Origin of the sequence: Roseobacter litoralis Och 149, from assembly GCF_000154785.2 — a bacterium.
GTDB classification, from domain to species: domain Bacteria; phylum Pseudomonadota; class Alphaproteobacteria; order Rhodobacterales; family Rhodobacteraceae; genus Roseobacter; species Roseobacter litoralis.
In genome coordinates this window covers 4,095,638-4,151,904 of record NC_015730.1, presented here as the reverse complement: position 1 = coordinate 4,151,904, position 56,267 = coordinate 4,095,638, and the positions used below count along the sequence as shown (strand labels likewise).

The following is a 56,267-nucleotide window of genomic DNA, read 5'->3' as shown; positions in this document are numbered from 1 at the left end:
CCTCTTTGGAGAGTTTCGCAGGGTTTTTCGCCGATCTCTTCGGGGACATTCAAACCTTTACCTCCGCGATTGATGTAACCGGTTTTCGGGACCCCAATTCCCTAGTCGGCGGCCCTCTCGTTCTGATCGTTTTGTCGATGGTCACCGTCGTGCTGGCGGTTGTTCTGCGAGATACCGCAAAAGAGGCGCGCGACAGAGTGAGCCGTGCGCTGGACGATCCGGATAAAAAACAGGCCGTGATTGATTTCTATGGGCTTGATGAGGCAGCGCTGCGCGACAAACTTGGTGATATGAAAGTCTGGCCGTTGAGTTGGCCGAAAATGCAGCAATCCATCAGGATGTTGATCCTCGGTGTGGTGTGTTTTGTGCTCTATCAGGTGGCGTTTATCTGGGCTGGGTTGATGCTGATCCAGATGCTCAAAGGGAAACTCGGACGCGAAGTGGAAGGGTAAGCCGCCATCCTCACAGGTTGATTTCCAGCGAGAGGGGTCTGTGGTCGGACCCCCACAGGCGTCTTTCTATGACCGCAGTTTCCACCGTGATATCGCGAGTAAACAGCTGATCCATTTGCAGGCGGAATTTAGGAAAAGTGACCCCATGTACCGCAGGCGCGAAACCTTGCCGCTGAAACCATGAGTTCAGCGCTCTGCGTTCGAAAATCAGCCAGTCCTTGGGACGATAATGCAGGGGGATGGCCAGAAGCGGCGCGAGCCATGGCACGGCGTAACTGTTGAAATCACCTGCGACGAGGCAGGGGCCTTCGCAATCAAAATGGCTTTGCGTTTCAGCCAGTTCCGCTTGCCGGGCCGAAGGTGACACACCCGCACTGGTGTGGAGATTGACAACCCTGAAGGGGCGCGCGCCGGGGACCACCACATCGACCGACAGGCTGTCCAGAAACTCGACCCAGCCCGCATGGCGCGCCCAACGGGTTGGCGCAGGTTTGGACGTATCTGAGTGAAACAGGATGGTTTCGCGTCTCGTGGGAAACCTGCTTGCGATCACAAGATGGCATAACTCGCCTTTTAACGCATAATCCCGCGCGACGCTCACATATGGAAAACTGGCTTTGATCACGGCGATATGCGCAGGCAACACCTCTTGAAAAAGCGCGATGTCAGGATTGAGTGCTGTCAAAGCGTCTGCAATACGTGCGGCGTCAGGGTTTTCATTAAAAACGTTCCAGCTCAGAACGCGCAGTGGTTTTTTCTCGGGTCCGGTCAAAAGGGTCTCCAAAGCAGCGCGCTGTGCGATCTGTACACGCCAAGCCCGCGATTTCGAAGGTAATGCTGCATAGTTGCCCAACTGATGGATGCCCTTCTCGTCTGACGCGAATTGAACTGGCTGGCAGGGTTGCTTTGCATTAGGCTGAACAGATCACAGGTTATGAACCCGAAAACGGTTTTGGGTTTGCACGTCCGTAGTTTGATTTCAAAAGACCAATAGGAAATGCGTATGTATTACAGATGGAAATCCGCGCGCCCAACCATCGCCCTTGCTCTGGCCTGTATCAGCCTGATGATTGCAGCGGTGCCGGTGCAGGCCGATCAGGCGTGCGCGTGGTCCGCGCTCACCAGTCCCAACCGGCAACAGATCACCTGCGGCGATGCGCTGGTGGTAGAACGCGAATCCGGCGCAGAGGTCACGATTTTTGAGCGGGCAGGGGATGCGCCGCCACGGGAAATTGAACTGAAAAACGGCGCAATCCTGATCGAGGTCACGCCCGGCAGTGCGCCAACCCAAATTCGCACGCCCCATGCTATCGCTGCTGTGCGGGGCACCACCTATGTTGTGGATGCAAGCCAAGACAGTACATCGGTTTTCGTGATCGAAGGCAGCGTGTCTGTCAGCAAGGCGTCCGATGCGTCAACCGTAACGCTTGGCCCGGGCGAAGGTGTTGATGTCGGGGATGCGGTTGAGTTTGCCGTTACCGCGTGGCCCAGCGACCGCGCGGCATCCTTGCTCTCCCGATTTGGCAGATGACATCGGGCCGGGTGCGCCAATGGGCCTTGCCCCTTGGTGCTGTGACTTTGGCGCTGTTCTGGGTGTTGACCCTGATCATCCCCTATATGTCCGGCCGCGCGGGTTTTTTTGACCCGCTCGAACATCGCCTTTTGGATGTACGGCACGTCCTGGTTGGACCACGCGCAGCCGCGTCAGACATCGTGATTGTCGCCATAGATGATGAAACGCTCGCTGCCGCTCCGGCGGAACTGCAAAGCCGGCGGCAGCTTTTGGCGCGGATCATTTCGAATATTGCCCAAAGCGATGCGCGGGCTTTGGCCTTGGATGTTTTGCTTGCCGATCCGGGACCCGCGCTTGATGATGCAGCGCTTGCGGCGGCGCTGGGTGAAATCCCTTCATCTATCGCGGCGGCGGCACGCTTTGGATCAGAAGGCACGACCGCCGACAGCATCATCTGGCCGCAAGCTGCATTTGGTGTGGTCGCCGAGGCAGGTCTGGTCAACCTGTCCACCGACGCCAGCGGCACACCGCGATATGCGCCCCTGTTGATCGAAGTGGAGGGCAGCCTTGTCCCCTCTCTTCCTCTGCTCGCAACGCTTTCCTTCAGCAGCGAGAATGCGGTTTTCGGTGAGACGCAGCTGACTTTGGGTGCACGGGATATCCCCTTGGATTTCGGCTTTAACATGCCGCTGCGCTATCTCGGGCCAGAAGGGTCCGTGCCCACCTACAGCGCGCGCGATCTGATCAGTGGCACCGCGCCGGACGCTTTGTCCGACAAGCTGGTGGTGCTGGGCTTTTCAGCCTCTGCCATGGGGGACAGGTTTGCGACCCCCTTTGATGAGAACACGCCGGGCATGGAGGTGATCGCGACCGCGATTTCACAGCTTAACGGCGGTGAAACGCTGAGGCGCAACGCGCAAACGCGTCAGTGGGACGCCGCGTTGGCGGTCGCGTTGACACTCTTCTGTGTGGCCAGCGTGCTTGTCTGGCCGTTGTCTCGCGGGGTCCCGGTTGCTGCCGGGTTTGTGTTGGTGTTCCTTGCGTCCATCACGCTGGCGTTTGCATCGGGCCTCTGGCTCAGCGGGGCGCTGCCGCTTGCTGCCGCATTGCCGCCCGCCATCGCTGCGTCCGGCCTGCGCTATATGCAGGAAAACCTGCAGGCCCGGAAGTCTGAACGATCTGTCGCTTCGTTACGCCAGTTTCAATCGCCCGCCCTTGCGGCGAGAATTGAAAGTGACCCCAACTACTTGATGGAACCTATTGAACAGGACCTTGTGGTGCTGTTTGTTGATCTGACCGGCTTTACAGGCCATTCGCAGCGCCTTGGGCAGGATGGCACGCGAAACCTGCTGGCAATGTTTCACAAACTGACGGCCCAAACGGTTGAGGCGCGCGGCGGCAGTGTGTTCAACTATATGGGCGACGGGGCCTTGGCGGTGTTCGGGCTGGAACCGGACCGGCACAAATCATACGCCGACGACGCTCTGGCCAGTGCCTTTGATCTGGTACATGCGCTGTCGCGCCAATCGCTGCCGCAAACGCCTGATGAGGCATTGTCCTGCCGCATCGGGTTACACAGCGGACCGGTGACTCTGTCGCGTCTTGGCGCGCAAAGCCACCAGCAGGTGACCGTGACAGGGGATAATGTGAATCTTGCCAGCCGTCTGATGGAAGTGGCCAAAACGGAAAAGGCCGTTGTGGTTGCGAGCAGCGATTTTGCCACCGGGTTGACGGACGGCGGTCGGCGGGGGTCAGCCTATACCACTGATGTTACCATTCGCGGACGCGATGGGCGCGTGCAGGTGCTGGTCTGGGCCGCAGACGCGCTGGAAAGGTCCTAGCAGAGGCTGCGGAACCGCTGCGCAATCACATCCAGCACTTCATTTGGGTCCCGTTTCCACCAGTCTTCGGCGCTGAATACTTCGACCTCGCAATATCCCTTGTACCCGGTATTCTCGACCAGCTGGCGCAGCGCTTTGAGTTCGGCCACACCATCGCCCATCATACCGCGATCCAACAGCGTATCCCGCGTCTCAGCCCGCCAGTCACATAGGTGGTATCCCAGCACCTTGCCCTTGGCGCGCGGCATCGTTTCGGCCAACGTGCTGTCCCACCAGACGTGGTAGACATCGATCGCAAGCCCTACGTTATCCAATCCGACCCAGTCGCACACCTGCAGGGCATCCCTGACGGTGAATATGCAGCTTCGGTTTCCACCAAACATCGGATTGAGCGGCTCAAGCGCCAGTTTCACATCGCGCGCGGCGGCATATTCAGCGGCGCGCGCCACCCGATCCGCCACGCGCTTTTGGCTTTCCAACGGCCCTTTGGTGCCGGGGTCGATCCCGCCCGTGACAACCGTCAGCACTTCGGTGCCAAGCCCGGCGGCCATGTCGATAGACGCATGAAAATCATCCATGATCGCGGTGTCATCGCCCGGCACCAAAGGTCCTGTCAAAAACGGCGAGCGACACAGCCCCGCCACCTCCAGCCCGGCGGCGCGGACGCGATCACCGATCTGCTGCGCGGATGCACCAATTTCGCGCCGCCAAAACACAATGCCACCGAAGCCGCGCGCGCCACAGGCATCAATGACGGCTTCAGTCGACCATCCGGCCCCATAGCCGTCGAGGTTATGACCCAGCGTTGCAGTATTGAGCGCCAGCGCCGAAAGGTCTTGCGAAAAATCACGCATCATACGACTCCATAGATGGCGAGCAGTCGTTTCATCCGTGCCACCGCCAATTCCGGGTCCTGCAACAGCCCACAGGCATCGGCCTGTTTGAAAATCGTCACGAAATCAGGCAGGGGCCGCGCCGCTTGCGCCCCGTTCAGCATGATGAAGTGATCCTGAAACCCGTTCAGCCACGCCAGAAAGACCACACCGGTTTTGTAATGCTGCGTAGGTGCGCGGAAAATCTGGCGCGCCAGCGGCACGGTTGGGTCCAGCATGGCCCGGAACTGTGCGGCATTGCCCTGCGTCAACTGCGACACGGCATAGGCTGCAGCGGGCGCAAGCGGGTCAAAGATTCCCAGCAGCGCGTGCGAATACCCCATCTCGTCGCCCTCGATCAGTTCGGGGTAATTGAAATCGTCGCCGGTGTACATTTTGACGCCCTCCGGCAGGCGTCGTCGCATGGTGATTTCCTTGTCCTTGTCGAGCAGTGAAATCTTGATCCCGTCCACTTTGGACGTGTTCGCCGCGATCATGTTCAGGCAGGTGTCCAGACAACCCTCAAACGTGCTGCCCCCCCAATACCCCGCTAGTTGCGAATCAAACATCGGCCCCAGCCAATGCAGGATCACCGGGTGATCGCAGGCATCAAGCACCTTGGCGTAAACGCTCAGGTAATCATCCGGGCTTTGCGCGACACGGGCCAATGCGCGGCTTGCCATCAGGATGATGCGACCATCCAGTTTCTGGATCGCTTCGACCTGCTCCAGATAAGCGGCGATCACATCATCAAGGGTGTTCGCGTCCTGCGGGGCAAGCTGGTCCGTGCCGCAGCCATTGAAGACCAGCGCGTCGGGGAGTTCGGATTTTGTGCGCGCGATAAGTTCCAGCGCACCCGACCAGTCAAGGCCCATCCCCCGTTGCGCCGTATCCATCGCTTCGGCGATGCCCATGCCCAGACCGGCAAGGTGGCGACGAAATGCCATCGTTGCGTCCCAATCCACAGTGGCGGGTCCCAGTGGATCGTTTGATGTAAACGGGTCCGCCACCACATGCGCCGCCGAAAACACCACACGCGCCGCATCGGGTGTGAGCGTTGCCTTTGCAATTGGCGTGCCATGCAGGGCGTAATCGCTAAGGGTACCAGCAGGATCGGGAAGCGCAATTTTCATGGAAAACCTCAAAAACGGGGAACGAGCATGCCTGCATCAGCCGAAATCACCTGACCGGTGGTATAGGGAAGTTTCCCGGACGCGAGCGACGCAATGATCATGCCCACTTCATCGGGTTGACCCACGCGGGGAAAGAGCGTCAGACCCTCGCGCGCGCGCGTCTCATATTGCGCGATCACGGGGGCTGTCATCTCGGTTTCGATCAAACCGGGCTGCACATCGTAAACGGCGATGTTTTCAGGCCCGAGGCGCACGGCCAACGTTTTCGTCACCATCGCGGCAGCGGCTTTGGACACACAGTATTCCGACCGGGGTGTCGCCACGGCAATGGCATTGGCAGAGCTGACATTGACGATGGAATGAAACAGCTGCGCAGGCCGGGTCCGGGCGCACAGGCGCTTGGCAAAGCATTGGGACAGAAAGAACACCGCTTTGGTGTTCACGGCCATGCAGCGATCATAGCTTTCTTCTGTGACGTCCAGCATGTCACCCCGATTGATCACACCGACACCCGCATTGTTGATCAGTGTGGTCAGCGGCCCAAGCGCCTCTTCGGCCTGTGTCAGGGCCGCTTGATGCGCGGTCAGATCGCTGACGTCAAACGGGACGGCGACACTTGGCACGCCTATCTCTTTGATCGCTGCGACGGCTGCGGCCAGTTCATCGTCATCCTCCGGACCGTTCAGGGCGATTGCAAACCCCTCGCAGGCCAGCGCCTTGGCGGCGGCCAGCCCAATCCCTCGGGATGACCCGGTGACCAATGCAACCTGTCTCATGCATCCGCCCCTTTTGCTAAAAGCTCACGCGCGATGATCATGCGTTGAATCTGGTTTGTCCCCTCGTAAATCTGGGTGATCTTTGCATCGCGATACAGCCGTTCCACCTCAAACCCCTTGATGTAGCCTGAGCCTCCGAAAACCTGCAACGCATCGGCAGAACGTGCAACCGCCATGTCACCGGCAAAACACTTTGCCATGGAACAGGCCTTGGTCGCATCCGCGCCGATGTCGATTTTATGGGCCGCCGAATGGGCGAGCAATCGCGCCGCCTCCACGTCTTTGGCGATATCCGCAAGCAGCCACTGCACCCCCTGAAATTCCGAGATCGCCTTGTCGAATTGCCTGCGCTGTGCTGCATACTCAACCGCAGCGTCAAGACCGGCCTGACCGATCCCGACCGCCAGAGCCGCGATACCCACACGGCCCTTATCAAGGACAGACATCATCATGTGGAAACCACGCCCCTCCGCACCCAAAAGGGCGTGAGCTGGCAGTTTCACATCATCGAAATGCAGCGGCCCCACCGGTGATGCACGCTGACCCATCTTATGTTCCTTGGGGCCGCGCGCCACGCCATCAGCGTGCAGATCCACCGCGAAAATCGACATGCCGCGATGCCCGGCCTCAGGATCGGTGCGGGCCAGAACAAAACCCAGATCGGCGACAGGCGCGTTGTGAATCCATATCTTGCCGCCATTGAGCCGCCAGCCAACCCCGTCCCGCACGGCTGTTGTGCGGATGCCGGACACGTCGGTGCCCGCTTCGGGTTCTGTAATGCAGTAGGCAACCTTGGTTTTTGCCGCGAGGATATCAGGCAGCCACATGTCGCGCTGTGCCTGTGTGCCATGCGCGACCAGGAGCGTGGTAATCAGTTCGACCAACCCGCATTGATCCGCAACAGAGGCATAGCCGCGCGACAGTTCTTCCATCACGATAGCATACGCCAGCGTATCCATGCCGGGGCCGCCCATCGCTTCGGGTACACAAATGCCGAACAGTCCCAGCTGCGCCATTTGCGCGTAAATCTCGGCTGGAAAGCGTTCGTCGCGGTCCAGTTCTTCGGCCACGGGACGGATCACGTCATTGGCAAACTGGCGGGTCATCTGACGCACTTGGGCGTGTACTTCAGTCGAAAACATTAGGGCCCCTTTCCTGCGTCAAATAGTAACCGTTCAGTTACTATTAGGAAGACAACCAAGAGGCGTCAAGCGATTCAAGACTTGATTTGCGCTGCCTGCTCCGCCACAATTAACCATATGGTTACTTATTCGGAAGGATATGGGATGGACCCCGCGACAAAGAATAAATTCGGCCGGGTTGATCTTGAGGTCACCGCGTTCGGGTTTGGCACAGCTCCGGTGGGCAACATTTTCCGCGAGATTGACGAAGAGACATCCGACGGCATGTTTCAGGCGGCATGGGATTCAGGCGTCCGGTATTATGACACAGCCCCCATGTACGGCCACGGCCTTGCCGAACTGCGCACAGGCCAATCGCTGCGGTGGAAGAACCGCGATGATCTGGTGCTGTCATCAAAGGTGGGGCGTCGCCTCGTTCCCGCAAAGCGGAACGATATCGACTTTGCTCCATGGACGAACGCGGCCCCTTTCAATCTTGAATTTGACTATACCTATGATGGCACAATGCGCGCCTTTGAAGACAGCCTGCAACGGTTGGCGCTTGAGCGGATGGATATCTGTTTTATCCACGATATCGACGTTTTTACCCGTGGCGACGCGCAGCCAGACGTCTTTAAACAGGCCATGGATGGCGCGTGGAAAGCGTTGGCCAAATTGCGCGATGAGGGTGTCGTTTCAGCGATTGGCGTCGGCGTAAACGAATGGCAGGTCTGTCAGGCGGCCCTTGAGGCGCGTGATTTTGACTGTTTCCTGCTGGCCGGGCGCTACACACTGCTGGAGCAAGAGGCGCAGGATACGTTCTTGCCGATGTGTGAAGCGCGCAGTGCAGCAGTCGTTGTCGGTGGTGGCTTCAACTCCGGAATTCTGGCAACGGGTGCCCGTGAGGGTGCCAAATACAACTATGCGCCCGCCCCTGCAGAGATCATGGACCGCGTCGCAAAGATCGAGGCGGTATGTGCGGACCATCAGGTGCCATTGCCCGCAGCGGCCTTGCAATTCGTCGTCGCACACCCCGCAATTCCATCCTTTATCGCAGGCACGCGGACCATCGCGCAGTTGGAGCAGAACCTGAATCGGTTCCGCCATGAAATTCCAGCCGATTTCTGGGCCGAGCTAAAACACGACGGGCTGCTGCGCACTGACGCGCCGGTGCCGGTATGAACCTCTCGCCGGGCAGTTACGGGTATCACGATCTGGCAAGCGGTGATTGCCTCGTGACAAGCGCACGCGTGATTACGGCGGAGTTAATAGACGATTTTGCGCGTGTCAGCGGCGATACCTACGAAATCCATATGTCGGACGCGGCTGCGCAGGCCAAAGGGTTCGAACGGCGCGTCGCCCATGGATTGTTGGTTCTGGCCGTCATTGATGGATTGAAAAACAACGCGCCAGCCCGTTTTGACGCGCTGGCCTCACTGGGCTGGACATGGCGGTTCGTCGCGCCGGTTCTGGCCGGTGATACGATTTCTGCAAAGTTTGTAATCCGTGAAAAACGCCTGACCGCAAACGGTAAGCGCGGCATTACAAAGATCACGGCACAGGCCATGAACCAGCATGGTGACATTGTTCAGGAAGGCGAAAACGGTCTTATTTTCGACCTTTAGAGCGTCTGACGAAATACCTGAGACATCAAGTATCACGTAACGCGTTGAAATCTTTGATTTCAGGCAGCGTTACGTGATTCAGGTTTTTCGCATGACGCTTTAGGCCCGTTTACAGCCCGACGTCACAGACAAACACGCCTTCTGCACCACCCTCAAGTGTTGCGACGATGCGTGCCCCGATGGCCTGATGTTCCGGATCGACAAGATATGTGTCCCGCACCGATGTGTCGCGAAAGTCGAACCAGAACATGTCGAGGAAACCGCGCACCAGCGGAGTTTCGACCGAGACGTTCTTGCGGTGCTGAAAATCCACGATACCGTCTATGTGACCCGATAGGCCCGCGAGGGCATCATAGAGAGACATTTTTTCAGCCTCGGTAACATCCGCGCGAAAACGCAGGTGAACAGAATGTCGGATCATATCTGTGTCCTTTCAGGAGAAATCTGGTTTTCGTTTTTCGCGAAAAGCCGACAGGCCCTCGCGCAACTCATCCGTGCCCGCTGCGATACGCCCTGCCAAAGCCTCGGCGATCCGCTCGGGGTCTTCGCGATCTGCGGCATTGATCAGCATCTTGGTCAGTTTCGTCGCCTGCGGCCCACGGCTCAGCACACGCGCGGCGAGGTCTTCTGCCAGAACATGCGCCGCACCCGTGGCAGTCACATGATCGACGAGACCCAGACGGCGGGCTTCTTCAGCGTCAAAGACTTCACCGAAGAGCGCCATGCGACGGACGACTTGGCCACCAAACCGGCGTACCGCACGTTGTGTGCCAGACCAACCCGGAATGATACCAAGCCCGGTTTCCGGCTGACCGATCTTGATGTGCTGCTCCGCGATGCGCAGGTCGGCGCAGGCAGCCAGTTCTAGGCCGCCACCGAGCGCGTGACCATCCAGTTGTGCGATTACCGGCACGGTCAATCGGGCCAGCGCATCGAACGCGATGTGCCCATCCCGCACCCAATGATCCCCGAAGGCTTCGGGCGTTTCACCGGCCCAGGCTTCGATGTCGCCACCTGCACAAAACGCTTTGCCCGCGCCCGACAGGATCACGATGCGGGCGGTGCTGCGTTCGATTTCCCGACATCTGGCGGCCAGCATATCGCACATTTCAGCGGTAAGCGCGTTCAGTTTGTCGGGTCGGTTCAAAACCAATCGCGCGATGCCATCCTGAACGCTTAGATCAATCATGCCGACAAACGCCCGGCCAGATCAATCGGCGCGTCGCGGAACAAACCGGCATCCATGACCTTGAGGTCCGGTGCCACGCGCAGAGGCGTCGCCGCCTGACCAACCACATCCCGGTCAATATCGAGGCCGGGTGCAATTTCGGTCACGATCAGACCCTGTTCGTCCAGCTTCATCACGCAGCGCTCGGTGATATAGGTGATGTCCTGCCCCTGCGCGATGGCGCGTTTGCCTGAGAAAGACACCTGATCCACCTGATCAACAAATTTTGCTACTTTGCCCTCGTGGTCGATCACGATTTCGCCGTTCTCGATCCGCATTTTGGCCCCGGCATTGAACATACCTGAAAAGACGATTTTCTTTGCGCGTGCGGTGATGTCCACGAACCCGCCCGCCCCCGCAGTGCGGTGCGGCACCGCTGACAGGCGCGAGACGTTGACGGACCCATCCGCGCCGACCTCGAGAAATGACAAGAGCGAGCAATCAAAACCACCCGCCTGAAAATAGCAGAACTGATGCGGTGAGGCGACAAAGGCCTCGGCATTGGCCGCGCAGCCGAATTTGAAATCAAGCAGCGGCACACCCCCGACTGCGCCCTGTTCGATCATCCAGGTGACGTCATTGTGGCAGCCCTCTTCAACGAAAATACGCGGTACATTTGCCGATATCCCGAACCCGATGTTCACTGCCCAGCCGCGTTGCATCTCGAGCGCAACACGGCGCGCGATCACCTTGCCGATGTTGAAATCCACAGCGCTGAAACTGTCCATCGGTCGGGTCAATTCGCCTGAGATCGCCGGGTCATATTCCGTTGCGGTGGTTTGCAGCTGATCCGGCGCTTCAACGATCACATCGACCAGAATGCCCGGCACGGTCACGTCATGGGGTCGAATGGACCCTGCCGCCGCAATCCGCTTGACCTGTGCGATGACCGTGCCCCCGCTGTTGCGCGCGGCCAGTGCCATTTCCATCGCCCCAAGGTAGGCCCCCTCGTGTTCGAAACTGAGGTTGCCGCGTGTATCGGCGGTTGTAGCGCGGATGATCGCCACATCAGGCTGGATCGATTTGAAATAGAGCCATTCTTCGCCCTCAAAATCGCGAAGCTGAACGATCGGTGTCTTGCGCGCCTCACCGTTCATCGCGCAGCCTTCAAGCCGCGGATCGACAAAGGTTTCCATACCCACTTTGGTCAAGACACCCGGCCGCTTTGCCGCCCCCTCGCGCAGCATGTCAAAGACAATACCGGACGGTACGTTATAGGCTGCGACCTCTTCGGCCACGATCATCTGCCATATCAACGGGGGTTCCGCCTTGGTCGGACCCGACGGATAGGAGCCGCCGATGATCCGTGATAGACAGCCCTTTTTCGCGATGTGGTCGATACCCTTGGTGCCAAAGAAATCACCCGCTGCGATGGGGTGAATCGTGGTCAGGTTCCGTGGGTGCCCGACCACGTCAAATCTCTCGCCGATGCCCTTTAGAACGGCATCGGGACAGCACAGCCCGCTGGAGGAATTAACTGCCACAGTGGCACCATCGGGGATGAGGTCAGCCGCATCGCGTGCTGTCATAATCTTGGGCATAGAATCTTCCGTGGCATTGCAGCGATGTATTTTAAGTAACTGTTTGGTTAAAAGACTATGCCCACAATCCACCATACGATCAAGACTCTTTCATACTTTCAAATAAGTAACTATTAAGTTACAAATATCGTAGTTATGGAAGGCGCGTCATGAACATCTATTTCAAAAATACAAACCAACGGTCTTTTGGTACTTATCCTCTCAAAGGTGCTGCATGCAGAGACGCCATTCTCACTGCCGCCGAAGTTGGCTATCGCGCGTTTGATACCGCGCAGATGTACAGGAATGAAGCCGAGACCGGTGCCGCACTGAAAGAAACGGGCATTCCGCGTGATACGCTCTGCGTGACGACAAAGGTGGAGAATGATAACTTTGATGAGGGGAAATTCCTCGCCTCTGTGGAGGCAAGCCTGAAAGCTTTGCAGTTGGATTACGTGGACGTTTTGCTGCTGCATTGGCCGCCTGCGGATTTCCAGATCAAAGGCTCGCTGACCTTGCTGGAACAAGCATATAAACGGGGCATGGCCCGCAACATTGGCGTGTCGAATTACACAGTCCAGATGATGCGCGATGCGACCAAGATTATCGAAACGCCCCTTGTGACAAATCAGATCGAATTCCACCCGCTGCTGAACCAAGACGTCATGCTGGCCGCCGCATCCGAAACCGGTATCCCGCTGTCGTCCTACTGTTCAGTTGCACGTGGTGAGGTGTTCAAACATCCGATCTTTGCCGAGATTGGCGCAGGCTATGGCAAAACCGCGGCACAGGTCGTGCTGCGCTGGATCCTGCAAAAAGGCGTCAGCATCAACACGATGTCCACCAAACCCGAGAATATCGCGGCGAACTTCGATGTGATGGATTTCACGTTGTCCTCGGTCGATATGACGCGGATCGAGCATATGACGCATATGAATTACCGCATCGTGAGCAAGGATATCGTGCCATGGGCACCCGATTTTGACTGACCCGGATGCTCTGCCGATGTCAGTGATTGCCGCGGATCATATCTGCGGCTTTCTCGCCGATCATAATCGTCGGGGCATTGGTGTTTGACCCGATCAGGGACGGCATGACCGAACTGTCGCATAGGCGCAGACCGTCCACGCCGCGCACCCGCAACTGTGGATCAACCACCGCCATCGGGTCATCGGAAGACCCCATTTTGCACGTGCACGTCGGGTGATATGAGGTGCGACCAAAGGCGCGCGCATAGGCCTCATACTCTGCCTGCGTTTGCACGCTGTCATCGGGAAAGCGCACCGCGCGGATGTACTTTTGCAGGCTGGGTTGCGCGAAAATCTCCCGGCTTGTTTTAACGCCCTCGACAGAGGTTTTCAGATCATCCGGGTGGCCCAGAAAATTCGGGTCAATGATCGGCGTATCCTTTGGGTCAGCAGAGCGCAGCCGCACCGTCCCTCTGGATTTGGGCCGTAGCGTATAGCTGTTGAGGGTAATGCCGGACGCGCCGGGTCGCACAGATGGCACACCCGCTTCAGCTCCGGCCCCGGCCAGAAAATGGAACTGCAAATCGGGCGTTGCGGCGGTGGGATCCGCATACCAGAAGGCACCCCCCTCAACCACATTGGACGCCACGGGACCGGTGCGAAAAGCCATGTATTGCAAGCCCGCCCAAAGCGCCCAATGCGGTTTGTTGTATTTGTCGAGGCTGTCGTGTCCGTTCAATTCCGCCACGATATCAATACCAAAATGATCGGTGAGGTTTTCGCCAACGCCCGGCAAGTCCGCCTGCACGTCTATCCCATGGGCCTTCAGATGTGCCGCCGGTCCCAGCCCCGACAACATCATCAGCTTCGGCGTGCCGATTGCCCCTGTCGTAACGATGACCTCCTGATCCGCGTGCACCGTTTCACGGCCAGTTTTTGCGGACCAGATATCGACGCCCGTCGCACGCCCCTTTTCAACGACAACGCGCTTGACCAGAACATTCATGCGCACGGTCAGATTGGGCCGATGCATCACCGGTTTGAGATACCCCACCGCTGCAGAACAGCGCCGCGCATTCCTTGTGGTGGTCTGATAGACGCCAGCGCCTTCCTGCACCGCGCCGTTGAAATCGGGGTTGAACGGGATGCCCCGTTCCTGACAGGAGCGCACGAATGCAAGGGTCATCGGTTGCGCATTCAGGCTCGATACCGCCAAGGGACCTTCCGTGCCGTGCCACTCGCCTGCAAAAACCGTGTTGCCTTCGGAGCGGATGAAATACTTGCGGATATCGTCAAATGCCCAGCCGTCGCAGCCCTCTTCCTGCGCCCAGCGGTCGTAATCGCTGGGGTGGCCACGGGTAAAAACCTCGGCATTGATCGACGATCCACCGCCGATGACCCGCGCCTGCGCATATGGAATTTCGCGGTTGTTGGCGTGTTTCTGCGGCGCGGTCGTCAGGCCCCAGGTGTGCGGGCCGGTCGTCATCTTTGCGAACCCGACGGGCATATGGATGAACGGATGGCGATCATTGCCGCCTGCCTCCAGCAACAACACCCGGACGCTTGCGTCTTGCGTCAAACGGTTTGCCAGAACGCACCCGGCTGATCCACCGCCCACGATGATATAGTCATAGCCCTGCGCCACCTTATGCGACCCCCATACTGCGCGTTTGAAGGTCAATGTCGACATCAGGGTCAAGCAAGGCGACCCATGCCCACACTGTGCGGCCTTTTATGCAGAAAGTGCTCATGATCAGGGGTGCCTATAAGTAACCATATGGTTATTTGGTACAGGCAACGCTGGACATAATCAAGTCCGCTGCTCACTCCCGTTTGTCGAGCGCATGCCGCCAGTCGTTCCAGCCACCATCGACAGAGGAGGGTGCGCCGTGCCATTCAGGCATCGCCTTGCCTGTCGCCGGATCGCGGGCCGGAATGGGCAGCATCATGATGCGCTTGCAGGCGCGTTTGTAATCTTCGTCGCTGAGGAATTCTTCTTGTATGTCATCCCAATCGCGCCCATCGGGATAGCCACCGCACATGTGAATATCTTCTGACTGGCCGATCATTTCGTGGCTGACACCGGCAGGCATAACAATCACGTCGCCCGCTTCGATACGCACCTGTGTCCAACCGCCATCGCCCACCGAGAGGTTAAATTCCATCCATCCCCGCGCACAGCCAAGGCATTCATGCGTTGTCGAATGGAAATGGGCATATTCGTATACGCCCGGATAGTCCCAGTTATTCGACCATCCATTTTCACGAAAGCGCGTTTTGATCGCCTCGGCACCGCCACCCGGCACGGCATTGCGATGCACCAGCAGGGGAAAACGACTGTTGGGTATCTTGCCATTCGGGGCAGATGCATAGCTTTCGGTGGTGATGGACATGATCGTTTTCCTTTTTTAATCCGACATGACAATTTGCGTTTTCAGATCATCCGGTCGATCCTTGAATGTGTCAAATGCGGTCTGAATGTCGTCCAGCGCGTATTCCGCCCCCAGAAACGGCGTGGGATCAATCCGACCATGCACCAGAAAATTCAGCGCGTCATGCATATCCTGCCCGGAGCCTGCAACGGACCCCTTGATCGAGTTTTCCTGCAAAATGGTCGTCAGAATATCGACAGGCAATACCTCGCCCGCGCCGGTCAGGCCAAAGGCTGCCACATGGCCGCCCTTGCGGATCAACTGCAACGCTTGTTGGTAAAGCGCTGGTAGCCCCACGCTTTCAATCACGATATCTGCGCCGCGCCCCTCGGTCGCTTGCATCACGCAGGCCTTGACGTCGGCGGGATCACTGACCCCGACATCTGCACCGTGTCTGAGCGCAAGCGCCACGCGGTCCGGCGAAATATCCGTCACAATGATGGGTGCCGCGCCAATGGTGCGCAGCAGTTGCACATGCAAATGCCCGATCGGACCCGCCCCCAGCACGGCGACGGATTGACCAAAGGTCACATTGGCTTTCCGCGCAGCGCGCACAACGCAGGCCAGCGGTTCGGTCAGCGCGAGCACCTCAAACGGCATATGCGCAGGTGCCGGGATAACCAGCCGGCCCGGAACCACGATGTATTCGGCAAAGGCCCCGTCCATGCTGATCCCCATCTGGCGCATCTCAGGGCAGTTCAGGATTTCATTGCGGCGACACCAGTAACAGGTGCCACAGCCAACATTTGTATCAACGACTGCCTTGTCACCGATACGCAGCCCGGTCACGTCAGGGCCGAGGGCCTCAATCGTACCCGTGAATTCATGACCCGGAATCATTGGCAGACTATCCGCTGCATAATGCCCGTTAAAAATATGAATGTCGGTGCCACAGATGCCCACACGCGCGATGCGTATCAAAACCTCGCCCATGCCCGGGGTCGGGACCGGCCTGTCTTGCAGTTCAAAACGTCCCGGTCTCATCAATATTGCTGCACGCATCATATATTCGCCCCCGTTCCACAAGCCTTGAACGGTTTTTCGCACCGGCCGGTCCGGTCCAAAGTAACCGATATGCAATGCACTTATCAGTTACCTTTCAGTGCAAAAAGAACATAAACAACGAGGAATAGTGAAGCCGCGCGCCACACCTGCTGGTCTTTGACGCCCGTCGCAGTTTGTCATAGGGTGACATCGTGTTTCGCACCAATGATCAGGGTAAAAACAGCAGTGACCGAAAAGCGCAAAACACGTGATGCAGATGCGACCAAACTCCGCATCATGCAGGCTGCAAAAAAGGAATTCGCCAAGCATGGGCTGGGCGGAGCGCGCGTGGACGAGATTGCGGAGCGTGCGAAAGCCAACAAACGCATGATCTATCACTACTTCGGCTCCAAGGAGAAGCTGTTCAAAGCTGTACTCGAAGCGGCATACCTCGACATCAGGAACGCTGAGCAAAAGCTGGATCTCGAGAGCATGCCTGCGGAACAAGCGCTGGAACACCTCGTGCGGTTCACCTGGGATTACTACTTGAAGCACCCCGAGTTCATCACGCTGGTGAACAGCGAAAACCTGCACCGCGCGCGCCACCTCAAGAAGTCCGAAGTGATCGCCGTCGCCAGTCGCAAATTCGTTGCCATGATGCAATCCCTGTTGGATCGCGGTGTGAAGGAGGGCGTTTTCCGTCCGGGTATTGATGCCACGCAGCTTAACATCACGATTGCCGCGATTGGCTATTACTACCTGACCAACCGTTTCACCGGAACGATTGTGTTTGAACGGGATCTGATGACGCCTGAGGCACTGAAAGAGCGGTTGGCCTTTAACCTCGACACGATCATGCGGCTGGTTCGCGCTGATACCCTATAGGCCCCGGTCAGCCTTGAAAGGGTCAAGCTCGCGCAAAACCTCGTGCAAAACTCCGTCCGTTTGCGCCAGATCATCCAGAACGCTCATGTGATGTGCGCCGGGAACCTGCATAACCTGCGCCCCGCGGGATGCGGCAAACACCTGCGCCTGACGGTGGAATTCTGCGGTTTCGTTTCCGCCGACAGCCAAAACAAGATGCGACGCATCGTGCCCTGCCCACAACTTTTGTGGCTCACACCCTTCGAAACTGTCCGTGGTCAGCCCGATTTCGTCGCGCAGGAACGACCAGTGCAGGGGCTCAAGCTCGTATAGCCCGCTGATCGCCATCGCCCCGACCACGTCATCCGGCAGCAGCCGCGCCGCCATCACAGCAAGGTGGCCGCCCGCTGAATGACCAATTGGAAACAGCTGGCACCCTGTTTGCTGCTTAAGGAGTTGGAGGGCGGCGCAAGCGTCCTCAACTATATCTTTGAGGCCGACCTCCGGCATCAGGCGGTATTCGACATTGGCCACGGCGCCGTTCAGTGTCTTGAGAGGTGGCAAGACAAAGCGATGCCGCTTGGCTTCAAGCGCGCGCCAATAACCACCGTGGATGAACACCGGTAACACATTACTACGCGTCGGTTGACCCGAGAGTTCGACCCATTGTCGCGGGTGTCTCCCATAGGCGTGCCGCTGCAATGAAAGAACGTCAGCGATGTTTTCGCTGCGGGTTTGCATCCCGTCCAGACAGTTCTGAAAGTCCGGCAGCAGCTTGGAAAACTGAAACTGCTTGTTCCAATAGCTCAGCGTCATGCCGTATTTTGACCCCTGATCGCTTGCTGGCTCTGGTGCATCACCGCAACCGGTCTTCGGTCTTGGGATCGAAAAGCACCGCTTTGTCCATGTTGAGCGCCAATTCTGCAATTTCGCCGGGGTATGCCTCTGCATCGGCGCGCATGCGGCCGACCACATCTTTGCCGCCAAAACGGGTCGTGATGAAAGTATCTGAACCTGCAGGCTCGGTTACATCGATGCGGTTCTTCAACGACACCACATTACGTGCCTTTTTGTCAGCCCCTTCCGGGTCCGTCACTGCTTCAGGGCGAATGCCCAACAGGACTGCGCTGCCGTCCTGCCCCTGATCGACCGCGACGGGCAGCAACACTGGTGCGCCGGTGGCATCCGTGATTTCGGCCACTGCGGCACCACCCGTACGGCGCAAAATTGCCGGTATGAGATTCATCGAAGGTGAGCCCATGAAGCTGGCCACAAACACATTCGCAGGATCGTCATAGATTTCTTTGGGGGTGCCCAGTTGCTGCACATAACCACCGTTCATCACGGCAATCCGCGTGGACAGGGTCATCGCTTCAATTTGGTCATGGGTGACATAAACGATGGTCGTACCAAGCCGCTGATGGAGTTTCTTGATCTCAGTGCGCATGTCGACGCGCAGCTTGGCATCAAGGTTCGACAATGGTTCGTCAAACAGGAACACATCCGGGTTGCGCACCAGCGCACGACCCATCGCAACCCTTTGGCGTTGCCCACCGGACAACTGACCGGGTTTGCGGTTCAACAATGGCGTGATCTGCAACATATCCGCGACCTTATCCATCGCAGCGGCGCGTTCATCCTTGGGGACGCCATGCATCTCAAGACCAAAGGTGATGTTCTGCCCGACGGTCATATTCGGGTAAAGCGCGTAAGACTGAAACACCATCGCGATGTTGCGCTTGGACGGATGCACGCCATTCATCGGCTGACCCTTGATCGCGATGGTCCCGCTGGTGATGTCTTCCAGCCCTGCAATCATGTTCAACAGTGTCGATTTTCCGCAGCCGGATGGGCCCACCAGCACCAGAAATTCGCCCTCAGCCACGGAGACATCCACCTGATGCAGAACCTCGGTGCTGCCATAGGATTTTGTGACGTTTGCAATATCCAGAAAGCCCATATCTTATCCTTTTACTGACCCGGCCATCAGGCCACGGACAAAATATCGCCCCGCAACTACATAGACGACCAGCGTCGGCAGGGCCGCCATGATCGCACCGGCAAAATGCACGTTGTATTCTTTCACCCCGGTCGAAGAACTGACCAGGTTGTTCAGCGCCACGGTCATCGGTTGGCTGTCGGCATCCGCAAAGCTGGCCCCGAACAGAAAGTCATTCCAGATGTTGGTGAACTGCCAGATGAAACTGACCGCAATGATCGGACCCGACGAAGGTAACAGGATGCGCCAGAAGATACGGAAGAACCCCGCGCCGTCTATCTGCGCAGCGCGCACCAGCTCGGTCGGAAAGGCGGCGTAGTAGTTGCGGAAATAGAGCGTGGTAAAACCGATGCCGTATACAAAATGCACAAGTATCAGGCCAGCGGTGGACCCTGCAAGACCCAGCACACCGAGGCTTTGCGCCATGGGGATAAGGACGATCTGAAACGGAATGAAGCAGGAAAAGAGCAGCAAGCCAAAAACGATATTATGGCCACGGAACTGCCATTTGGTCAGGACATAACCGTTCAACGCGCCGAAAAAAGTCGAGAGCAAAACAGCGGGCAAGGCCATCGCGATGGAATTGAGGAAATAGGGTTTTAACCCCGTCGGATCTACCCCGATCTGAGCGGTGGACCACGCGGACAGCCACGGTTGGATCGTCCAGACATCGGGCAGGGCCATCATATTGCCCCCGGTGATTTCGCTCAGCGGTTTTAGGGAGTTCACCAACATCACGAAGAGCGGCAAGAGGTAGAAGAGCGCAAAGAGCAGCAGCAGCAGGTAAATCAAGGTTCGGGTAAAGCGCCCGCTGCGCATGGCGTTTTCAGAAGAAGCGATGGCCATTACTTCTTCTCCTTCAGTTCGGCATAGAGATAGGGCACCATGATCGCCGCGACCGTCATCAGCATGATCACGGCTGAGGATGCGCCGATGCCCATCTGGTTGCGGCTGAAGGTATAGGAATACATGAACGTGGCAGGCAGTTCGGTGGCGCGACCCGGCCCACCGCCGGTCAGGGCAATCACGAGGTCGTAAGATTTGATCGCCAGATGGCTCAGGATGACAAAGGCCGACAAGAACGCCGGGCGCAATTGCGGAATGATGATACGCCGGTATAGCTGCCAATTGGAGGCGCCATCCATCTGCGCCGCCTTGAGGATTTCATTGTCGATGCCGCGCAGCCCCGCCAGAAACATCGCCATGGTAAAGCCGGAGCTTTGCCAGACCGCCGCCAAAACAACCGTGTAAATCGCGTAGTCCCGGTTCTTGATCCAGTCAAAGGCAAAACTTTCCCAGCCCCACAGATGCATCGTGTTCTCGATGCCGATTCCGGGGTCCAGCATCCATTTCCACGCCGTGCCCGTGACAATAAAAGACAACGCCATCGGATAGAGGTAAATGGGGCGCAGCATCCCTTCGCCACGGATTTTCTGATCCAGCAGGATTGCGAGCAGCAACCCGATGACCGAGCAGATCACGATATATAGCGTGGCAAAAATCGCGAGGTTCGTGATCGCGGTTTCCCAGTGGCTGAGCCGGAAAAGTTTGGAATAGTTTTCCCAGCCGACCAGCCCATAGGATGGCAACAACCTACTGTCAGAAAAGCTCAGATAGATCGTGAAAACGATGAACCCGTAGACAAAGAACAGAACCAACGCAAAAGACGGCGCAAGAACCAGTTTGGGCAACCAGTTCTGCAAACGCGTGCGCATGTCCGGGCTGGACGTGTCCGCCATAGGGTCCCCCGTTGGCAAAGGCCTGACCCCGGTCAGGGATCAGGCCATTTCGTATTACTGAGCGATTTCTACAGCGGTGGCGAGTTCTTCTGCAGCGGTGGCCGCATCATATTCGCCATTGAAATGCGCGGTGACCACATCGTAGACCGCGTTTTTCACAGATGCTGGTGCTGCATGGCCATGCGCCATGGAGCCGAACAGATTGCCGCTGGACGCGGCAGCTGCAAGGTCTTTCATTCCCTGTTGACCACAGGCGTCCAGATCGCTGCCATCGACGTCGGTCCGCGCAGGCACGGAGCCTTTGACCTTGTTGAAGGCGACCTGAAAGGACGGCGACAGGATCGCGCTGGCTAAGGCAGCCTGTTCAGCAGAGACTTCACCACCCTGATCAAACATCGCGAACTGATCCGCGTTGAAGGTGACCTGATCCTGTGTGCCGGGGAAGCGGAAGCAGAGGAAATCCTCGCCCGGTACTTTACCCGCATTCAGGAATTCGCCCTTGGCCCAGTCGCCCATCATCTGGAAACCAGCTTCGCCATTCATGACCATGGCGGTGGCAAGGTTCCAGTCACGGCCCGAGAAGTTATCATCCACATTGTCGCGGATAAAAGCCATCCGGTTGAAGGTTTCGACCATCGTGTCGCTGTTCAACGTGTCGGGATCAAGATCGACAAAGGCGGCTTTGTAGAATTCGGGTCCGCCCGTGGACATGGCCACCGCGTCAAATACGGTCGCGTCCTGCCAGGCTTGTCCGCCATGCGCGATCGGTGTGATGCCTGCAGCGCTCAGCGTGTTCACAGCCGCGACGAAATCATCCCATGTTTCCGGCACGGCGATACCATTGGCATCCAGCACGGATTTATTGGCCCAGACCCAGTTGGTCGAATGCACATTGACCGGGGCCGAAACCCATTTGCCGTCGACTTTGGCAAAGGCTTTCAATGCGTCCGGCACTACGTCATCCCAGCCCTGTTCAGCAGCAGTGGCGTTCAGATCCGCCAATGCACCCTGATCGGCCCAGTCCAGAATATCGAAACCCAGCATCTGCACCGCCGTGGGGGCGTTTCCTGCGGTGACCCGCGCGCGCAAAACAGTCATCGCCTGTTCGCCGCCGCCGCCCGCAACGGGCATGTCGGTCCAGCCGATCCCCTGTCCTTCAAGGTCTTGCTTGAGGACATTCAGAGCGGAGGCTTCACCACCCGACGTCCACCAATGCAGAACTTCTACATCTTCTGCCTGCGCGATCTGTGCCGCACCCATAAGGCATGTGCTGGCGATCAAAGCGCCTTTTATCATTTTCTTCATGATGTCCTCCCAAAATGCACCATTCGGTTACTTAGGTCATAGAGGCGAATAGGCGCGTGCCTGTCAAGCCAGTTTGTCAGACACGCGGGTTTCGCGCTCTCACCGAAGTGTTGCCATTTTGGGGCGTATGTCACCACTTTTATGTAAGGTCAGCCTCTATTGTGGTGGCAAGAGCGACTCCGATCGCATGCCATTCAGCGTGTCACTGCCCGGCACAGCTTGTAACGCTTCATCCAACACCTGTTCGGCGACTTGCGGGCCGCGCACAGCATCAGCGATCCGCACGAGCATCACCCAAGCCTCTTCGCGTTGCGGGTCCATGAGGACGACCTCGCGAAAGGCGCGTTCGGCACCTTCGAAATTACGCATCGTCAACGCGGTGCCTGCCAGAATGATATGCGTCTCCGGGAAATCCGCGCGGTTCAGCAGGCCTGCCTGCCATTCCCGCAACGCCGCGCCGAGCTTCTCAGACGCGCTTGGCGTCAGGGCAGATCGCGGTACATCCAGCAGCGTTTTTCCCGCTTCGATCCGAACCATCCGGCGTGGATCATCCAGCGCAGGTGCCAGCTGAGTGGCGCGTTCGGTGGGTGGCAAAAGCCCATGGGCGCTGGCCGCTGCGGCGCGGACAAGCGGGTCTGGATCATTCAGCATGGGGGAAAGTTCCGCCCCAAGTGTTTCGTCGCCCGATTGTTCCAGCAACCAGAGTGCGGTGGCGCGCGCGATGCCCGGCTGCGTGGCGTCACCAGCCAGATTGGTCAGGGGACCACGCGCCGCAACCGCATTGGCGCGCCCTGCGGCCAGCACCTGCCCGTAGTGCAAACCGCGATTTTCACTGTCGGGATACCATTCCTCGATCGCGGCCGCCACCCAGGCGGAGGACTGATCACTGTGACAATCCGTGCAGGCATTCGGGCTTTCGGTCTCAAGCGATATATCCGGACGCGGTATGCGGAAACTGTGATCGCGCCGCCCATCCACACCCATGTAAACACGCTCGATCATGTGGCAGCTTTTACACTGAGCACCTTCGGTTCCCACCTCGTGAAAGTGATGCGAGGGGTCATCGTAGTTCTTGGGATCAAGCGTCGTGAAACTAGGGTTTCCCGCTGGCGAATGGCACTGCGTGCAGACGCCGTTCCCTTCCGCTTTGAGTTCAGCCGAATGCGCCTCGTGACAGTTTGAGCAGCTTACACCCTGTTGATACATCTTTGATTGCAGAAAGGAGCCGTAGACATAGACCTCATCCAAGATCTGGCCATCTGCGTGGTAGGCTCCGGGGCGCAGCAGCGCTAGGGCATAGGCATCATCAAACGGGATGCCGGGCACGGGGTTGCCATCGAAATGCGCCTCGCGACGGGAATGGCAACTGGCGCATTGCTGCAAGACGGTTTCCGTTCCCGCATTGTAATCAATGGTCAGGCGATATTCGCTTAGCCCGGTCAGAGGTTCTTCGAGGCTCTTGCCTGCGGCCCACTCGATGTGGGCACTGCCGGGTCCGTGACATGCCTCGCATCCCACACCGATCTCGACCGGCATTGATGAATAGCTGCGCGTCACCGGCGAATAGTTCTTTTCAAAGCCGGTCGCGTGGCACTCTGCACAGCGCGCATTCCAGTTTTTGTAGGGCCCGGTCCAGTGTAACCCGTCATCCGGCGGCAGGTCCTGATCGGGGTAAAGGTGAAACCATTCCTGTTTGACCGTGTCCCAGACCACATCGAAACTCTGGATGCGGCCCGGCTCTGTTTCCAACAGATATTGCTGCAAGGGTTCGATCCCCGCGACGGAATGGACGGTATAATCCGTGGTCACGCCGTCTTTTTCCGTCACTGTGATGTGGTGCCTGCCATCCTCGACACGGAACCGGGTCAGGGTCCCGTCATGACGGAATTCGGTATCGTTGAAATCGGCCAGGATGTTTTCAGCCGTGGGTGCCGTCCATGCCTTGGCATGATGCGATCCCTCCCAGGCCTTTGCCGCGTCGGTATGGCAATCGCGACATTCCATCGATCCGACATAGGCGGGTGTCTGATCCGGCACCCCTTGCGCGCTGGCCCCTGTAGAAAGCACCGCCAATATCAAAACACAGAGCGTAAATCGAAACATGAAACAGGTAACTTTCGGGTTAGGCCAGTCTTTGGCTCTGAGACTCTGTGGGGTTCAGTGGGGGCAGATTTTGGTTTCTTTGATCAGCCTTGAGCACTTTGGCCCGCACTTGCGGCAAGACAGCGCTGAGCGTTTTCCAGGCATCACTCTGTGACGTCTGCGTTGGACCATACCGCGCAGCACCCAATGCGCAAAGAGCGGACTGCAAGGCCACCTGTGCGCGCGGATCGGCATGACAGCGCGACGCCCAGACATCAAGATGACGCAGTAGCCCATCATAATCGTGGGCCTTCGCCGCGTGAAGTACTTTGGCAAAGGCCGAGGGTTCCGACGCCTCCTTGCGCGCCCGTCGAGCCTCCAGAACCGCGCGCAGCTTTGGGGATACACGACGAAAGATCGCAAAACACAGGGCAACAGTTATCAATCCCGCCACAGCAAAAAGAACCAGAACACGCGGATCAGCATTTTGAACCAGCGCAGGGGGCGCATCGACCGTTACCTCAAACCCATCTGTGCTGGCGGTTTCGATGTCCTTTGACCCAAGGTTGAACCAAGCCAGCTCAATCGTTGGAAACGCCCCGCCGCCACCGCTTTGCGCAACAAGCGTGACGCTTTCCGTGCGCGTACCGCTCAGTTTTCCGCGCTCTTCTTTATCCTGAATGATCGGTTCTGCCGGGTAAACAGCGACGCCCTTGAGGTCAATCACTGGCAGAAGGGCCGGCAGAAACATCGCCGAGGTCCCCTCAATCTCGGCGCTCAGCGTAATGGTAACACTCTCGCCCGCCTTAAGCGGCATCTCTGCCTCACTCACCTCCTGCGTCAGCGTCAGGTTCTGTGCCGCGATAAAGGGGGACAGGTCTTCCGCCCCCTCTGGCACGCGCCCCTCGATCACGATGGGCTCAAGGGTGAAGGTCTGTTGCAACGGGTCTGTCTTGCCCGGCTCGGCCCATGTCACGCTCAACTCTTGTGCCGGGATTTGCACCCGACCGGGCACCATGGGCGTCACGCGGTAGCGCCGGGAGACACCAGACCATGTCTCACCCTCAATCGTGCGGCTTACCGGGCTGGTCGACCCTTCCGACAATTGCACAAGGATGTTGGGTGCTTCGAGCGAAGGAAACACCACTGGTTTGGGCAACCACGTGGGCACAAGGACCGTCACACGCAAGGACAGCGGTTGGCCCGGGATGGTCGTGTTTTCTTCAAAATCAACTTCAACCAGAGGATCCTGTGCCAAAGCCGTCCCAGCGCAGAACCCCAAAACAAGGCTGAAGAGCAAAGAGCGAAGCCGCGTCATTCGGTGCTCCTGCTTTGCTCGATCAGAAACCGCTGGCGCAGAAAATCTCCGGTGCGCGTATCAACCGTGTTCATCCACTGTTCAGCCGAGAGCATTCCCAATTCATCCGGGTCCGAAGCCTCAATCTGCGTCTCGGCGCCCCGCTCGGATTCGTTATCAAACACGGTATCATCCGCGCCAATGCCTGCCTCTTCGCCTGTATCTGATTGCTCTTGCACAGTCTCAATGTAGTCGACAATTTCCTGTGCTGTCGCGAGGTTTTCTGCCGCACCCGGATAGTCCGGATCGCGCTCCAGCACGGTTTCAAAGGCACGTACCCCATCGCGGTACTGGCGGTTTCGGATGTGCGCCAAACCCTGCGCAAACGCGGCTTCTGCTGTCTCAATGCGGGCGAGAACTTCAACGGCCTTGTCGTATTGCCCATCGCGCATCATGGCATATCCCTGCCACATCGGGTCCTGAAAAAGCTCTGCAGCGCGTTTGAATTCGTTCCTGTTATATGCGCGCTGGCCCTGTTGATCCGGGGTCAGAAACCAGTCAGCGACACCCTCGGCGGCGGCGCGTTGCGGCTGAAGTACCCCGGTCATCGTGACGAGCACAACAACGGCCCATTTCATCGTCCACCCCCGGCGGAACCAGATCAGACAGAGCAAAGCCGCCGGAATGGCAAAGATCCATCCGCGATCATGCCATGGCTGGGTGCTCGTTTCGAGTACGGCCGCGCGGTAGGCCGCGTTCAGCGTGCGATCAATCTGGCGCAGGTCTGCATCATCGACGGTGACCGGGATCACCGGGGCGCCTTCCACCATATCAAGGCCACGGCTGTTTGTGCCGCTGGGCAGGATCTGATGCAGCACAACCGCATTTGCACCCGCTTGTGTAATGGCACTGACGTCTTGCGGATCAAGGTCATCCAGAAGAAAGAGAATACCGCCCGGCGCATCCTCAGTCGCAAGGATTTCCATCGCCAAAGCCAGCGCACCCTGCGCATTATTGCCTTCCTGCGGCATCACATCAGGCGTCAGCCCTTCGAGATACGGCACCATGATCTGCGCGTCTTCGGTCAAGGGGACGACGCGATGCGCAGAACCCGCATATGCAATCAATGCCGTGCGTGCCCCCGCCCGCATCTCAAGCAGATCACGAATTTTGAATTTTGCCAGTTCCAACCGCGACGGAGCCACATCCGTTTGTTCCATGCTCGCTGTGTTTTTCAGTACGATGACCACGGGCGCTGTCGGGGACACAAACGGATCAGGCATGCGCGACCACGTGGGCCCCGCCGCTGCCAGAACGGTGAGGATCATGGCCGCTGCAACACCATCGATGGGCGTAAAACGACGGCCCTGCGCCTCGCCCACTGTCAGCGCTTTCTTCAGGTGCGGGCTGATGCCGTCAGTGTTTTGATCCTTGCGAACGGTTCCCCTGCGCACCATCCACCACAGACCCAGAACCACCGGAACGGCCAGCAAGACAAACGGCCGAATAAAATGAAACGCCCGCAGCAGTTCTGCCAAAGTTATGAAAAGGAAGTCGCCCATTATGCCCGCATCTTTCGATGTGACGCGAGTTGCAACTGCGCGACTGTTCCGATCCCGATGAACATGGCAAGGATCAGGGGAATGTGGTGCAGCGTCTGGCGCGGACGGAATGATTGTGTCTCGGTCAGGCGCGGGGCCAGTTCATCAATCCGCGCATAGATTTCGTCCAGTGCGGCCTGATCGGCTGCAAAGAAATAGGACCCGGACGTGCGGTTTGCGATATCTTGCAAGGCGGCCACATCCACGCGGTTTTCCCCGGTCGCATCGGGATCACCGACGGCAATCGTGAAAATCTCCACCCCGGCACCGCGCGCGATTTCAGCGGCATTCAGCGGGCTCATCCGGCTGGCTGTATCCGCACCATCCGACAGGAGGATCAGTAGACGCTGTTCAATTTCGCTGGCCTCGAACGTGCGGATCGACAGGCCAATAGCATCCCCGATGGCGGTGTGCGGCCCGGCCATGCCTACCTCGGTCTGGTCCAGCAATTCTACGATGGTGCCAGTGTCTTCGGTCAGCGGGCTTTGCAGATAGGCCTTGCTGCCGAAAACGATCAGCGCCATACGATCACCCTCGCGCCCCTCGACAAAAGCCCGCACCACATCGCGCACCCCGGCCAGCCGTTGCACGTTTTCGTTGCTTGCGTCGGTGAAATCGCGCGTGTCCATGGAACCGGATATATCAATCGCCAAGATCAGGTCCCGTGCGGATTTAGAGGTCTCAATCGGTGCGCCCAATCGTTCGGGCTGCGAGATGGCGATCACCAGCAGGATCCAGATCAGGCTGGCGGCGATGACCTGAAGCCAACTGCGACGCATGATCACCGCGCCCTTTGCCGGGGTCAGCTGCGCCTCAGAGATCACTTGCCGGAAAAACGGGAAGCGGATGGCAGGGACGGTTTCCTTATGCGCGGGCACGAACCGCCAGATGAGCCACGGCAGTGGCAAGGCCAGAAACGCCCATGGAAAGACGAATGAGATCATGCCGAAACCTGCCGTTGGTGTCGTCGCACCCAGCTTTTTGCAGCCTCCCGCAGTGCCGGATCGGCGCGCGCAGGCGATGCGTAGGGGGCGGTGGCCAAGACCTGCCCTGCGCCGTTCCTGAAGTCATCCATACCCGCAGAACGATCCAGAAACGCCAGCCATTCGGCGCCACTAAGGCTGGCGACCTGTGCACGTGGAAAGGCGGCCAATGCCGTGCTGCGCAGAATGGTCGCGATTGCGGCCGCGTCATCGCCTGCCTGCTCAAGCGCGGACAAGGCTGCCTTGCGGTAGGCGTTGCGTTGCAAATGGGCGCGGGTGCGAAGGACGACATAAAGTGCGACCAAGATCAACACCACCGCCAGCACCACCCATCCGCCGGTTTGCGGGACCATGGAAATGGACGCCGGTTCGACCGGTTCGACCAGTTTATTGATCAGGTCGACAAGGCTGGTCGGTGCGTCGGTGGATGGGGTCTCTTCACTCATCGCCGACCAAGTCCCATGAGACGGCGCATCTGGACCAAGCTGTCCTCCGCCGAGGTCAGCGGCAAAACGGAAATGCCGAATTGCCGTTGCCAGTCAACGATTTCAGCAATCCGGCGTTTGGCAAATTCAGACAAGTCCCGATGCACTTGGGAGTCCGACATATCCACCGCCGCCTGCAAAACCCCATCGGTGATCACAAGTTTTGCATCCGGCGGCAGGTCGTCGGCAAACGGGTCCGTCACCAACCCAAGGATCAGGTCATTGTGGCGCGACAGACCGCTAACCAGTTTGCGGGTCTGGTCGTCGATCACGTCAAAATCGCTGAGCACGATGACAAGATGGTTGCGTGGCGCGATCCGGGCAACCGCGCCCAGCACCTGATTGATCGATTGCGGTGGCACGGTCGGGGCTTCGGGTCGTAACAATTGATTGGCCGAGGCAAGGGCACTTAGAAACCTGTTCAATGCGGCACGGCTGCGCGCAGGTTTGATCTCTGCCCGCAGGTCGTCACCAAAGACGATACCGCCCACACGGTCGCCCTGTTCCAGAATGGCAAAGGCGGCAAGGGCTGCACATTCGGCGGCTGTCACTGATTTCATGTTCAACACGGAGCCAAAGAACATCGACATGCGCTGATCAACGACGATCAGGGTGGGGCGGTCGCGTTCTTCGGTGAAGACGCGCACGTAGGGTTTGCCGGTGCGCGCCGTGACCTTCCAGTCGATGGAACGCACGTCATCCGCAGGCATGTAATCGCGCAGCTCTTCAAAGTTGAGGCCCCGGCCCCGCAAGCGCGATGTGTGCCGCCCGTTCAAGACCGACCGCGCAGGTTGTCGGGGCATGAAATGTAGCCCGCGCGCAGGGCCTTCCAGCCCGCGCAGATGGGGCAGTGTCACATGAATGCGCGTATCCAAGCCCGCCGGAACGGGAGCAGGGTCGGGCAGGGTATTGGTGCGAATGCGTGCCGGAATATCCCTCATGCATACCCCCTCAGGCCAAGGCCACCTGCGCCAGTATCTCCGCGACGACCTGATCGGGGGAGACCCCTTCGCCCTGCGCCTCATAGGTCAGGCCGAGGCGGTGGCGAAACACATCAGGTGCAATCGCCCGAACGTCCTGCGGATCGACATAATCACGACCTTTGAGCCACGCATGAGTGCGCGCGCATTTATCCAGCGCCAGAGATGCACGCGGGCTCGCCCCGATTTCTATCCATCGTTTGAGGTCATCGCCAAAGGCTTCCGGAATGCGCGTGGCATTCACCAGATCGGCCATGTACCGCTCCATCGCGTCAGAGACATGGATGGCGACAATCTCGCGGCGCGCCTCAAACACGCTCGATTGCGAGATCGGCGCGGGTTTCTCGGCCTTGACTTTGTCGTCAGGCGTTGCTGAGGCCGCCGCCTCTTCGCCGCGGACCAGACGGATCACCAGAACCTCATCCTCGACAGGCGGATAGGTGATGTTCACATGCATCAAAAAACGGTCCATCTGCGCTTCGGGCAGCGGATAGGTGCCTTCTTGCTCGACCGGGTTCTGGGTGGCCATCACCATGAACAGCGGCTCCATCGGGTGAGTGGTGCCGGCAACCGTCACCTGTCGTTCTTCCATGGCCTCAAGCAGGGCCGCCTGCACCTTGGCAGGTGCGCGGTTGATCTCATCCGCCAGCACGATGTTGGCAAAGATCGGCCCCGGTTCGAATTTAAACTCTGACCCGCCCTCTTTCTGATAGTAGACTTCGGTGCCCGTGACGTCAGATGGCAGCAAATCCGGCGTGAACTGAATGCGGCTGAAATCGCACTGCAGGTTCTTGGCCAGCGCCTTGATTGCGCGCGTCTTTGCCAACCCCGGCAGCCCTTCGACCAGCAGGTTGCCGTTGGCCAGCAGACCGATGACCAACCGCTCGATCACATCGCGCTGACCGATGATGGCCTCGCCCATCCGCTCAATCAGCGCGTCGATATCACTGCGCGCGCTCATTCTGGCCAGACCTGTTCCCAGTCTCTGGCCATATCGACAATGACCCAACCCCGGTCCGGACCTTCGTCCAGTCCCCGGTTCAACACGCCGATATGCCCTTCGCGGTCATAGGCGAATTCCCGTTCTGCATCCGTGTGATGCACGAGTATCCCCAGACGCGGCCCGTCGCCTGCCGTGGTATATTCCAGCATCGCGAAATCGCCGTCAGAATTGCCGCCCGCGATGATAGGGCGTTTTCCGATGCGGCTGTCGATGCCCACGGGCTTGCCCTCTTTGTCATCAACGAAATCAATGCCGGGCAGTTTCATCACCTGACCATCGACATATTCCGTTGGCCCCGCACTGCCGATTACCTGTTCGGGCGGGATGTTATAGGCACTTTCGGCAAAGGCACGGATGAAATGCACGCCGCCTCCGGAAACGATCCACGTCTGGAACCCTTCGTCACGCAAGTAGCTTAGCAATTCCAGCATCGGCTGGTAGATCATCGCATCATAGCGCATGTCGGTTGTCGGATGGCGCGCCTCGTCCAACCAAGCGCGGACATCGTCCTGAAAGGCGTCGACGGACATGCCCGAATGGCTGACCGCGAGTATTTCCAACAGACCTTCGACACCGCCCGCAGCGACGGTTTCCAGATCACCCTCGGCAGCTGCCCTCAGGATGTCAGACGTTAGAATCGACGGGTCTGCTTCGGCCTTGGTCTTCAGCCGATCAAGCGCATAGATAAGCTGAAAATAGACCGGCTGTTCGCCCCAGAGCGTGCCGTCGTTGTCGAATACCGCAATCCGGTCGGCAGGGGTGACATAGTCCGGCGACGTGGGGTCCGTTACGGACTCCACAAATGAGATGATAGTCGATTTGTTTTCGGTCGATCCCCATGACGGCAAAGGGTCGGACAGGGCAGGCGATGTGGCCAGACAAATCGCGGCTGAAAACAGAAGTCCACGCATAGCGGTTACCTCGTGATTGGTGATTTCAAGGTGAAGAAAGGCCGCGCAGTTTCCTGCGCGACCTGATTTCTGCAAACATCCGGTTTCTTACGGATTACCCGGTGATGCGGTCAGTTTTTCCATGACCTGTTCGAGGCTGAAGCTCGCTGCTTTCTGGCGTGGCGGGTATTCCTGGAACGTCTCAAGGAACTGCCCCACATAGGCCTGCGCCGGCACCAACATATAGGCGCGGTCGATCAACCAGTCCCAATATGTGTTCGACGTGCGGTAGCTGCGCTCATAGGGATCGCGCCGCAGGTTGAAGATCAGCGGCAGACGCAATTCGGTCCATGGTTCGGCCCATGCACGCAGAGTTGTGTAGGCTTTCTGCTCAAGGAAGATCAACTTCCAGTCGTTAAAGCGCAATGCCGTCAGGTCGCCATCATCGGAGAAGTAGAAAATCTCCTGACGGGGTCCTGTATCCACCTCACCCGAGAAATACGGCAGGAAGTTGTAGCCATCCAGATGCACGCGATATTCGCGACCACCGCCCACTTCGGCCACGGTGATGCCGTCAAGCAGCTCTTCCTTGACCGTCGGGCGTCCGGCGGCTGCCAGATAGGTCGGCAACCAGTCCATATGGTGCATGATGGAGTTCGACACCGATCCCGGCTCAATCAGACCGGGCCAGCGCACCATGGAGGGCACACGCCATCCCCCTTCCCAATTGGTGTTTTTCTCACCAAAGAAGGGTGTCATCGCCGCATCCGGCCATGTGTTCATATGCGGGCCATTATCCGTTGAATAATGCACGATGGTTTTATCTGCGATTCCAAGCTCGTCCAGTACGTCAAGGAACTGGCCAATATGCATGTCGTGTTCGATCATACCCGCAGTATATTCATCAACGGGTTTGCCAACCAACTCGTTGGCCGCCTGCTGACGCTCATCGCTGACATGTGTGCGGAAGTGCATGCGCGTCCCGGACCACCAAAGGAACCAAGGGGTGCCTTCGGCTTCCTTGCGTTTGATGAAATCAATCGCGGCTGCGACCGTTTCGTCATCTACGGTTTCCATCCGCTTTTTGGTCAGCGGTCCGGTGTCTTCAATCTCGCCATCGGCAGAGGATTTGATCACACCGCGCGGGCCGAATGTTTCGCGGAACGTGCGGCCATCGGGCATGACTGCATCACCCGGATAGTCGATGTTCTCTGGCTCTTCTTCTGCGTTCAGATGGTACAGGTTGCCGAAGAACTCATCGAAACCGTGGTTGGTTGGCAGATGCTCGTCGCGATCACCAAGGTGATTCTTGCCAAACTGACCTGTTGCATAGCCTTGCGCCTTGAGCAGGCCCGCGATTGTCGGGTCTTCTTCCTGCATGCCAAGCTCTGCACCGGGCAGACCGACTTTTGACAGCCCCGTCCGGAACACAGATTGGCCCATAATGTAAGAAGAACGCCCCGCCGTACAGGATTGCTCACCATAATAGTCGGTGAAAATCATACCTTCATCAGCGATCCGGTCGATGTTTGGCGTGCGGTAGCCCATCAGACCCATCGTATAGGCGCTGATGTTCGATTGCCCTACGTCGTCACCCCAGATGACCAGAATGTTCGGCTTTTCATCTTGTGCCATTGCAGCGCTTGACGCGAGCGTCACAGCAGCGACGGCAAGTGCTTTGATGGTAAGCTGTTTCGTAAATCGCAAAAGGCTTCTCCTTTATATCGTGATTTGTGGTCACACGCTCGTGATAATGCACGCATTATCCAACGTTTGAAATAGAAAACCCGAGGCTTTGTCGCCTTTAAATTGCGTTACTGGGATCAGCATGTGGTTTCATCGCAAAGTTAACACATACGGATCAAAGGTTTATGATTTTTCGCCGACATGCTCGGCCAAGTTGGCAAAGAATTTTCCTGCCAGTTTCTTGGCGGTCCCCTGAACCAGTCGACTGCCAAGCTGTGCGAGCTTGCCGCCAATGTCTGCATGTGCGTCATAGCGCAGCAACGTGCCTTCTTCGTGCTCTTCAAGGGTGACATCGGCCCCCCCTTTGGCAAAACCTGCCGCCCCGCCATTGCCCTCGCCTTTGAGTGAAAAGTGCTCAGGTGGCGCATCCGGTGAAAGGGTCACATTCCCTTTGAATTTTGCCTTCACCGGGCCGATTTTCAGCACGACCTTGGCCTCAAGCTCGGTGTCGGAATGTTTGTGTAATTCCTCGCAGCCCGGGATGCACTCTTTCAGGATTTCAGCGTCATTAAGCGCGTCATAGACCACCTGTCTCGGTGCATTGATCACGATTTCATCTTTGAGATCCATGGGTCTTTTCCTTCATCCACGCCACTGTTGACGCGTAGATGAGCATATCTTTCCTTCAAATGAAATGGTCTAAAAGTCTAGGTCCGGTGCCCTGTCAAAGTTTGTTGACCGGTATTTTCAGCGTCATGTTACCGTTTGCATCCCGCGGCACTTCACCCGCCCTGATATTCACCTGCAGCGACGGAATGATCAGCGAGGGCATGGAGAGCTGCGCATCGCGCGCTTCACGCATTTTCACGAATTCATCGCGCGAGGTGCCGCCGCCGATATGGATGTTGCCGGCTTTTTGTTCCCCCACGGTCGTTTCCCATGAAATCGCGCGGCCGCCGGGCCCATAGTCGTGACACACAAACAGGCGTAAATCATCCGGCAGGCTCAGCACGCGCTGGATGGAATCATAGAGCTGGCCCGCATCCCCGCCGGGGAAATCCGCGCGCGCCGAACCACCGTCCGGCATGAACAGCGTATCGCCCGTAAAGGCCGCATTGCCCATCACATGCACCATGCAGGCTGGCGTATGCCCCGGCGTGTGGAGGGCAAAACACGTCATCTCCCCCACGCGATACCGGTCGCCATCTTTAAACAGCTTGTCGAATTGCGAGCCATCACGTTCAAACTCAGTGCCCTCATTGAACACTTTGCCAAAGGTGTCCTGCACTTCGGTGATGTGCTCACCGATGCCGATCTTACCGCCGAGTTTTTGTTGAAAATAGGGAGCGCCCGACAGGTGATCGGCATGCACGTGGCTTTCGATGATCCACTCAAGCGTCAGCCCCTGCGCCTTGATCGCCGCGATGATCTCGTCCGCGCTGTCATAGCTCAGACGGCCAGAGGCGTAGTCAAATTGCATGACCGCATCGACAACGGCGCAGGCGGTGCTTGCAGGGTCCTTGACGAGATAGCTGATGGTATTGGACTGCGCGTCAAAAAAGGCCGTCACGTCGGGGTGTTGGTCTAAATTCACAGCGGTCATTGTCTATCCTTTATGCGGACCTTCATGCGGGCGGATCCTTTGCCGGACCATGCCTGGCAATCCATCGTTCGGTCAATCTTTCTTATCGGCAAAGGCGACCGGCCCGCCCTGCTTCTCCCATGTGGAAAACCCCTCCCGCAGATGGGCGGCGTCAAACCCCATGTCCTGCAACTGCGCGACCGTCAGTGCGGAGCGCCAGCCCGACGCGCAGTGGAACACATAGGTCTTGGACTGGCCAAAGATGTCCTTGAAATAGGGGCTTTCGGGATCGACCCAGAACTCGATCATGCCGCGCGGCGCGTGATAGCTGCCGGGGATAAAGCCGGACCGCTCTCTTTCACGCGGATCCCGAATATCGACGATCACCACATCCGGGTCATCCATCATGGCGATCAGGTCGGGGGTTTCAATCTCCTTGATCCGCGCGCGGGCGGCGCTGACCAGATCAGCGGCAGATGTCTTGAGCTTTTGCATTCCATGATCCTTTTTGCGGGGCCGTGCATGCCAGTTATGGTCAGTGTAGCATGCTTTCAACCAAAGCGGCATCCGCAGCTTCCAATGCGCCCTCGAGGTATCCGCCAAACGTGGCGGCGACCTCGGTTCCTCCAAAGATCAACCTGCCATCCCAAAGCCCGGCAAGTGCAGGGGGAAGGCCGTATAGCGGATGTGTTGTCATTGGCGCGTGGTCCGCCTGCGTCGCGGTGTTGGTGTCAGCTGCCCAATCCTTGATCAGAACCGCATTCGCGGATGCGGCTTGTGACCCGAAAAGGCGGATGAGTTGATCAACAATAGCTGATTTGAGCACCTGCTGATCGCGGCGGTCCGGGGGCACACCGATGAAACCAAAAAGGGCTGCGCCACTGCCCGTGGCGGTGCTTGCATCGTGGATCTCCACCATCGGTCCCTTGTGGCTCATCGCATCACCAGACAGCCCCATGTCACGCCAGAACGGGGCATCGTATAAAATGACGGCTTTCGCTTGGCTTGCCATCCATGTCGGAATAGCGGCCATCGTTTTTGTCGCCGCTGTGGGCAGAGTAGGGGAGAAATCGAGGAATGCGGCGACGCGCGGCGGTATCGCCAGAACCACGGACCGCGCTTGGATCTCTGCGCCTGCCTCGCAGCCTATGAGGATGTCGCCATCTGATCGCGAAAGTTGCCGCACTTCGGTGTTCAGCAGGATGCGCGACGGATCAATCTGTCCCGCGAGCGCAGTGCAAAGCGTGCCCATACCGCCGTCAATTCGAAATGAACCCTGCATGGACGCTGCGCCGCGCCCTTGCTGTATGCGACCCTGCGCATCCTCAAAGCGGAATTCACCCTGCGCGTATTGTTCAAAAACCGGCAGCTCAAAGCGTGATATCAGACCGGCAATGCGCGGCTGGCCCGCCCAGAACCACGCCGGACCGAGGTCATAGGCGGCGCCGTTGACCGTTTCACTCAGCACCCGACCGCCCAGCCTGTCCCGACTTTCAACCAGCAGATAATCGCGACCCGCCTGATGCAGCTGGTCCGCGAGGTAAAGCCCGGCGATGCCGCCGCCAACAATCACAACATCGGCGCGATGCCGAGGTGTCACGGGGCCGGGGGCTTTGCATGTTGGATGTGGCGCAGTTTGGCCCAAAGGCGCACGCCTTTCGGGCCCGCTGTGGCGTTCAGGGTACTTGCGCAGGGTAGGCGCAGCCATGATCCCTGTTGCAACTGATCGCCGCCCTCGGTCATGCTGCCCTCCAGCACCAGAAACTCGCCACCATCGGGCAAGTCCATCGAAACTGCGGTGCCTGCGGCCCATTTTTCTGCGCGCACCGTTTCCTGATCGTCGTGGAACAGGGTCATGACGCCCACCCCCGCGCGGGTCGCATCGGGGATAAATTCCATTTTGTTCATGTCGACGACGACATGGGTGCGATCGTCCGGCTGGAATTGCCATAGTTTCACAAAGATCGTGCAGCCTGCGTCGGAATGAGGGGAGTGGGCCGATGTCGGCGGGTTGCGCACATAAGACCCCGCCGGGAAATCGCCGTGCTCGTCGGAAAACACCCCGTCCAGGACAATGAATTCTTCGCCGCCGGTATGGGTATGTTCCGAAAAGCGGCTGTTGGGCGCGTACCGCACGATTGTCGTGGCGCGCGCGACCTCACCCCCGATCCGGTCCAGCATCCGCCGGTCAACACCGGGCATCGGAGAGGCGCGCCACTCAACCTTGTCAGAATGAACAACAACACGTTGCGAAAAGTCAGCATGCAAATCCATGGATGGCTCCGGGTCAGGTGTGATCAGACTTTGCCTACCATGAGGCGGTGAAATTGCAATTGGCGATCACGCTATCGTTTGACGTTGCATGTCGGCTGCCGCGTCGGGCAGGATCAAATCGCGGGTGTGATCTATTGGAAAGACCTGAGTGTGCCGGATTTCAAATCACTGCCCGCAAGGCCGGTTCAAGATATGGCATATGCACCTGAAGGGGAGTGTTGCGATGAGTGATATAAAAAGGCAGTCACGCCGCACCGTTTACGAAAACAGATGGATGAAAGTCCATGAGGATGTGGTGACTTTCCCTGATGGATCAGACGGGATTTACGGCGTCGTTGACAAGGATGACTTTGTCCTGATTGTCCCGCAGCATGCAGATGGGCGGTTTCAGCTGGTGCAGCAGTTTCGCTATCCGGTGGGCGGGCGTTATTGGGAATTTCCGCAAGGGTCATGGGAAACCAGACCGGGCACGGACCCGGAAAAGGTCGCCCTTGCCGAGTTGGAGGAGGAGACCGGTTATCTTGCACACTCCCTCACCAGATTGGGGCATCTTTTCGAAGCATATGGGTTTTCAAATCAGGGCTTTCACGCGTTTCTGGCAACCGGTCTGCAAGAGGGGCGCGTAAATCGCGACAAAGAAGAACAGGATATGCAAACCGCGTCGTTCAGTCTTGAGGCGATACATGACATGATCCGCTCTGGGCAGATCAAGGATGCCCCAACCATCGCGGCACTTGGGTTGCTGGCTATTTCTGAACATGGATAGAAACCGCGCAACAGGTCAGCGCAGAGACGGGACCGCGGCGCGCCGTTGCGCCACGGTCCAAAGGCATTGTTATGTGGCCGCGTTATGCAGACGGTGCGTAAAGATGCCCCGGTCGGTCATTGCGCGCAGGCCCTTGGCACCGGCAAGCGCTGCCAGATCGGCCAAGGGTTCGATCAGGATGACCAGCAGATAGGCCACGCCAAAGCTTGTCACCGCCGAGAGGTTGTCGGCCCCGACGCCTTGCCCGTAGATCGCCCAGAAGGCCACCCAGGCGACAACGCCACCCTGATAGACAGCCGACATTTTCAGCACATCCATGTAGCGCAGATCGACATAGGCCGTTGTCTGCGGAATGACCCGTTTGGCCAGCGCGTCCACCGCAAAAAGCGGGAACAGCAGCGTCGAGACATTGACGAAATACATTGGCACATCGGAAGGTGCGAAAAACAAGCCTTGGATCGCCAGACCGCCCGCAAGGCCAAGCGCGGCCGGACCAGACCCAAGCAGCAGAAACAGCGTCGTGCCCAGAATGATGTGCACTTCCGAGATACCGACCGCGAAATGCGGAAAAATCTCAAAGAAGATAAACACCCCGATCGCGGCAATCACGGAGCGCAGGGCAAAGGAGACCACCGAATGGGTCTTGAGATCATCATTGATCAGTTTGAGGGAATAGCCCGCAGCAGCAGCCGCCGTCCCATAGGCCAGTACCATTTTTGCGCCGTCCACGACGCCCGGTTCGATATGCATGTTTACTTCCTTTCGCGTCCACCCGACGCATTTATATGGCCGGAATGTTCCGGCAGTTGCAGAATGATGGTTGGTATCCTGACTTGCAGCTTTTGGCGCTCTGGCCGTTTTCGCTGCTTACAGTTGCGGGGGCAGTCCGGGTCTTGCACCCGGTTCCCAATTAAGGCCCGTTCTCAGAGGCCGCCATCTCAACAGACCTTACGCGAATAGAAACGCAAGACAAGCCTGTGTGCGACCTTTGAATATCTGGATATGACGTGTTCTTGGGAAACGTGTGTGCATGGCAGGATGGGGTCGGTGCACGCAGTTTCATCTCACGTTCGCAGTCGTGCGCGCAGTTTTTGGCCAATTCTGTCCTGCGGTGGCTGGCAAATCCCTGTTGTTTCTGCTCAAGTCTTGCGGGATATGAACAATCGACGCAGTTGCAGGGGTGGATGCGATGCGTCAGACGACCAAAAACCACCCGGGAAAAACAGGGGAAATCAAGATGAAGGTGAAATCACTCATTCTGTCTGCGGCATTGGCTGCAATGGCAGGCGGCGTATCGGCAGAAGGCGTCAAGGTCGGCATGATCACGACCCTTTCGGGCGGTGGCGCCGGGCTTGGTATCGACGTGCGCGACGGCTTCATGCTCGCGGTGAAGCAGTCGGGCCGTGACGACATCGAGGTCGTGATCGAAGACGACCAGCGCAAACCCGATATCGCCGTGCAACTGGCCGATAAAATGATCCAGTCCGAAAAGGTCGATGTGATGACCGGGATCATCTGGTCGAACCTCGCGATGGCTGTTGTTCCGGCGACTGTCGCACAGGGCAAGTTTTACCTGTCGCCCAATGCGGGTCCATCCGCACTGGCGGGTAAGGGATGCCATCCGAACTATTTCAACGTCGCGTGGCAAAACGATAACCTGCACGAGGCCGCTGGTGCCTATGCCACTTCTGCGGGCTATTCCAACAGCTTTATCCTCGCGCCGAACTATCCCGCCGGTCAGGATGCGCTGACGGGCTACAAGCGAACCTTTGGCGGTGAATTAGCTGGGGAGTTGTTCACCAAACTGGGTCAAACCGATTACGCCGCCGAGATTGCGCAGATCCGCGCGTCCGGGGCAGATTCCGTGTTCTTTTTCCTGCCCGGTGGCATGGGGATTTCATTCCTCAAGCAATATGCCGACAGTGGCATTGATATCCCCGTGGTTGGTCCTGCGTTTTCCTTTGATCAGGGCATCCTGCAGGCTGTCGGTGATGCAGCCCTTGGTGTGGTGAACACATCGCAGTGGAGCAAGGACATCGACAACCCGACCAATGCCGCCTTTGTCGAGACATTTCAGGCGGAATACGGGCGTTTGCCGTCACTCTATGCCAGCCAAGGGTTTGACACGGCAAACCTGCTGATCTCTGCGCTCGCAACGGCCAGCCCTGCGGATGCGGATGCCTTCCGCGCAGCACTCAAGGCGGCGAATTTCGACAGCACACGCGGTGACTTTGCCTTTGGGTCCAACCACCACCCCATTCAGGATATCTATGCCCGCGAGGTCATCAAGGAAGGCGATGTCTTTACCAACAAGATCATCGGCGTTGCCCTTGAAGACCATGCAGATGCCTATGCGGCTGAGTGCAAGATGTAAGCAACGCCTTGGTCCGGGTGTGACCTTGCACCCGGACCGGTATATATAACCATGTCCACAATTCTGATCATTGAACAGGTCCTGAACGGTCTGCAATTCGGCGTGATGCTGTTTTTGATGGCGGCTGGCCTGACGCTGATCTTTGGCGTCATGGGGCTGATCAACCTTGCGCACGGATCGCTCTATATGATCGGGGCTTTTGCGGCGGCGGCTGTGGCCGGGCTGACGGGGTCGTTCCTGCTTGCACTGATCGCCGCGATGGCCGCTGCTGCGATGGCGGGCGTGTTGATCGAAACGGTTGTCATCCGCAGGCTTTATGCCACGGATCACCTTGATCAGGTGCTGGCCACATTTGCGCTGATCCTGATCTTTTCAGAAGGAACGCGGTGGGTCTTCGGTTCTTTTCCGCTGTTTTTGGATATTCCTGATGCCGTATCGGGGCCTGTGTCCCTGCCGGGTGGCATTCAATATCCGCTGTATCGGCTTGTTCTGATTGCCGTGGGGCTTGGCGTGGGGTTGGGGCTTGCTTTGCTCATTAACCGCACGCGCATCGGTGTTCAGATCAGGGCGGGCGAGAATGACCGCGAGATGATCGCGGCCCTCGGGGTGGATATCTCGCGTCTTTACACGCTGGTGTTTGCACTTGGCGCGGCGTTGGCCGGGCTGGCGGGCGCACTGGTCGGGGCGATCCAATCCGTGCAGGTCGGCATGGGCGAACCCGTGCTGATCCTCGCGTTTGTGGTCATCGTGATCGGGGGTATCGGCTCTATCAAGGGGGCATTTGTCGGTGCTTTGCTGGTGGGCCTGACGGACACGTTGGGCGGTATTTTCCTGCCTGAGCTGTTCAAGCTCTTTACCGATGCTTCCACTGCCACGTCGGCGGGGTCGGCGTTGGCCTCCATGGCGATTTACATTTTGATGGGCGCCGTGCTGATCTGGCGACCCACGGGGCTATATGGGGCGCGCGCGTGATTTCTGAACGTGGGGTCAATAGTGTCGTGCTGATCGGCCTGTGCGCCGTGCCGATCTGGGCGCTGCTGGTGGATGAACCCTTCACGATCACGCTGGCCACGCGCGCGGTGATCTTCGCGCTGGCCGCTGTTGGTCTCAACATCGCACTGGGTTGGGGTGGTCTGGTGAGCCTCGGGCATGCGGTGTTCTTTGGTCTGGGCGGCTATGCGATGGGTATCCTTGCCCATCATGCGCAGACATTCACCCCCGTGATGGAATGGCCGTTCCTGATTGAGGGCACAAAATCCATGCCTGTGATCTGGCTGGTGGCGATGATCAGCGCAGGTGTCGCGGCCCTCGTGATCGGGCTTTTGTCGCTGCGCACGGCGGGTGTGTATTTCATCATGATCACCCTCGCCTTTGGGCAGATGTTCTACTATTTCGCCATTTCGTGGGCGGAATACGGCGGCGAGGATGGACTATCCATCTACGTCAGGAACGATTTTCCGGGGCTGAACACATTGGTCCCGATCCACTTTTTCGCCCTGTGTTTCGTGATCCTGTGCATCGTGCTTTTTATCAACGCGCGGCTGATCAAATCACCCTTTGGGCTTGCGCTGAACGCCGCGCGTCAGGTGCCGACCCGGGTTGAGACCGTGGGGATGGACCCTGTGCGCCTCAAGCTGGTCGCCTTTGTGATTTCGGGCGTGATCACGGGTTTGGCGGGCGCGCTTTTTGCTGACCTCAACCGCTTTGTCAGCCCGACGATGTTCAGCTGGCAGATGTCCGGTGAGATAATGATTTTTGTCATCCTCGGCGGTGTTGCGCGGCTCTTTGGTCCGGTGGTTGGCGCGGTGTTGTTTGTCATGCTTGAACACATACTCGGTGGCCTCAGCAACTACTGGCACATCTATCTCGGGGCGCTTTTGCTGGTCATCGTCTTGTTCGCCCGTGGCGGGATCATCGGTCTGTTGTGCGGGCGGGGGCGGCTGGATGACTGACCCTGTGCTTGCCACCCATAACCTCAGCAAGAGTTTCGGCGCGTTGACCGCAACCGATGATGTCACGCTTGATCTGCGCGCGGGTGAAATCCATGCGGTGATCGGACCCAATGGCGCAGGGAAATCCACGTTGATTGCGCAGATCTGCGGTGGGCTGACGCCTGATCGCGGGCGCATCGAATTTCTGGGCCGAGACGTGACACAGGAACCGACGCGACTGCGCGCGCGGGCAGGGCTTGGGCGCACGTTTCAGATATCTGCACTGGCGATGGAAGACAGCGTGTTGCAAAACGTCATGCTGGGCGCATTGGGGGCGATGGGTCGCCCATGGCAATTCCTGCGACCCGCCTTGAAAGATGATGCGCTGCGTGACAGGGCCGAGGCCGCGTTGGCGCGTGTCGGCCTGACGGATGCCCGTGCCAAACGCACCGCGGAACTCAGCCACGGGCAGCGCCGCCAATTGGAAGTCGCGGTCGCGCTGAGCCTGCAACCCAAAGCCTTTGTGATGGATGAACCTATGGCGGGCCTTGGGTCGGAAGGGTCCAAGCAATTGACCGGCTTTCTGGACAGTCTGCGCGCGGATGCCCCGATTTTATTGGTCGAGCATGACATGGATGCTGTTTTTGCGCTGGCCGACCGGATCAGCGTTCTGGTCTATGGCAAGGTGATCGAGACCGGCACCGTGGCAGAGATACGCGCCAGCAAAGCCGTACGCGACGCTTACTTAGGCGGTGAGGCATGACGCTTTTGACGCTGCGCAATGTCGAGGCATCTTACGGGGTCAGCCCCGCGCTTTTCGGTGTCGATCTGAGCTTGCAGCCGGGCGAGGTCATGGCGCTGATGGGGCGCAACGGGATGGGCAAAAGCACCACCGTCAAGGCGATTTGCAGGATGGTGCCGACACGCGGCACGTTGGAGTTTGATGGGCGAGATCTGTCGCGCTTGCCCAGCCATCGCGCCGCGCGGCTGGGTATCGGTCTGGTGCCTGAGGGGCGGCGCTGTTTTTCGTCACTGACGGTGTCGGAAAACCTGTCTGCGGCAGCACGCCCCGGTCACTGGACATTCGAGACGGTTGCAGAACTGTTTCCCCGGCTTGCAGAACGCAAGGAGCAAAAAGCCGCAACGCTTTCGGGTGGCGAGCAACAGATGGTGGCGATCGCGCGCGCCCTTATGACAAACCCCCGGCTGCTCATTCTGGATGAGGCAACCGAAGGCTTGGCCCCCCTTGTGCGGCAAGAGATCTGGGCGGCCCTCACGGAACTGAAACGGTCCACGGGCATGTCGATTATCCTGATCGACAAATCGCTTGGTGAGCTGTCACGCATTTGCGAACGTGCAACCATACTGGAACGCGGAACCACCGTCTGGTCCGGTGCCATGACCGACCTCACGCCGGACATCAGCACGCGGTATATCGGCGTCTGATTTACGCTGGTGTCACATTCAGCAGTTTACGCACTTTGGCGATATCGGCTTCGTCGATCCCATGGCCCTGACCCGGTTTGGTCCGCGCCGAAACGTTCGCGCCGGCCTGTTGCAAGCGCGCCGCACTATCCGCAAAGCGCCGGTGGGGAATATGCGGATCCTCTGCGTGGCAGCTCATGTCGATCTGCGTGCCTGCCAGATTGGTATCGTAGTTCAGGACTTTGTCGCCAAACCCGTACAGCGCGGCATCAGGGCCTGTGCCGGCATCCGCTGTTCCGATCAGGCCACCTGACAGTATAAAACCAAAGCCCAACCCCGTGCCGCGCCGCGCCAGATATTCAGCGGCCAGACAAGCACCCTGACTGAAGCCGAGCACCCCGATCCGTTTTCGGGGCAGGCCACTTTCGCTCAGGGTTCTGATGGCGGCATCGACCTGCGACAGACCGGCCTGCGCATAGGGTTCCATTTGATCTGAGGGTGCGAGAAAGCTCGTTGGCCACCATGACCGCCCCGGCGCTTCGGGCGCGATCAGCGCAAGGTCGGGCAAAGCCAAAGCTTCGCCCAAACCGATGATATCCGACGCCCCGGCCCCGCGCCCGTGCAAAAGCACGAGGCCAAAGGACGCCGCCCGAGGGTTCTGCCCGGCGTGTAGCATCGCGCTCCCCTCAGGCCACAAGCGGGGGCAGGGTCCGCTCGATCCGGTCGCGCGCGCTTTCGTATTGTGCGGGCAGCTGCAGGGACTGACCCAGATGCGCGAGGTCTTCATCGCGGGTAAACCCGGGTGGGTCCGTTGCAATTTCGAAAAGGACACCGCCGGGTTCGCGAAAATAGATCGCGTTGAAATACTGCCGGTCGATCACGGGTGTGACGTCCATGCCCGCGCTCACCAAGCGTTCGCGCCAATCCAATTGATCCTCGTCATCCAGCGCGCGAAAGGCCACGTGATGGATGCTGCCCGCACCCTGACGCCCGATGGAAGGTACATCCGAGCGCATCAGATCAACAACGCCGCCACGCACGTCGCCGGGCAGTTGCAAACGCAGACGCTCTTCGCCGTTCTTGGTTTCATGCGCGACCTCGTCATAGCCCATGATGTCCGTCAGCAACCGCTGCGTCGGCTCCATATCGTCCAGTTGCAAAGTCACAGAATGAAAGCCGTCCAGCGTGGGGCGGTCATCGCCTTCTACTTCAACAAGTTCGACCTTGGCCCCATCCGGGTCCGAAACTTTGATAACCCTGCTGCCAAACCGTTCCGCGGGGCCATCAAAATCGATGGCCTCAAGCGCCAGACGTTCCATCCAGGTATCAAACCCGCGCTGACCCACAGCGTATGCATAGGCAGACGCCATACCGGGACCGGCGCGCCCGGGACCTGCATTTACAAAGGGGAAGAACGTCAGGATCGTGCCGGGATCAGCCGTTTCGTTGCCGTAGTACAAATGATACGTGCCCGGATCGTCAAAATTGACGGTCTTTTTCACCAGACGCTGTTGCATGACCTTGGTGAAAAAGTCTGCATTTGCCTGCGGGGGGCCGCTGATTGCAGTGACGTGATGCAGGCCGTTCATGCGTTTCTTATCCATGTCAGTCTCCTGAATGTGTTTGCGTTGGTGCCTAGATAGCATCTTGTTTTGTGCAAATAAGCGCGAAATACGCATATATCCTGTTTAACTTTGCACAGATGCACGGAAATTACTGCAAAGCCTGCGAAACTGCGGATTGGCCGTAGGGTCGTATTCGACAAGGGGTCGTCCTGCGGGTACGTCCTTTTCAAGGATTTCTTGGGGAGGAGGATTCGATGACTGCGCATGAGCGGCCATGGACGGCATTTTATGGTGTGGACGTGCGTCCGGACCTGCCCGAGGCATCGTACCGAACCATTGGCGATCTGGTGCATTCCGTCGCCAATACCTATGGCAAGGCCCCGGCCTTCACCGCCTGCATGCCCAACGGCATGAACGGAACTTTGACGTTTGAGCAGGTGGACCAGATGTCTGACGCCTTTGCGGTGTACCTGCGCGAGGTCGCCGGGTTGCAGCAGGGTGATCGCGTCGCGTTGCAGATGCCCAATTGCCTCAGCTTTCCAATCGCGGCCTTTGGGATCCTGAAAGCGGGGTGTGTTCTGGTCAATGTGAACCCGCTGTACACAGCGGACGAGATGGCAAAACAATTCGTGGACGCAGAACCCCACGCCCTGATCATCGTGGATATGTTCGCCGACAAAATCCCGCAAGCGACGCGCGGTCATCCGATCCCGAATATCATTGTTACGCGGGTCGCGGAGTTTTTGCCGACCCTGCCAAAGTGGATCATCGGGCTGGTGCAAAAGCACTGGGACAAATCGGTGAAACCCATTGAGGTGCCGCATATTCGTCTTCCCGATGCTATTGCGGCGGGTCGGGTGCATATGCAGTCCGAAAAGATCGAGGTTTATGCCTATCGGCGCAATGTGCAGCCTGACGACATCGCCTGCCTGCAATACACCGGTGGGACGACCGGCGTGGCCAAGGGCGCGATGCTGACCCATGCCAATCTGATCATGAACATGGAACAGGTGATGGAGCTGATCTCCGGCGTGGAGAAGGGCAAAGAGATCGCCCTGACAGCTTTGCCGATGTATCATATCTTTGCGTTCACGGTAAATTTGCTCGGGTTTTACTGGCTGGGCGCGCGCAACATCCTGATCCCGAACCCGCGCCCGCTGGCCAGCCTGAAACGCGCGATGGAGAATTACAAGATCACGTGGATGAGCGGTGTGAACACCCTGTTCAACGGCTTGACGAATGAGGTCTGGTTCACGGACAGCCCGCCCAAACATCTGAAATTCGCCTCTGCTGGCGGTATGGCGCTGCAAACGGCGGTCGAAGAACGCTGGCAGGAGATTACCGGAAAACCAGTGGTTCAGGGGTATGGCCTGACCGAAACATCACCCGCCTTGACCTTTGAGCCCTTGGGTAAAAAGCGCAGTGGCACCATCGGCGTGCCTGTGCCGTCCACCTTGGTAGCCTGCCTTGATGATGACGGCCACGAAGTCCCCGTCGGCCAATCCGGAGAGATTGCAGCGAAGGGGCCGCAGATCATGGCCGGCTATTGGAACAAGCCCGAGGAAACCGCGGCGGTGATGAAAGACGGCTGGTTCCTGACCGGCGACATCGGCGTCATGGATGCCGATGGCTATTTCACTATTGTGGACCGCAAGAAAGACATGGTGGTGGTGTCCGGATTCAACGTCTACCCCAATGAGATCGAGGAATGCCTCGCAACCCATCCTGCGATTGTTGAGGCGGCGGTGATCGGCGTCCCCGATGACGCAACCGGGGAGGCGGTCAAAGCCTTTATCGTCAGACGAGACCCCAGCCTGTCGGAGGCTGACATCCGCACCCATTGCAAGGCGCATCTGACCGCCTATAAAATCCCCAGACGGGTCGAGTTTCGCGATGAACTGCCGAAATCCAACGTCGGAAAAATCCTCAGAAAAGACCTGCGCGCGACCGAGATCGCGCATCAGGCGCAGGAGTAACGGGCATGGTCGGAGCATTTGAACAGGCGATCCTCGCGTTGATGATTTTCGTGATCATGCTGGGGATGGGGGCGTCGCTGACGCCGCGCGATTTTTATCTGGCCTTGCGGCGACCCTATGGCCTCGCCATCGGCGTGATCGCGCAATATGGGTTTATGCCCCTGATCGGCTTTTTGCTGGCGACCCTGCTGAATGTCCCGCCCGCTATTGCGATTGGCATATTGATCATGTCGTGCATGCCGGGGGGCACAACGTCGAACATCTTCACCTATTTCTCCAAAGGTAATCTGGCGCTCTCGGTCTTGATGACGGTAACGTCGACGGTGACAGGCGTGATCATGATCCCGATTGTGTTGCTGGTTTACGCAACGGCGCTTGATCTTGAGATTCCGCGCGAAAATATCATCGCCACTTTGGTCCTGCTGCTCGTTCCCGTGGCGATCGGCATGGTGCTGCGCAAGATCAGCGCGAATGTCGGGGCTGTGACGGAGTTTTTCGGCTCTGCTCTGGCGCTGTTCTTTATTCTGTTCCTCATCGTCAGCTGGATACCGCGCAATTGGCAATTCCTGCTGGAAACCAGCGCGGCGACCTATTTCGCATCCATCGCATTGGGTGTTTTCGGGATCACTATCGGGTATATCTTTGCGCGCGCGCTGCGTCTGCACCCCAGAAATGCGCGCACCGTCGCCTTGGAAACGGGTATTCAGAACGGACCCTTGGCGATTGCGATTATCGTTTTCACCTTTTCGGGAGCTGAGCAACAGGCCGTCACTGCGGTGCCCGTGCTCTATTCCCTGTTTATCGTGATTGTCGCCACATTGGTCACGCTGGTATTCCGGCGCGCCAACACGGCGGCAGAGCAAAAGATGCCGGACAGTCTGCTTTAGAGCGTCTGACGAGATACCTGAAACATCAAGTATCACGTAACGCGTTGAATCCCTTGATGTCGGGCAGTGTTACATGATCCAGGTTTTCCGTATGACGCTTTAGGCCCGCGCCTCACCGATCTGGGCAATGCCCAAAACCGACAGCACTTTGGTTTCGATATCCGCCGCGTTCATGCCCGCAACGGCGTACATGTCCGCCGGGCTGGACTGGTCTATAAAGATATCGGGCAGCACCATTGAGCGGAATTTGAAGCCGGTATCAAACACTCCTTCATCCGAAAGCAACTGCGCCACATGGCTGCCAAAACCGCCGATGGCCCCTTCTTCGACGGTGATCAGGGCCTCATGGTTGACGGCCAGATCAAGGATCATGTCCCGGTCGAGCGGTTTGGCGAACCGTGCATCCGCAATCGTCGGCGTGATGCCGCGGGCCGCCAGTGCTTCGCCTGCCTTTTGAACCTCTGCCAGACGGGTGCCAAAGGACAGGATCGCGACGCGCGCTCCCTCTGTGATGATCCGGCCCTTGCCGATTTCCAGCACTTCGCCAACTTCCGGCATATCGACGCCATTGCCTTCGCCGCGTGGAAAGCGGAACGCGATTGGCCCATCATCATGCGCAACAGCGGTGGCAACCATGTGTTTCAGTTCTGCTTCATCGGCGGCGGCCATCACAACGAAACCGGGCAGGTTGGCCAGATAGGCGATGTCAAAGGACCCTGCATGCGTCGCGCCATCCGCCCCGACCAACCCTGCGCGATCAATCGCAAAGCGCACGGGCAGGCGCTGGATCGCAACGTCATGCACAACCTGATCGTAGCCCCTTTGCAGGAATGTCGAATACATCGCGCAGAACGGCTTCATCCCGCCCGCGGCCAGCGCCGCCGAAAAGGTCACCCCATGTTGTTCGGCAATACCGACGTCAAAACAGCGGCTGGGGTAGCGTTCCGCAAAGAGGTTCAACCCCGTGCCATCCGGCATCGCAGCCGTTACGGCACAGATTTTGTCGTCTTTCATTGCTTCTTCGAGCAGGCTTTGCGCAAAGACTTTGGTGTAGCTGGGCGCATTCGACGGGGCCTTGGTTTGCTGCCCGGTCAGTACGTCGAATTTCGCGGTGGCGTGCCCCTTGTCTCGGGCGGTTTCGGCGGGCGCATAGCCTTTGCCCTTTTTGGTCAGCGCGTGGATCATGATCGGCCCGGTCGCGCGTGCTTTGACGGTGCGCAGAAGCGGCAAAAGCTGGTCAAGATCATGCCCGTCAATCGGGCCGATATAGGAAAACCCAAGCTCTTCGAACAGGGTGCCGCCGACGGCCATCCCCTTGAGCATATCCTTGGCCCTTTTAGCCCCTTCGCGGAACGGTTCCGGCAGCAGGCTCACCGCCCCTTTGGCCGCCGCTTTGAAATCCTGAAAGGGTTCGCCCGAATAGAGACGGCTGAGATAAGACGACATCGCACCGGTGGGCGGAGCAATCGACATCTCATTATCGTTCAGGATCACGATCATACGTTTTTTCAGATGACCCGCGTTGTTCATCGCTTCATAGGCCATGCCCGCAGACATCGACCCGTCGCCAATAACGGCAATGGCGTCCCCAAGACCTTCCGGTACGACACCGCCCAGATCACGCGCAACGGCAAATCCCAAAGCCGCCGAAATCGACGTGGAACTATGGGCGGCACCGAAAGGATCATAGGGGGATTCACTGCGTTTGGTGAACCCGCTGAGGCCCCCTTTCATGCGCAGGGTGCGGATGCGGTCGCGCCGACCCGTCAGGATTTTATGCGGATAACACTGATGCCCAACGTCCCAGATTATCTTGTCGCGGGGCGTGTCGAACACCGCATGAAGCGCGACCGTGAGTTCCACCACACCTAGGCCTGCGCCCAGATGCCCACCCGTTACCGAAACCGCTGAAACGGTTTCGCGGCGCAGCTCATCTGCCAACTGCACCAGCTGCCGGTCTGACAGGCCCTTCATGTCGGCGGGGCGGTGCACCAGATCCAAAAGCGGGGTTTTGGGCGTGTCTGTCATTGTCGTTCCCTAATGTGTGCGTCGCACCACGAAGCGCGCGGTGTCTTTTAGGGTGTCAGCTCTGGCGCCGTAAGTCGCCAGGCTGTCGCAGGCCTCGTCAATCAGCGACATGGCGCGCGTGCGCGCTGCGTCCAGACCCAAAAGTGATACGAAAGTCGCCTTTCCCGCGCTGGCATCCTTGCCCACGGCTTTGCCAACCTGCGCGCTGTCGCCTGTCACGTCGAGGATGTCATCGGCGATCTGAAAGGCAAGGCCAAGGGCCTGCGCATAGCGTTTCAGCGCCGCCGTATCCGCCTGTGCCAGCCGCGCACCCGCCTGTGCCGACCATCCAATCAACGCACCAGTCTTGCCCTGCTGCAGCCGCGTTATTTCATCCAGAGATAGGGGGGTATGTGCGGTTTCAGCGGCAATATCAAGCGCTTGCCCCAAGACCATCCCCTGTGCCCCGCTCGCGCGCGCAAGGCTCAGGGCGAGATCGGCTCGCACCTCTGCGGAGGGGCTGGCACCGGGGTGCGTGACCAGTTCAAAGGCCAGCGTCTGAAGGGCATCGCCGGCCAGCACAGCTGTGGCGTCGTCCCATTTCTTATGCACGGTTGGCTGACCGCGCCGCATGTCGTCATCATCCATGCAGGGCAGGTCATCATGGACCAGACTATAGGCATGCAGGGCCTCAATGGCCGTGGCGGACCAGATGGCTTCGCCTGCCGCTATGTCATGCAGCCGGGCCGTTTCCAACACCAGAAAACCCCGCAGACGTTTGCCCCCGCTGGTGGCATGCGCCATGGCCTCAACAATCGGGAGCGGTTCAAACTCAGCCAGTACCTTGTCAAAATGCGCCTGAACAGCAGCGCCCGCAGCTTCAAGCCGTTGCGAAAACATGTGTCAGAGGCCCGTGACAGGCTTTGTACCGGTGGGCGCGCCATCTGCATCCAGCGTGATGGCCGCGACCTTTTCCTCTGCTTCTTTCAGCTTTTCCTCGCACCGCTTTTTCAGTGCTGCACCGCGTTCATAAAGCGCGATGCTCTCATCCAAGGCCACATCGCCCCGCTCCAACTGGCCAAGCACTTTTTCAAGCTCGCTCATGGCTTGTTCAAAACTCATCTCGGTGACGGGTGTGTCTGTCATGGCGTCGGTATCCTGCATGCGTGTCTGCGCCAACAGTAGTCATAAATTCAGGCAGGTGCCAGACCGGCAACGCGGTGAAATCACTGTCGGTCGTCAATCCGGTGCAAGCATATACCCAGCCCCGCGCACGGTTTGCAGATAGCGTGGTTGTTTCGGGTCACTTTCGATCTTGCGCCGCAGCCGTGTGATCTGCACATCAACGGCGCGTTCCTGTGCCTGCCCACGGTCGCGGCCCAGTTCTTCGACCAGTTTCGCGCGGCTGATCGCCTCGTTACAGCTGGCCGAAAAAATTTTCATCAGGTGCATCTCGGTCGCCGTCAGCCGGACGAGGTCTTCGCCCTGCCATAACTCGCCCCGCTCCAGATCATAGCGGATGGGGCCGAGCGACAGAACCTTGGGGGCGGTCACATCTTCCTGCACCTCAGGCACACGTCGCAAAATGGCGTTGATCCGCAGCAAAAGCTCTTTGGGTTCAAACGGTTTGGGCAGGTAATCATCCGCGCCCGCTTCCAGCCCTTCGATCCGGTTGTCCGTATCACCCTTGGCGGTGAGCAACAGGATCGGCACCGCGTTTGTCTCGCGCAGGGCACGGGTAAAGGCCAGACCGTCTTCGCCCGGCATCATCACATCCAGAACGATCAGATCGAAATCCAGCCCCGACAGAATGCGCCTTGCATGGGCGGCATCGCGCGCGGCAGTGACCAGAAAACCATTCCGCACCAGAAATTTCTGCAGCAGGGTGCGAATGCGTTCGTCGTCGTCAACAATCAGCAAATGTGCATCAAAGTCATTCATGGTCCGCTATCCTTCAGTCGGGTATAAGCATAGCGCATTTCTCGATCCATCATGGCCTCCAGTACCCTGCGAAAGCCTGCCACAGCATCTGGCCCCGCATCACGAAATGCCATCCTCATCCGGGCCCGCTGAGCATCAGACAATTTTTGCTCAAGGCCGCGCCCGTCGGGGGTCAGGAACAGATGGCGTTCGCGTTTGTCATTCTTGCCGACCCTGCTTTCAACCAGACCATCCTCGATCAAGGTGCGCAAGACACGGTTCAGCGATTGTTTCGTGACGCCAAGAATGTTGAGCAGGTTGTTGACGGTTGTGCCCGGTGCGCGGTTGATAAAGTGGATCGCCCGATGGTGCGCCCGCCCGTAGGCCATGTCCGACAATATCCGATCCGGGTCGGCCGTAAAGCCGCGATAAGCGAAGAACATTGCCTCGATGCCCTGCCTCAGCTGCTCATCTGTCAAAAACAGAAGGTTTTCGCCGTGATGGGCGGAGCCTGCGCGTCCATCTGCCATTGAATGCCTCAAATATTCTTTTTTGTTCCAGCCCAGCTTATGTCAGTGTTGTTGACATTCCAAGAGCGAAGCGATATCGAATCGCAGGTTTTGCGCAATTTTATGTCCGATGCGGACCGATCGGCGCAACTTATGAAAAATGCGATGGGTAATCACGGAAGGAAAAACCATGGCGGGTGCCTATAATGATCGTGACGGACATATCTGGATGGATGGCCAGATGGTAGATTGGCGCGATGCAAATGTGCATATTCTGACCCATGCCATGCATTACGCATCATCCGTCTTTGAGGGGGAGCGGGCCTATAACGGCAAGATTTTCAAAAGCCGCGAGCATTCCGAACGCCTCAAGCGGTCGGCTCAGATGATTGATTTCGAGATCCCCTTTACCATCGACGAGATCGAAGCCGCCAAGGTCGAGGTGCTGGAAAAATCCGGGCTGCAGGACGCCTATGTGCGCGCCATCGCATGGCGCGGCGCTGGAGAAGACATGGGGGTCGCCTCCGCGCGAAACCCGGTCAGGCTCGCGATTGCGGCATGGGAATGGGGTGCCTATTATGGCGACGCCAAGATGAAGGGCGCAAAGCTGGATATCTCCAAATGGAAACGTCCCAGCCCTGAAACCATCCCAAGCCATGCCAAGGCCGCCGGTCTTTACATGATCTGCACCATGTCAAAACACGCGGCAGAGGCCAAGGGATGTTCGGATGCCATGATGTTTGACTATCGTGGCTATGTGGCCGAGGCGACGGGTGCCAACATCTTTTTCGTGAAGGACGGCGAAGTACACACGCCTGACCCCGATTGTTTCCTGAACGGGATCACACGCCAGACCGTAATCGGAATGCTCAAAGACCGTCAGGTCAAAGTGCATGAGCGGCATATCATGCCGGAGGAGCTTGAAGGGTTTGAACAATGCTGGCTGACTGGCACAGCAGCCGAGGTCACACCCGTTGGAAAAATCGGCGACTACAATTTCGAGGTCGGCAGCCTGACCCGCGACATCGCCCAAGGCTATGAAACTCTGGTACGAGTCTGACCAAATGGACTACGCGGCCTTCGCTGTTGAATGGGAGGCCGCGTGGAATTCTCACGCCATCGACCGGATCATGGCGCATTATGCGCCCGACGTTGTGTTCCGGTCGCGCAAGGCGATGCGGCTGGTCGGTCAGGGCGAAATCAGAGGTCGCGACGCGCTGCGTGACTATTGGATCAAGGCGCTGGATCAACAACCCGGCCTTTCCTTCATCGTGACGAATGTGTTCATCGGTCATGCGATGATTGTCATCACCTATCGCAACCAGAACGATGTTGAGGCGGCAGAAACACTGCGTTTTGGTCCGGATGGTCTGGTGATTGAGGCTTCGGCCTGCCACACGGTCCCGTCCCATGGCGTCTGAGGAAATACCAGAAACATCGCATATCACCTGACGCGTTGAAATCCTTCACTTCAGGCAGCGTTATGTGCTTCGGGTTTGTCGCATGACGCTTTAGGGCGTCCCGGACGGTGGGACGTTCGGTTTGGACTTGCTGCGGTCCAGCCCGAGTTGCCTTTCGCGCCAGATGATCAGGACGCCACCCGCGATCACGAGGCTCGCGCCGATGAGGATGGGTCCGGTGGGCAACTCGCCGAAGGCGATATATCCGATGAAGCTGGCAAAGATCATCGAGGCATAGTCAAAAGGCGCCAGCATGGACGCGCTGCCGAAACGGTACGAGGCGGTGACCATGATCTGTGCGATGCCGCCGATCAGGCCCGACAGGATCAACATCCAGATGACCCAGGCCGGGGGTGCAGTCCATGTCAGCACATCCAGCCCCGTCGCCCATCCCAACGGCAGCGTGAGCAACCCCAGTGTTGAGGCGGTGATGGAAAAGTAAAACACGATGGAGGCCGTCGTGTCAGTCTGCACAAGGCGACGCACATGGATCTGGACCATCGCGCGCAGGATCGAGGCGATCAATACCAGAACCGCGCCCACGGTCGCCGCTGATGTCAAGGCATCCGCGCCGACGGACAAGCGGGGCGCAATGACGATCATGACACCGATCAGACCCAATGCCACCGCAGACAATCTGACGATGCGCACGCGCTCACCAAGGAAAATCGCGGCGAAGAGCACGGCAAAGAGGGGCGTCGCGTACCCGATGGCGGTCACTTCGGGCAGAGGCAACAGACCAAGCCCGGCAAAGGTCAGCCCCATCGCCGATGTGCCAAAAATACCGCGCCAGACGTGCCCCATCAGATTGGACGGCACCAGCCCCTGCCGCAACTGACCTCGTTGCCACAACCAAAGCACCAGCACCGGCAGCGCAAAGAAGGAGCGGAAAAACACGGCCTGACCGGGTGGCACATGGGGTGATACGGATTTGATCAGCGCCGCCATGACCATAAACAGAAAGACCGCGCAGAGCTTCAGGGCGATTGCGCGGCCGGGTTTGTTTTGGGTCAGATCGGTTGCCATAAGCCTTCTGTGCGCGCCCGTCTTGCAAAGATCAAGCGCGCGGGCACGGCGCTGAATGCATGGCTGCTACCCGATATGACCCTGATTTTCGCCAACCTGCCCCCGGTGGAGCAGCAGATGGTCGAGCAAAACGCAGGCCATCATTGCCTCACCAACGGGAACGGCGCGAATGCCGACACAAGGATCATGGCGGCCCTTGGTGATGATCTCGGTGTCTTCGCCGCTTTTGGTGATCGTCTTGCGCGTGGTCAGGATGCTTGAGGTCGGTTTGACGGCAAAACGCACCACAACATCCTGCCCGGTGCTGATACCGCCCAGAATCCCGCCGGAATGGTTCGATGAATACTCTGGGCCATCCGGTCCCATCGAAATTTCATCGGCGTTCAATTCACCGGTCAGCATGGCGGCGGACATACCCTCGCCAATCTCGACACCTTTGACGGCGTTGATGCTCATCATCGCGGCGGCCAGATCCGTGTCCAGCTTGGCATAGATCGGCGCACCCAGACCTGCGGGGACCCCACGCGCGACGACTTCGATCACCGCGCCTACGGAACTGCCCGACTTGCGCAGCCCATCTAGGTAGTTTGCCCACTCATCCGCCGCCTGCGCATCGGGCGTCCAGAAGGGGTTGGCGTCGATCTGATCCCAGTCGAACCGGGAGCGGTCGATTTCATGCGCGCCCATACGCGTCATGTAACCTTTGATGTCGATCCCCGGTGCGATGGCATTGATCGCCTCGCGCGCCAGCCCACCGGCGGCTACACGCGCTGCTGTTTCGCGCGCCGAGGACCTGCCGCCACCACGATAATCACGCACGCCGTATTTCTGGAAATAGGTGATATCCGCATGGCCGGGGCGGAATTTATCCTTGATATCGCCGTAATCTTTGGAGCGTTGATCCGTGTTCTCGATCATCAGTTGAACCGGCGTGCCGGTCGTCACCCCTTCGAAGGTGCCGGAGAGGATTTTGACCTCATCCGCCTCGCGCCTTTGCGTGGTGTATTTGTTCTGCCCGGGTTTGCGTTTGTCCAGCCAGTGCTGAATTTTGCCCGCGTCAATTGCGACACCGGGCGGGCAGCCATCCACAGTGGCGCCAAGGGCGGGGCCATGGCTTTCACCCCACGTGGTGACACGGAAAAGATGGCCAAATGAATTCATCGACATCGGCGGTGCTCCTTTAGCA

General features: G+C 58.3%; 57 protein-coding genes and 1 riboswitch (1 of these 58 cut by a window edge). Of the genes, 17 read left to right on the top strand and 40 right to left on the bottom strand.

From position 1 onward, the window contains the following. Nucleotides 1-452, top strand: partial view of a hypothetical protein gene (locus RLO149_RS19920; protein ID WP_013963883.1) — the 3' portion only. It extends 1,087 nt beyond the left edge of the window; the window shows 452 of its 1,539 coding nt (coding positions 1,088-1,539); its start codon lies beyond the left edge, outside the window; its stop codon occupies nucleotides 450-452. Nucleotides 453-462: 10 nt separating this feature from the next. On the opposite strand, the gene RLO149_RS19915 is transcribed toward RLO149_RS19920, so the two are convergent. Beyond that, nucleotides 463-1,224 (bottom strand): endonuclease/exonuclease/phosphatase family protein, encoded by a 762-nt coding sequence (locus RLO149_RS19915; RefSeq protein ID WP_148264413.1) that lies wholly within the window; start codon nucleotides 1,222-1,224, stop codon nucleotides 463-465. A 231-nt stretch (nucleotides 1,225-1,455) separates the two neighbouring features. Between RLO149_RS19915 and RLO149_RS19910 the strand changes: the two genes are divergently transcribed. Both RLO149_RS19910 and RLO149_RS19905 read left to right on the top strand, forming a co-directional pair. Continuing rightward, entirely contained in the window at nucleotides 1,456-1,983 is a 528-nt protein-coding gene (locus tag RLO149_RS19910) for a FecR domain-containing protein (RefSeq protein WP_013963881.1), read from the top strand. Then, a complete protein-coding gene (locus RLO149_RS19905; protein WP_148264412.1) occupies nucleotides 1,935-3,806 on the top strand; it encodes a CHASE2 domain-containing protein in 1,872 nt (623 codons plus the stop codon). The genes RLO149_RS19910 and RLO149_RS19905 overlap by 49 nt, the downstream gene beginning before the upstream one ends. Here RLO149_RS19905 and RLO149_RS19900 read toward each other — a convergent pair. Genes RLO149_RS19900 through RLO149_RS19885 form a run of 4 tightly spaced genes read right to left on the bottom strand, consistent with a single transcriptional unit; the run spans nucleotide 3,803 to nucleotide 7,729 of the window. Further along, nucleotides 3,803-4,660, bottom strand: coding sequence for a sugar phosphate isomerase/epimerase family protein (locus tag RLO149_RS19900; RefSeq protein WP_044025765.1), 858 nt, complete (start codon nucleotides 4,658-4,660; stop codon nucleotides 3,803-3,805). The two genes, RLO149_RS19905 and RLO149_RS19900, sit on opposite strands and share 4 nt — an antisense overlap. Further along, nucleotides 4,660-5,811: a dihydrodipicolinate synthase family protein gene (locus tag RLO149_RS19895; protein ID WP_013963878.1), complete on the bottom strand. Its 1,152-nt coding sequence runs from the start codon at nucleotides 5,809-5,811 to the stop codon at nucleotides 4,660-4,662. The genes RLO149_RS19900 and RLO149_RS19895 overlap by 1 nt, the downstream gene beginning before the upstream one ends. Nucleotides 5,812-5,819: 8 nt before the next feature. Beyond that, a complete protein-coding gene (locus RLO149_RS19890; RefSeq protein ID WP_013963877.1) occupies nucleotides 5,820-6,587 on the bottom strand; it encodes a 3-ketoacyl-ACP reductase in 768 nt (255 codons plus the stop codon). Further along, nucleotides 6,584-7,729 (bottom strand): acyl-CoA dehydrogenase family protein, encoded by a 1,146-nt coding sequence (locus RLO149_RS19885; RefSeq protein ID WP_013963876.1) that lies wholly within the window; start codon nucleotides 7,727-7,729, stop codon nucleotides 6,584-6,586. The genes RLO149_RS19890 and RLO149_RS19885 overlap by 4 nt, the downstream gene beginning before the upstream one ends. Nucleotides 7,730-7,873: 144 nt before the next feature. Here RLO149_RS19885 and RLO149_RS19880 point away from each other — a divergent pair, with 144 nt between their 5' ends. Together RLO149_RS19880 and RLO149_RS19875 are read left to right on the top strand one after the other, a co-directional pair. Beyond that, nucleotides 7,874-8,890, top strand: coding sequence for an aldo/keto reductase (locus RLO149_RS19880; protein WP_013963875.1), 1,017 nt, complete (start codon nucleotides 7,874-7,876; stop codon nucleotides 8,888-8,890). After that, nucleotides 8,887-9,333: a (R)-hydratase gene (locus RLO149_RS19875; RefSeq protein ID WP_013963874.1), complete on the top strand. Its 447-nt coding sequence runs from the start codon at nucleotides 8,887-8,889 to the stop codon at nucleotides 9,331-9,333. Before RLO149_RS19880 ends, RLO149_RS19875 begins: the two co-directional genes overlap by 4 nt. Nucleotides 9,334-9,442: 109 nt before the next feature. On the opposite strand, the gene RLO149_RS19870 is transcribed toward RLO149_RS19875, so the two are convergent. Genes RLO149_RS19870 through RLO149_RS19860 form a run of 3 tightly spaced genes read right to left on the bottom strand, consistent with a single transcriptional unit; the run spans nucleotide 9,443 to nucleotide 12,102 of the window. Then, a complete protein-coding gene (locus RLO149_RS19870) occupies nucleotides 9,443-9,754 on the bottom strand; it encodes a Dabb family protein (RefSeq protein ID WP_013963873.1) in 312 nt (103 codons plus the stop codon). Nucleotides 9,755-9,766: 12 nt separating this feature from the next. Continuing rightward, nucleotides 9,767-10,522, bottom strand: a complete 756-nt coding sequence (locus RLO149_RS19865; RefSeq protein ID WP_013963872.1) for an enoyl-CoA hydratase/isomerase family protein — start codon at nucleotides 10,520-10,522, stop codon at nucleotides 9,767-9,769. Further along, nucleotides 10,519-12,102 carry an acyl CoA:acetate/3-ketoacid CoA transferase gene (locus RLO149_RS19860; protein ID WP_013963871.1) on the bottom strand — a complete coding sequence of 528 codons (1,584 nt, stop codon included), beginning with the start codon at nucleotides 12,100-12,102 and terminating at the stop codon, nucleotides 10,519-10,521. The genes RLO149_RS19865 and RLO149_RS19860 overlap by 4 nt, the downstream gene beginning before the upstream one ends. A 149-nt stretch (nucleotides 12,103-12,251) precedes the next feature. Between RLO149_RS19860 and RLO149_RS19855 the strand changes: the two genes are divergently transcribed. Continuing rightward, nucleotides 12,252-13,070 carry an aldo/keto reductase gene (locus RLO149_RS19855; RefSeq protein WP_013963870.1) on the top strand — a complete coding sequence of 273 codons (819 nt, stop codon included), beginning with the start codon at nucleotides 12,252-12,254 and terminating at the stop codon, nucleotides 13,068-13,070. Nucleotides 13,071-13,089: 19 nt separating this feature from the next. Here RLO149_RS19855 and RLO149_RS19850 read toward each other — a convergent pair whose 3' ends face one another. From RLO149_RS19850 to RLO149_RS19840, 3 genes are all read right to left on the bottom strand, one after another. Further along, nucleotides 13,090-14,694: a GMC family oxidoreductase gene (locus tag RLO149_RS19850; protein ID WP_013963869.1), complete on the bottom strand. Its 1,605-nt coding sequence runs from the start codon at nucleotides 14,692-14,694 to the stop codon at nucleotides 13,090-13,092. A 178-nt stretch (nucleotides 14,695-14,872) separates the two neighbouring features. Further along, nucleotides 14,873-15,442 (bottom strand): hypothetical protein, encoded by a 570-nt coding sequence (locus RLO149_RS19845; RefSeq protein ID WP_013963868.1) that lies wholly within the window; start codon nucleotides 15,440-15,442, stop codon nucleotides 14,873-14,875. Between the two features lie 15 nt (nucleotides 15,443-15,457). Next, the gene (locus RLO149_RS19840) at nucleotides 15,458-16,465 is read right to left on the bottom strand and encodes a zinc-dependent alcohol dehydrogenase (protein ID WP_245538088.1); all 1,008 of its coding nucleotides are present in this window, start codon (nucleotides 16,463-16,465) and stop codon (nucleotides 15,458-15,460) included. 246 nt (nucleotides 16,466-16,711) lie between these two features. On the opposite strand from RLO149_RS19840, the gene RLO149_RS19835 reads away from it, so the two are divergent. Further along, on the top strand, nucleotides 16,712-17,350 hold the full coding sequence (locus RLO149_RS19835) for a TetR/AcrR family transcriptional regulator (protein ID WP_013963866.1): 639 nt from the start codon (nucleotides 16,712-16,714) through the stop codon (nucleotides 17,348-17,350). Here RLO149_RS19835 and RLO149_RS22980 read toward each other — a convergent pair. From RLO149_RS22980 to RLO149_RS19740, 19 genes are all read right to left on the bottom strand, one after another. Then, a complete protein-coding gene (locus RLO149_RS22980; protein ID WP_013963865.1) occupies nucleotides 17,345-18,145 on the bottom strand; it encodes an alpha/beta hydrolase in 801 nt (266 codons plus the stop codon). The genes RLO149_RS19835 and RLO149_RS22980 overlap by 6 nt on opposite strands. A 40-nt stretch (nucleotides 18,146-18,185) precedes the next feature. Beyond that, nucleotides 18,186-19,289 (bottom strand): ABC transporter ATP-binding protein, encoded by a 1,104-nt coding sequence (locus RLO149_RS19825; protein ID WP_013963864.1) that lies wholly within the window; start codon nucleotides 19,287-19,289, stop codon nucleotides 18,186-18,188. Nucleotides 19,290-19,292: 3 nt separating this feature from the next. Continuing rightward, entirely contained in the window at nucleotides 19,293-20,174 is an 882-nt protein-coding gene (locus RLO149_RS19820) for a carbohydrate ABC transporter permease (protein WP_013963863.1), read from the bottom strand. After that, nucleotides 20,174-21,067, bottom strand: coding sequence for a carbohydrate ABC transporter permease (locus tag RLO149_RS19815; RefSeq protein WP_013963862.1), 894 nt, complete (start codon nucleotides 21,065-21,067; stop codon nucleotides 20,174-20,176). The genes RLO149_RS19820 and RLO149_RS19815 overlap by 1 nt, the downstream gene beginning before the upstream one ends. Before the next feature lie 54 nt (nucleotides 21,068-21,121). Continuing rightward, the gene (locus RLO149_RS19810) at nucleotides 21,122-22,372 is read right to left on the bottom strand and encodes an ABC transporter substrate-binding protein (RefSeq protein ID WP_013963861.1); all 1,251 of its coding nucleotides are present in this window, start codon (nucleotides 22,370-22,372) and stop codon (nucleotides 21,122-21,124) included. Nucleotides 22,373-22,528: 156 nt separating this feature from the next. Then, a complete protein-coding gene (locus RLO149_RS19805; protein WP_013963860.1) occupies nucleotides 22,529-24,475 on the bottom strand; it encodes a multiheme c-type cytochrome in 1,947 nt (648 codons plus the stop codon). A gap of 19 nt (nucleotides 24,476-24,494) precedes the next feature. Then, nucleotides 24,495-25,772, bottom strand: a complete 1,278-nt coding sequence (locus RLO149_RS19800; protein ID WP_013963859.1) for a BatD family protein — start codon at nucleotides 25,770-25,772, stop codon at nucleotides 24,495-24,497. Continuing rightward, the gene (locus tag RLO149_RS19795) at nucleotides 25,769-27,313 is read right to left on the bottom strand and encodes a VWA domain-containing protein (RefSeq protein WP_013963858.1); all 1,545 of its coding nucleotides are present in this window, start codon (nucleotides 27,311-27,313) and stop codon (nucleotides 25,769-25,771) included. Before RLO149_RS19795 ends, RLO149_RS19800 begins: the two co-directional genes overlap by 4 nt. Next, on the bottom strand, nucleotides 27,313-28,296 hold the full coding sequence (locus tag RLO149_RS19790; RefSeq protein WP_013963857.1) for a vWA domain-containing protein: 984 nt from the start codon (nucleotides 28,294-28,296) through the stop codon (nucleotides 27,313-27,315). The genes RLO149_RS19795 and RLO149_RS19790 overlap by 1 nt, the downstream gene beginning before the upstream one ends. After that, nucleotides 28,293-28,781, bottom strand: coding sequence for a DUF4381 domain-containing protein (locus tag RLO149_RS19785; protein WP_013963856.1), 489 nt, complete (start codon nucleotides 28,779-28,781; stop codon nucleotides 28,293-28,295). The genes RLO149_RS19790 and RLO149_RS19785 overlap by 4 nt, the downstream gene beginning before the upstream one ends. Then, nucleotides 28,778-29,761: a DUF58 domain-containing protein gene (locus RLO149_RS19780; protein ID WP_013963855.1), complete on the bottom strand. Its 984-nt coding sequence runs from the start codon at nucleotides 29,759-29,761 to the stop codon at nucleotides 28,778-28,780. The genes RLO149_RS19785 and RLO149_RS19780 overlap by 4 nt, the downstream gene beginning before the upstream one ends. A gap of 10 nt (nucleotides 29,762-29,771) precedes the next feature. Then, entirely contained in the window at nucleotides 29,772-30,761 is a 990-nt protein-coding gene (locus RLO149_RS19775; protein ID WP_013963854.1) for an AAA family ATPase, read from the bottom strand. Further along, nucleotides 30,758-31,714: an HAD family hydrolase gene (locus RLO149_RS19770; protein WP_013963853.1), complete on the bottom strand. Its 957-nt coding sequence runs from the start codon at nucleotides 31,712-31,714 to the stop codon at nucleotides 30,758-30,760. Before RLO149_RS19770 ends, RLO149_RS19775 begins: the two co-directional genes overlap by 4 nt. An 87-nt stretch (nucleotides 31,715-31,801) precedes the next feature. Next, a complete protein-coding gene (locus tag RLO149_RS19765; RefSeq protein ID WP_245538188.1) occupies nucleotides 31,802-33,328 on the bottom strand; it encodes an arylsulfatase in 1,527 nt (508 codons plus the stop codon). Nucleotides 33,329-33,562: 234 nt separating this feature from the next. Continuing rightward, complete coding sequence (locus tag RLO149_RS19760) at nucleotides 33,563-34,009, bottom strand: SRPBCC family protein (protein WP_013963851.1); 447 nt, start codon at nucleotides 34,007-34,009, stop codon at nucleotides 33,563-33,565. Between the two features lie 94 nt (nucleotides 34,010-34,103). Then, nucleotides 34,104-34,982, bottom strand: a complete 879-nt coding sequence (locus tag RLO149_RS19755; protein ID WP_013963850.1) for an MBL fold metallo-hydrolase — start codon at nucleotides 34,980-34,982, stop codon at nucleotides 34,104-34,106. 72 nt (nucleotides 34,983-35,054) lie between these two features. Then, nucleotides 35,055-35,456, bottom strand: a complete 402-nt coding sequence (locus tag RLO149_RS19750; RefSeq protein ID WP_013963849.1) for a rhodanese-like domain-containing protein — start codon at nucleotides 35,454-35,456, stop codon at nucleotides 35,055-35,057. Nucleotides 35,457-35,496: 40 nt separating this feature from the next. Next, on the bottom strand, nucleotides 35,497-36,561 hold the full coding sequence (locus RLO149_RS19745) for a flavin monoamine oxidase family protein (RefSeq protein ID WP_044025457.1): 1,065 nt from the start codon (nucleotides 36,559-36,561) through the stop codon (nucleotides 35,497-35,499). Beyond that, the gene (locus RLO149_RS19740) at nucleotides 36,558-37,235 is read right to left on the bottom strand and encodes a cupin domain-containing protein (RefSeq protein ID WP_013963847.1); all 678 of its coding nucleotides are present in this window, start codon (nucleotides 37,233-37,235) and stop codon (nucleotides 36,558-36,560) included. The genes RLO149_RS19745 and RLO149_RS19740 overlap by 4 nt, the downstream gene beginning before the upstream one ends. A 223-nt stretch (nucleotides 37,236-37,458) precedes the next feature. Between RLO149_RS19740 and RLO149_RS19735 the strand changes: the two genes are divergently transcribed. Further along, nucleotides 37,459-38,001: an NUDIX domain-containing protein gene (locus tag RLO149_RS19735; RefSeq protein ID WP_013963846.1), complete on the top strand. Its 543-nt coding sequence runs from the start codon at nucleotides 37,459-37,461 to the stop codon at nucleotides 37,999-38,001. 69 nt (nucleotides 38,002-38,070) lie between these two features. Here RLO149_RS19735 and RLO149_RS19730 read toward each other — a convergent pair whose 3' ends face one another. Further along, nucleotides 38,071-38,751 (bottom strand): energy-coupling factor ABC transporter permease, encoded by a 681-nt coding sequence (locus RLO149_RS19730; protein ID WP_013963845.1) that lies wholly within the window; start codon nucleotides 38,749-38,751, stop codon nucleotides 38,071-38,073. A 51-nt stretch (nucleotides 38,752-38,802) separates the two neighbouring features. Beyond that, nucleotides 38,803-38,954: riboswitch (cobalamin riboswitch) on the bottom strand. A gap of 284 nt (nucleotides 38,955-39,238) precedes the next feature. On the opposite strand from RLO149_RS19730, the gene RLO149_RS19725 reads away from it, so the two are divergent. Genes RLO149_RS19725 through RLO149_RS19705 form a run of 5 tightly spaced genes read left to right on the top strand, consistent with a single transcriptional unit; the run spans nucleotide 39,239 to nucleotide 43,752 of the window. Next, nucleotides 39,239-40,375, top strand: coding sequence for an ABC transporter substrate-binding protein (locus RLO149_RS19725; protein ID WP_013963843.1), 1,137 nt, complete (start codon nucleotides 39,239-39,241; stop codon nucleotides 40,373-40,375). A gap of 51 nt (nucleotides 40,376-40,426) precedes the next feature. Beyond that, entirely contained in the window at nucleotides 40,427-41,347 is a 921-nt protein-coding gene (locus RLO149_RS19720) for a branched-chain amino acid ABC transporter permease (RefSeq protein ID WP_013963842.1), read from the top strand. Then, on the top strand, nucleotides 41,344-42,327 hold the full coding sequence (locus RLO149_RS19715) for a branched-chain amino acid ABC transporter permease (RefSeq protein ID WP_013963841.1): 984 nt from the start codon (nucleotides 41,344-41,346) through the stop codon (nucleotides 42,325-42,327). Before RLO149_RS19720 ends, RLO149_RS19715 begins: the two co-directional genes overlap by 4 nt. Beyond that, on the top strand, nucleotides 42,320-43,069 hold the full coding sequence (locus RLO149_RS19710) for an ABC transporter ATP-binding protein (protein ID WP_013963840.1): 750 nt from the start codon (nucleotides 42,320-42,322) through the stop codon (nucleotides 43,067-43,069). Before RLO149_RS19715 ends, RLO149_RS19710 begins: the two co-directional genes overlap by 8 nt. Beyond that, nucleotides 43,066-43,752, top strand: a complete 687-nt coding sequence (locus RLO149_RS19705; RefSeq protein ID WP_013963839.1) for an ABC transporter ATP-binding protein — start codon at nucleotides 43,066-43,068, stop codon at nucleotides 43,750-43,752. The genes RLO149_RS19710 and RLO149_RS19705 overlap by 4 nt, the downstream gene beginning before the upstream one ends. Before the next feature lies 1 nt (nucleotide 43,753). Here RLO149_RS19705 and RLO149_RS19700 read toward each other — a convergent pair whose 3' ends face one another. Together RLO149_RS19700 and RLO149_RS19695 are read right to left on the bottom strand one after the other, a co-directional pair. Further along, complete coding sequence (locus tag RLO149_RS19700) at nucleotides 43,754-44,407, bottom strand: alpha/beta hydrolase (protein WP_013963838.1); 654 nt, start codon at nucleotides 44,405-44,407, stop codon at nucleotides 43,754-43,756. 10 nt (nucleotides 44,408-44,417) lie between these two features. Beyond that, nucleotides 44,418-45,335 (bottom strand): ring-cleaving dioxygenase, encoded by a 918-nt coding sequence (locus tag RLO149_RS19695; protein ID WP_013963837.1) that lies wholly within the window; start codon nucleotides 45,333-45,335, stop codon nucleotides 44,418-44,420. A 215-nt stretch (nucleotides 45,336-45,550) separates the two neighbouring features. Between RLO149_RS19695 and RLO149_RS19690 the strand changes: the two genes are divergently transcribed. Then, entirely contained in the window at nucleotides 45,551-47,272 is a 1,722-nt protein-coding gene (locus tag RLO149_RS19690) for an AMP-binding protein (RefSeq protein WP_013963836.1), read from the top strand. A gap of 5 nt (nucleotides 47,273-47,277) precedes the next feature. Further along, nucleotides 47,278-48,159 carry a bile acid:sodium symporter gene (locus RLO149_RS19685; protein WP_013963835.1) on the top strand — a complete coding sequence of 294 codons (882 nt, stop codon included), beginning with the start codon at nucleotides 47,278-47,280 and terminating at the stop codon, nucleotides 48,157-48,159. Between the two features lie 99 nt (nucleotides 48,160-48,258). Here RLO149_RS19685 and dxs read toward each other — a convergent pair whose 3' ends face one another. The 5 genes from dxs to RLO149_RS19660 form a co-directional block, all read right to left on the bottom strand. Beyond that, entirely contained in the window at nucleotides 48,259-50,187 is a 1,929-nt protein-coding gene (gene dxs, locus RLO149_RS19680) for a 1-deoxy-D-xylulose-5-phosphate synthase (RefSeq protein WP_013963834.1), read from the bottom strand. Nucleotides 50,188-50,196: 9 nt separating this feature from the next. Next, entirely contained in the window at nucleotides 50,197-51,066 is an 870-nt protein-coding gene (locus tag RLO149_RS19675) for a polyprenyl synthetase family protein (protein ID WP_013963833.1), read from the bottom strand. 3 nt (nucleotides 51,067-51,069) lie between these two features. Then, complete coding sequence (locus RLO149_RS19670; protein WP_013963832.1) at nucleotides 51,070-51,312, bottom strand: exodeoxyribonuclease VII small subunit; 243 nt, start codon at nucleotides 51,310-51,312, stop codon at nucleotides 51,070-51,072. 93 nt (nucleotides 51,313-51,405) lie between these two features. Further along, complete coding sequence (locus RLO149_RS19665) at nucleotides 51,406-52,107, bottom strand: response regulator (protein ID WP_013963831.1); 702 nt, start codon at nucleotides 52,105-52,107, stop codon at nucleotides 51,406-51,408. Further along, on the bottom strand, nucleotides 52,104-52,616 hold the full coding sequence (locus RLO149_RS19660; RefSeq protein ID WP_013963830.1) for a MarR family winged helix-turn-helix transcriptional regulator: 513 nt from the start codon (nucleotides 52,614-52,616) through the stop codon (nucleotides 52,104-52,106). The genes RLO149_RS19665 and RLO149_RS19660 overlap by 4 nt, the downstream gene beginning before the upstream one ends. Nucleotides 52,617-52,785: 169 nt before the next feature. Here RLO149_RS19660 and RLO149_RS19655 point away from each other — a divergent pair, with 169 nt between their 5' ends. Then, nucleotides 52,786-53,655: a branched-chain amino acid aminotransferase gene (locus tag RLO149_RS19655; protein WP_013963828.1), complete on the top strand. Its 870-nt coding sequence runs from the start codon at nucleotides 52,786-52,788 to the stop codon at nucleotides 53,653-53,655. A 4-nt stretch (nucleotides 53,656-53,659) separates the two neighbouring features. Continuing rightward, nucleotides 53,660-54,016: a YybH family protein gene (locus RLO149_RS19650; RefSeq protein ID WP_013963827.1), complete on the top strand. Its 357-nt coding sequence runs from the start codon at nucleotides 53,660-53,662 to the stop codon at nucleotides 54,014-54,016. 90 nt (nucleotides 54,017-54,106) lie between these two features. Here the strand turns inward: RLO149_RS19650 and RLO149_RS19645 are convergent, their stop codons facing one another. Then, complete coding sequence (locus RLO149_RS19645; RefSeq protein ID WP_013963826.1) at nucleotides 54,107-55,081, bottom strand: DMT family transporter; 975 nt, start codon at nucleotides 55,079-55,081, stop codon at nucleotides 54,107-54,109. Nucleotides 55,082-55,147: 66 nt separating this feature from the next. After that, complete coding sequence (aroC, locus tag RLO149_RS19640) at nucleotides 55,148-56,248, bottom strand: chorismate synthase (protein ID WP_013963825.1); 1,101 nt, start codon at nucleotides 56,246-56,248, stop codon at nucleotides 55,148-55,150. Nucleotides 56,249-56,267 lie beyond the last annotated feature (19 nt).

Coding starts and splice junctions, on each gene's coding strand:
- RLO149_RS19910 (WP_013963881.1), top strand. CDS start 1,456: ATGTATTACAGATGGAAATCCGCGCGCCCAACCATCGCCCTTGCTCTG.
- RLO149_RS19900 (WP_044025765.1), bottom strand. CDS start 4,660: ATGCGTGATTTTTCGCAAGACCTTTCGGCGCTGGCGCTCAATACTGCA.
- RLO149_RS19895 (WP_013963878.1), bottom strand. CDS start 5,811: ATGAAAATTGCGCTTCCCGATCCTGCTGGTACCCTTAGCGATTACGCC.
- RLO149_RS19890 (WP_013963877.1), bottom strand. CDS start 6,587: ATGAGACAGGTTGCATTGGTCACCGGGTCATCCCGAGGGATTGGGCTG.
- RLO149_RS19885 (WP_013963876.1), bottom strand. CDS start 7,729: ATGTTTTCGACTGAAGTACACGCCCAAGTGCGTCAGATGACCCGCCAG.
- RLO149_RS19880 (WP_013963875.1), top strand. CDS start 7,874: ATGGACCCCGCGACAAAGAATAAATTCGGCCGGGTTGATCTTGAGGTC.
- RLO149_RS19875 (WP_013963874.1), top strand. CDS start 8,887: ATGAACCTCTCGCCGGGCAGTTACGGGTATCACGATCTGGCAAGCGGT.
- RLO149_RS19870 (WP_013963873.1), bottom strand. CDS start 9,754: ATGATCCGACATTCTGTTCACCTGCGTTTTCGCGCGGATGTTACCGAG.
- RLO149_RS19865 (WP_013963872.1), bottom strand. CDS start 10,522: ATGATTGATCTAAGCGTTCAGGATGGCATCGCGCGATTGGTTTTGAAC.
- RLO149_RS19860 (WP_013963871.1), bottom strand. CDS start 12,102: ATGCCCAAGATTATGACAGCACGCGATGCGGCTGACCTCATCCCCGAT.
- RLO149_RS19855 (WP_013963870.1), top strand. CDS start 12,252: ATGAACATCTATTTCAAAAATACAAACCAACGGTCTTTTGGTACTTAT.
- RLO149_RS19845 (WP_013963868.1), bottom strand. CDS start 15,442: ATGTCCATCACCACCGAAAGCTATGCATCTGCCCCGAATGGCAAGATA.
- RLO149_RS19840 (WP_245538088.1), bottom strand. CDS start 16,465: ATGAGACCGGGACGTTTTGAACTGCAAGACAGGCCGGTCCCGACCCCG.
- RLO149_RS22980 (WP_013963865.1), bottom strand. CDS start 18,145: ATGACGCTGAGCTATTGGAACAAGCAGTTTCAGTTTTCCAAGCTGCTG.
- RLO149_RS19825 (WP_013963864.1), bottom strand. CDS start 19,289: ATGGGCTTTCTGGATATTGCAAACGTCACAAAATCCTATGGCAGCACC.
- RLO149_RS19820 (WP_013963863.1), bottom strand. CDS start 20,174: ATGGCCATCGCTTCTTCTGAAAACGCCATGCGCAGCGGGCGCTTTACC.
- RLO149_RS19815 (WP_013963862.1), bottom strand. CDS start 21,067: ATGGCGGACACGTCCAGCCCGGACATGCGCACGCGTTTGCAGAACTGG.
- RLO149_RS19810 (WP_013963861.1), bottom strand. CDS start 22,372: ATGAAGAAAATGATAAAAGGCGCTTTGATCGCCAGCACATGCCTTATG.
- RLO149_RS19805 (WP_013963860.1), bottom strand. CDS start 24,475: ATGTTTCGATTTACGCTCTGTGTTTTGATATTGGCGGTGCTTTCTACA.
- RLO149_RS19800 (WP_013963859.1), bottom strand. CDS start 25,772: ATGACGCGGCTTCGCTCTTTGCTCTTCAGCCTTGTTTTGGGGTTCTGC.
- RLO149_RS19795 (WP_013963858.1), bottom strand. CDS start 27,313: ATGGGCGACTTCCTTTTCATAACTTTGGCAGAACTGCTGCGGGCGTTT.
- RLO149_RS19790 (WP_013963857.1), bottom strand. CDS start 28,296: ATGATCTCATTCGTCTTTCCATGGGCGTTTCTGGCCTTGCCACTGCCG.
- RLO149_RS19785 (WP_013963856.1), bottom strand. CDS start 28,781: ATGAGTGAAGAGACCCCATCCACCGACGCACCGACCAGCCTTGTCGAC.
- RLO149_RS19780 (WP_013963855.1), bottom strand. CDS start 29,761: ATGAGGGATATTCCGGCACGCATTCGCACCAATACCCTGCCCGACCCT.
- RLO149_RS19775 (WP_013963854.1), bottom strand. CDS start 30,761: ATGAGCGCGCGCAGTGATATCGACGCGCTGATTGAGCGGATGGGCGAG.
- RLO149_RS19770 (WP_013963853.1), bottom strand. CDS start 31,714: ATGCGTGGACTTCTGTTTTCAGCCGCGATTTGTCTGGCCACATCGCCT.
- RLO149_RS19765 (WP_245538188.1), bottom strand. CDS start 33,328: ATGGCACAAGATGAAAAGCCGAACATTCTGGTCATCTGGGGTGACGAC.
- RLO149_RS19760 (WP_013963851.1), bottom strand. CDS start 34,009: ATGGATCTCAAAGATGAAATCGTGATCAATGCACCGAGACAGGTGGTC.
- RLO149_RS19755 (WP_013963850.1), bottom strand. CDS start 34,982: ATGACCGCTGTGAATTTAGACCAACACCCCGACGTGACGGCCTTTTTT.
- RLO149_RS19750 (WP_013963849.1), bottom strand. CDS start 35,456: ATGCAAAAGCTCAAGACATCTGCCGCTGATCTGGTCAGCGCCGCCCGC.
- RLO149_RS19740 (WP_013963847.1), bottom strand. CDS start 37,235: ATGGATTTGCATGCTGACTTTTCGCAACGTGTTGTTGTTCATTCTGAC.
- RLO149_RS19735 (WP_013963846.1), top strand. CDS start 37,459: ATGAGTGATATAAAAAGGCAGTCACGCCGCACCGTTTACGAAAACAGA.
- RLO149_RS19730 (WP_013963845.1), bottom strand. CDS start 38,751: ATGCATATCGAACCGGGCGTCGTGGACGGCGCAAAAATGGTACTGGCC.
- RLO149_RS19725 (WP_013963843.1), top strand. CDS start 39,239: ATGAAGGTGAAATCACTCATTCTGTCTGCGGCATTGGCTGCAATGGCA.
- RLO149_RS19720 (WP_013963842.1), top strand. CDS start 40,427: ATGTCCACAATTCTGATCATTGAACAGGTCCTGAACGGTCTGCAATTC.
- RLO149_RS19710 (WP_013963840.1), top strand. CDS start 42,320: ATGACTGACCCTGTGCTTGCCACCCATAACCTCAGCAAGAGTTTCGGC.
- RLO149_RS19705 (WP_013963839.1), top strand. CDS start 43,066: ATGACGCTTTTGACGCTGCGCAATGTCGAGGCATCTTACGGGGTCAGC.
- RLO149_RS19700 (WP_013963838.1), bottom strand. CDS start 44,407: ATGCTACACGCCGGGCAGAACCCTCGGGCGGCGTCCTTTGGCCTCGTG.
- RLO149_RS19695 (WP_013963837.1), bottom strand. CDS start 45,335: ATGGATAAGAAACGCATGAACGGCCTGCATCACGTCACTGCAATCAGC.
- RLO149_RS19690 (WP_013963836.1), top strand. CDS start 45,551: ATGACTGCGCATGAGCGGCCATGGACGGCATTTTATGGTGTGGACGTG.
- RLO149_RS19685 (WP_013963835.1), top strand. CDS start 47,278: ATGGTCGGAGCATTTGAACAGGCGATCCTCGCGTTGATGATTTTCGTG.
- dxs (WP_013963834.1), bottom strand. CDS start 50,187: ATGACAGACACGCCCAAAACCCCGCTTTTGGATCTGGTGCACCGCCCC.
- RLO149_RS19675 (WP_013963833.1), bottom strand. CDS start 51,066: ATGTTTTCGCAACGGCTTGAAGCTGCGGGCGCTGCTGTTCAGGCGCAT.
- RLO149_RS19670 (WP_013963832.1), bottom strand. CDS start 51,312: ATGACAGACACACCCGTCACCGAGATGAGTTTTGAACAAGCCATGAGC.
- RLO149_RS19665 (WP_013963831.1), bottom strand. CDS start 52,107: ATGAATGACTTTGATGCACATTTGCTGATTGTTGACGACGACGAACGC.
- RLO149_RS19660 (WP_013963830.1), bottom strand. CDS start 52,616: ATGGCAGATGGACGCGCAGGCTCCGCCCATCACGGCGAAAACCTTCTG.
- RLO149_RS19655 (WP_013963828.1), top strand. CDS start 52,786: ATGGCGGGTGCCTATAATGATCGTGACGGACATATCTGGATGGATGGC.
- RLO149_RS19650 (WP_013963827.1), top strand. CDS start 53,660: ATGGACTACGCGGCCTTCGCTGTTGAATGGGAGGCCGCGTGGAATTCT.
- RLO149_RS19645 (WP_013963826.1), bottom strand. CDS start 55,081: ATGGCAACCGATCTGACCCAAAACAAACCCGGCCGCGCAATCGCCCTG.
- aroC (WP_013963825.1), bottom strand. CDS start 56,248: ATGTCGATGAATTCATTTGGCCATCTTTTCCGTGTCACCACGTGGGGT.